General features: G+C 41.0%; 56 protein-coding genes, 1 tRNA gene and 1 pseudogene. 12 read left to right on the top strand and 46 right to left on the bottom strand.

What is annotated here, in order from left to right:
• The first annotated feature begins 155 nt into the window (after positions 1-155).
• On the top strand, positions 156-398 hold the full coding sequence (locus BLT_RS21675; RefSeq protein WP_017727505.1) for a YuzF family protein: 243 nt from the start codon (positions 156-158) through the stop codon (positions 396-398).
• A gap of 262 nt (positions 399-660) precedes the next feature.
• Here the strand turns inward: BLT_RS21675 and BLT_RS0109220 are convergent, their stop codons facing one another.
• The gene (locus tag BLT_RS0109220) at positions 661-960 is read right to left on the bottom strand and encodes a HesB/YadR/YfhF family protein (RefSeq protein WP_017727504.1); all 300 of its coding nucleotides are present in this window, start codon (positions 958-960) and stop codon (positions 661-663) included.
• Between the two features lie 253 nt (positions 961-1,213).
• Between BLT_RS0109220 and kamA the strand changes: the two genes are divergently transcribed.
• Both kamA and BLT_RS0109210 read left to right on the top strand, forming a co-directional pair.
• Positions 1,214-2,620, top strand: a complete 1,407-nt coding sequence (kamA, locus tag BLT_RS0109215; protein ID WP_017727503.1) for a lysine 2,3-aminomutase — start codon at positions 1,214-1,216, stop codon at positions 2,618-2,620.
• Positions 2,610-2,900, top strand: coding sequence for a YokU family protein (locus tag BLT_RS0109210; protein ID WP_017727502.1), 291 nt, complete (start codon positions 2,610-2,612; stop codon positions 2,898-2,900). The genes kamA and BLT_RS0109210 overlap by 11 nt, the downstream gene beginning before the upstream one ends.
• Here the strand turns inward: BLT_RS0109210 and ablB are convergent.
• The 11 genes from ablB to BLT_RS0109150 all read right to left on the bottom strand — a co-directional run bounded on the left by ablB (position 2,897) and on the right by BLT_RS0109150 (position 11,503).
• On the bottom strand, positions 2,897-3,712 hold the full coding sequence (gene ablB / locus BLT_RS0109205; RefSeq protein WP_017727501.1) for a putative beta-lysine N-acetyltransferase: 816 nt from the start codon (positions 3,710-3,712) through the stop codon (positions 2,897-2,899). The two genes, BLT_RS0109210 and ablB, sit on opposite strands and share 4 nt — an antisense overlap.
• Before the next feature lies 1 nt (position 3,713).
• Positions 3,714-4,382, bottom strand: coding sequence for a 3-oxoacid CoA-transferase subunit B (locus tag BLT_RS0109200; RefSeq protein ID WP_017727500.1), 669 nt, complete (start codon positions 4,380-4,382; stop codon positions 3,714-3,716).
• Positions 4,367-5,044: a 3-oxoacid CoA-transferase subunit A gene (locus BLT_RS0109195; RefSeq protein WP_017727499.1), complete on the bottom strand. Its 678-nt coding sequence runs from the start codon at positions 5,042-5,044 to the stop codon at positions 4,367-4,369. The genes BLT_RS0109200 and BLT_RS0109195 overlap by 16 nt, the downstream gene beginning before the upstream one ends.
• The gene (locus BLT_RS0109190) at positions 5,045-6,364 is read right to left on the bottom strand and encodes an aspartate aminotransferase family protein (RefSeq protein WP_017727498.1); all 1,320 of its coding nucleotides are present in this window, start codon (positions 6,362-6,364) and stop codon (positions 5,045-5,047) included. It abuts the gene before it with no gap.
• A gap of 272 nt (positions 6,365-6,636) precedes the next feature.
• A complete protein-coding gene (locus BLT_RS24230) occupies positions 6,637-6,855 on the bottom strand; it encodes a hypothetical protein (RefSeq protein WP_026105051.1) in 219 nt (72 codons plus the stop codon).
• A 113-nt stretch (positions 6,856-6,968) separates the two neighbouring features.
• Entirely contained in the window at positions 6,969-7,883 is a 915-nt protein-coding gene (locus tag BLT_RS0109180; protein WP_017727496.1) for a chemotaxis protein, read from the bottom strand.
• Positions 7,884-8,077: 194 nt separating this feature from the next.
• On the bottom strand, positions 8,078-8,809 hold the full coding sequence (locus tag BLT_RS0109175) for a SurA N-terminal domain-containing protein (protein WP_017727495.1): 732 nt from the start codon (positions 8,807-8,809) through the stop codon (positions 8,078-8,080).
• A gap of 253 nt (positions 8,810-9,062) precedes the next feature.
• On the bottom strand, positions 9,063-9,842 hold the full coding sequence (locus BLT_RS0109170; RefSeq protein WP_017727494.1) for an ABC transporter ATP-binding protein: 780 nt from the start codon (positions 9,840-9,842) through the stop codon (positions 9,063-9,065).
• A 50-nt stretch (positions 9,843-9,892) separates the two neighbouring features.
• Entirely contained in the window at positions 9,893-10,090 is a 198-nt protein-coding gene (locus BLT_RS0109165; RefSeq protein ID WP_017727493.1) for a DUF2535 family protein, read from the bottom strand.
• A 131-nt stretch (positions 10,091-10,221) separates the two neighbouring features.
• Complete coding sequence (locus BLT_RS25060) at positions 10,222-10,500, bottom strand: HesB-like (seleno)protein (protein ID WP_449267249.1); 279 nt, start codon at positions 10,498-10,500, stop codon at positions 10,222-10,224.
• Between the two features lie 64 nt (positions 10,501-10,564).
• Positions 10,565-11,503 (bottom strand): membrane dipeptidase, encoded by a 939-nt coding sequence (locus BLT_RS0109150; RefSeq protein ID WP_017727490.1) that lies wholly within the window; start codon positions 11,501-11,503, stop codon positions 10,565-10,567.
• Between the two features lie 100 nt (positions 11,504-11,603).
• Here BLT_RS0109150 and BLT_RS0109145 point away from each other — a divergent pair, with 100 nt between their 5' ends.
• Together BLT_RS0109145 and BLT_RS0109140 are read left to right on the top strand one after the other, a co-directional pair.
• Positions 11,604-12,041, top strand: a complete 438-nt coding sequence (locus BLT_RS0109145) for an Hsp20/alpha crystallin family protein (RefSeq protein WP_017727489.1) — start codon at positions 11,604-11,606, stop codon at positions 12,039-12,041.
• Positions 12,042-12,065: 24 nt separating this feature from the next.
• Positions 12,066-12,425 carry a YppG family protein gene (locus BLT_RS0109140; RefSeq protein WP_017727488.1) on the top strand — a complete coding sequence of 120 codons (360 nt, stop codon included), beginning with the start codon at positions 12,066-12,068 and terminating at the stop codon, positions 12,423-12,425.
• Here the strand turns inward: BLT_RS0109140 and BLT_RS0109135 are convergent.
• The 7 genes from BLT_RS0109135 to metA form a co-directional block, all read right to left on the bottom strand.
• Positions 12,414-12,623: a hypothetical protein gene (locus BLT_RS0109135; RefSeq protein WP_017727487.1), complete on the bottom strand. Its 210-nt coding sequence runs from the start codon at positions 12,621-12,623 to the stop codon at positions 12,414-12,416. The genes BLT_RS0109140 and BLT_RS0109135 overlap by 12 nt on opposite strands.
• Positions 12,624-12,937: 314 nt before the next feature.
• On the bottom strand, positions 12,938-14,164 hold the full coding sequence (locus BLT_RS0109125; RefSeq protein ID WP_236611080.1) for an MFS transporter: 1,227 nt from the start codon (positions 14,162-14,164) through the stop codon (positions 12,938-12,940).
• 207 nt (positions 14,165-14,371) lie between these two features.
• The gene (locus BLT_RS0109115; protein ID WP_017727483.1) at positions 14,372-15,589 is read right to left on the bottom strand and encodes an EAL domain-containing protein; all 1,218 of its coding nucleotides are present in this window, start codon (positions 15,587-15,589) and stop codon (positions 14,372-14,374) included.
• Between the two features lie 268 nt (positions 15,590-15,857).
• Complete coding sequence (locus tag BLT_RS0109110; RefSeq protein WP_017727482.1) at positions 15,858-16,487, bottom strand: flavin reductase family protein; 630 nt, start codon at positions 16,485-16,487, stop codon at positions 15,858-15,860.
• Between the two features lie 148 nt (positions 16,488-16,635).
• Positions 16,636-17,475 carry an alpha/beta fold hydrolase gene (locus tag BLT_RS0109105; protein WP_017727481.1) on the bottom strand — a complete coding sequence of 280 codons (840 nt, stop codon included), beginning with the start codon at positions 17,473-17,475 and terminating at the stop codon, positions 16,636-16,638.
• Positions 17,475-17,717, bottom strand: coding sequence for a hypothetical protein (locus BLT_RS0109100; RefSeq protein ID WP_017727480.1), 243 nt, complete (start codon positions 17,715-17,717; stop codon positions 17,475-17,477). Before BLT_RS0109100 ends, BLT_RS0109105 begins: the two co-directional genes overlap by 1 nt.
• Before the next feature lie 262 nt (positions 17,718-17,979).
• Positions 17,980-18,897 (bottom strand): homoserine O-acetyltransferase MetA, encoded by a 918-nt coding sequence (metA, locus tag BLT_RS0109095; RefSeq protein ID WP_017727479.1) that lies wholly within the window; start codon positions 18,895-18,897, stop codon positions 17,980-17,982.
• 227 nt (positions 18,898-19,124) lie between these two features.
• Between metA and BLT_RS0109090 the strand changes: the two genes are divergently transcribed.
• On the top strand, positions 19,125-19,790 hold the full coding sequence (locus BLT_RS0109090) for a reverse transcriptase-like protein (RefSeq protein ID WP_017727478.1): 666 nt from the start codon (positions 19,125-19,127) through the stop codon (positions 19,788-19,790).
• Between the two features lie 202 nt (positions 19,791-19,992).
• On the opposite strand, the gene BLT_RS0109085 is transcribed toward BLT_RS0109090, so the two are convergent.
• The 10 genes from BLT_RS0109085 to BLT_RS0109040 all read right to left on the bottom strand — a co-directional run bounded on the left by BLT_RS0109085 (position 19,993) and on the right by BLT_RS0109040 (position 28,882).
• Positions 19,993-20,850 (bottom strand): PHP domain-containing protein, encoded by an 858-nt coding sequence (locus BLT_RS0109085; protein ID WP_017727477.1) that lies wholly within the window; start codon positions 20,848-20,850, stop codon positions 19,993-19,995.
• Positions 20,851-20,867: 17 nt separating this feature from the next.
• Positions 20,868-21,371: a DUF4352 domain-containing protein gene (locus BLT_RS0109080; protein ID WP_017727476.1), complete on the bottom strand. Its 504-nt coding sequence runs from the start codon at positions 21,369-21,371 to the stop codon at positions 20,868-20,870.
• 96 nt (positions 21,372-21,467) lie between these two features.
• A complete protein-coding gene (nadE, locus tag BLT_RS0109075) occupies positions 21,468-22,286 on the bottom strand; it encodes an ammonia-dependent NAD(+) synthetase (protein ID WP_026105049.1) in 819 nt (272 codons plus the stop codon).
• Between the two features lie 124 nt (positions 22,287-22,410).
• The gene (locus tag BLT_RS0109070) at positions 22,411-22,719 is read right to left on the bottom strand and encodes a hypothetical protein (RefSeq protein WP_017727474.1); all 309 of its coding nucleotides are present in this window, start codon (positions 22,717-22,719) and stop codon (positions 22,411-22,413) included.
• A gap of 31 nt (positions 22,720-22,750) precedes the next feature.
• A complete protein-coding gene (locus tag BLT_RS0109065; RefSeq protein WP_017727473.1) occupies positions 22,751-23,044 on the bottom strand; it encodes a hypothetical protein in 294 nt (97 codons plus the stop codon).
• 264 nt (positions 23,045-23,308) lie between these two features.
• Positions 23,309-23,542: a small acid-soluble spore protein Tlp gene (tlp, locus tag BLT_RS0109060; protein WP_017727472.1), complete on the bottom strand. Its 234-nt coding sequence runs from the start codon at positions 23,540-23,542 to the stop codon at positions 23,309-23,311.
• An 81-nt stretch (positions 23,543-23,623) separates the two neighbouring features.
• Positions 23,624-24,049 (bottom strand): acyl-CoA thioesterase, encoded by a 426-nt coding sequence (locus BLT_RS0109055; RefSeq protein WP_017727471.1) that lies wholly within the window; start codon positions 24,047-24,049, stop codon positions 23,624-23,626.
• A 21-nt stretch (positions 24,050-24,070) separates the two neighbouring features.
• A complete protein-coding gene (locus BLT_RS0109050) occupies positions 24,071-26,386 on the bottom strand; it encodes an AAA family ATPase (RefSeq protein ID WP_017727470.1) in 2,316 nt (771 codons plus the stop codon).
• 55 nt (positions 26,387-26,441) lie between these two features.
• Positions 26,442-27,359, bottom strand: a complete 918-nt coding sequence (locus BLT_RS0109045; RefSeq protein WP_017727469.1) for a DMT family transporter — start codon at positions 27,357-27,359, stop codon at positions 26,442-26,444.
• A 221-nt stretch (positions 27,360-27,580) separates the two neighbouring features.
• A complete protein-coding gene (locus BLT_RS0109040) occupies positions 27,581-28,882 on the bottom strand; it encodes a LysM peptidoglycan-binding domain-containing protein (RefSeq protein WP_017727468.1) in 1,302 nt (433 codons plus the stop codon).
• 132 nt (positions 28,883-29,014) lie between these two features.
• Here BLT_RS0109040 and BLT_RS0109035 point away from each other — a divergent pair, with 132 nt between their 5' ends.
• On the top strand, positions 29,015-29,653 hold the full coding sequence (locus BLT_RS0109035; RefSeq protein WP_017727467.1) for a TVP38/TMEM64 family protein: 639 nt from the start codon (positions 29,015-29,017) through the stop codon (positions 29,651-29,653).
• Here the strand turns inward: BLT_RS0109035 and BLT_RS0109030 are convergent.
• From BLT_RS0109030 to acnA, 6 genes are all read right to left on the bottom strand, one after another.
• Positions 29,650-30,144, bottom strand: a complete 495-nt coding sequence (locus BLT_RS0109030) for a VanZ family protein (protein ID WP_017727466.1) — start codon at positions 30,142-30,144, stop codon at positions 29,650-29,652. The genes BLT_RS0109035 and BLT_RS0109030 overlap by 4 nt on opposite strands.
• Positions 30,145-30,303: 159 nt before the next feature.
• Positions 30,304-30,444, bottom strand: a complete 141-nt coding sequence (locus BLT_RS0109025; protein WP_017727465.1) for an acid-soluble spore protein N — start codon at positions 30,442-30,444, stop codon at positions 30,304-30,306.
• Between the two features lie 66 nt (positions 30,445-30,510).
• A complete protein-coding gene (locus BLT_RS23060) occupies positions 30,511-30,639 on the bottom strand; it encodes an FbpB family small basic protein (protein WP_017727464.1) in 129 nt (42 codons plus the stop codon).
• 69 nt (positions 30,640-30,708) lie between these two features.
• On the bottom strand, positions 30,709-31,419 hold the full coding sequence (locus BLT_RS0109015) for a DUF421 domain-containing protein (protein ID WP_017727463.1): 711 nt from the start codon (positions 31,417-31,419) through the stop codon (positions 30,709-30,711).
• 78 nt (positions 31,420-31,497) lie between these two features.
• Positions 31,498-31,707 carry a DUF1657 domain-containing protein gene (locus BLT_RS0109010; protein WP_017727462.1) on the bottom strand — a complete coding sequence of 70 codons (210 nt, stop codon included), beginning with the start codon at positions 31,705-31,707 and terminating at the stop codon, positions 31,498-31,500.
• A gap of 287 nt (positions 31,708-31,994) precedes the next feature.
• Entirely contained in the window at positions 31,995-34,718 is a 2,724-nt protein-coding gene (gene acnA / locus BLT_RS0109000) for an aconitate hydratase AcnA (protein WP_017727460.1), read from the bottom strand.
• 254 nt (positions 34,719-34,972) lie between these two features.
• Between acnA and sspO the strand changes: the two genes are divergently transcribed.
• Complete coding sequence (gene sspO, locus BLT_RS0108995) at positions 34,973-35,134, top strand: small acid-soluble spore protein O (protein ID WP_017727459.1); 162 nt, start codon at positions 34,973-34,975, stop codon at positions 35,132-35,134.
• A 53-nt stretch (positions 35,135-35,187) separates the two neighbouring features.
• Here sspO and BLT_RS0108990 read toward each other — a convergent pair whose 3' ends face one another.
• The gene (locus tag BLT_RS0108990; RefSeq protein WP_394295508.1) at positions 35,188-35,445 is read right to left on the bottom strand and encodes a hypothetical protein; all 258 of its coding nucleotides are present in this window, start codon (positions 35,443-35,445) and stop codon (positions 35,188-35,190) included.
• 101 nt (positions 35,446-35,546) lie between these two features.
• Here BLT_RS0108990 and BLT_RS0108985 point away from each other — a divergent pair, with 101 nt between their 5' ends.
• Positions 35,547-35,684 (top strand): small acid-soluble spore protein P, encoded by a 138-nt coding sequence (locus BLT_RS0108985; RefSeq protein ID WP_017727457.1) that lies wholly within the window; start codon positions 35,547-35,549, stop codon positions 35,682-35,684.
• A gap of 248 nt (positions 35,685-35,932) precedes the next feature.
• Here BLT_RS0108985 and BLT_RS0108980 read toward each other — a convergent pair whose 3' ends face one another.
• The 3 genes and pseudogenes from BLT_RS0108980 to BLT_RS0108970 form a co-directional block, all read right to left on the bottom strand.
• Entirely contained in the window at positions 35,933-36,418 is a 486-nt protein-coding gene (locus BLT_RS0108980) for an acyl-CoA thioesterase (protein WP_017727456.1), read from the bottom strand.
• Entirely contained in the window at positions 36,415-37,824 is a 1,410-nt protein-coding gene (gene selA, locus BLT_RS0108975) for an L-seryl-tRNA(Sec) selenium transferase (protein ID WP_017727455.1), read from the bottom strand. The genes BLT_RS0108980 and selA overlap by 4 nt, the downstream gene beginning before the upstream one ends.
• Positions 37,825-37,887: 63 nt before the next feature.
• Positions 37,888-38,076: pseudogene (locus BLT_RS0108970) on the bottom strand (Rdx family protein); the annotation flags it as partial.
• Between the two features lie 398 nt (positions 38,077-38,474).
• On the opposite strand from BLT_RS0108970, the gene selD reads away from it, so the two are divergent.
• On the top strand, positions 38,475-39,524 hold the full coding sequence (gene selD / locus BLT_RS0108960) for a selenide, water dikinase SelD (protein ID WP_081599637.1): 1,050 nt from the start codon (positions 38,475-38,477) through the stop codon (positions 39,522-39,524).
• A 201-nt stretch (positions 39,525-39,725) separates the two neighbouring features.
• Here the strand turns inward: selD and phnC are convergent, their stop codons facing one another.
• The 6 genes from phnC to selB form a co-directional block, all read right to left on the bottom strand.
• Positions 39,726-40,460: a phosphonate ABC transporter ATP-binding protein gene (gene phnC / locus BLT_RS0108955; RefSeq protein ID WP_017727451.1), complete on the bottom strand. Its 735-nt coding sequence runs from the start codon at positions 40,458-40,460 to the stop codon at positions 39,726-39,728.
• 9 nt (positions 40,461-40,469) lie between these two features.
• Positions 40,470-41,231, bottom strand: a complete 762-nt coding sequence (gene phnE, locus BLT_RS0108950; protein ID WP_017727450.1) for a phosphonate ABC transporter, permease protein PhnE — start codon at positions 41,229-41,231, stop codon at positions 40,470-40,472.
• A gap of 19 nt (positions 41,232-41,250) precedes the next feature.
• Positions 41,251-42,201: a phosphate/phosphite/phosphonate ABC transporter substrate-binding protein gene (gene phnD / locus BLT_RS0108945; RefSeq protein WP_017727449.1), complete on the bottom strand. Its 951-nt coding sequence runs from the start codon at positions 42,199-42,201 to the stop codon at positions 41,251-41,253.
• A gap of 175 nt (positions 42,202-42,376) precedes the next feature.
• Positions 42,377-42,724, bottom strand: coding sequence for a hypothetical protein (locus tag BLT_RS0108940; RefSeq protein WP_017727448.1), 348 nt, complete (start codon positions 42,722-42,724; stop codon positions 42,377-42,379).
• Between the two features lie 83 nt (positions 42,725-42,807).
• Positions 42,808-43,860, bottom strand: coding sequence for a glycosyltransferase (locus BLT_RS0108935; RefSeq protein ID WP_017727447.1), 1,053 nt, complete (start codon positions 43,858-43,860; stop codon positions 42,808-42,810).
• Positions 43,838-45,745: a selenocysteine-specific translation elongation factor gene (selB, locus tag BLT_RS0108930; RefSeq protein WP_017727446.1), complete on the bottom strand. Its 1,908-nt coding sequence runs from the start codon at positions 45,743-45,745 to the stop codon at positions 43,838-43,840. Before selB ends, BLT_RS0108935 begins: the two co-directional genes overlap by 23 nt.
• Before the next feature lie 180 nt (positions 45,746-45,925).
• Between selB and BLT_RS23680 the strand changes: the two genes are divergently transcribed.
• Positions 45,926-46,022: transfer RNA gene (locus tag BLT_RS23680), tRNA-Sec, on the top strand.
• Between the two features lie 381 nt (positions 46,023-46,403).
• Here the strand turns inward: BLT_RS23680 and BLT_RS0108920 are convergent.
• Entirely contained in the window at positions 46,404-46,598 is a 195-nt protein-coding gene (locus BLT_RS0108920; RefSeq protein ID WP_017727444.1) for a hypothetical protein, read from the bottom strand.
• A gap of 244 nt (positions 46,599-46,842) precedes the next feature.
• On the opposite strand from BLT_RS0108920, the gene BLT_RS21665 reads away from it, so the two are divergent.
• Positions 46,843-47,343 carry an NUDIX hydrolase gene (locus tag BLT_RS21665; protein ID WP_017727441.1) on the top strand — a complete coding sequence of 167 codons (501 nt, stop codon included), beginning with the start codon at positions 46,843-46,845 and terminating at the stop codon, positions 47,341-47,343.
• Positions 47,344-47,578: the final 235 nt, after the last annotated feature.

The raw sequence follows: 47,578 nt of genomic DNA, 5'->3' as shown, positions 1-47,578 counted from the left end.
CATTATAGCATGAGAAGGTTAAGGTGAAAAACATGAACCCTCATAGCACTCCTAAGAGAGCTGAAACATGATTCACATTTGGGTAAATGCCCAATCATTTTCTAGTCATTCGCATAGACTAACATCGGCAACCAGGAAAGAAGGAGGTTCATAAAATGAATCAACAAAATGAAAATGACCGGGAACGTCAGAATCGTCCACAAATGCGCTCATGGGTTGACCCTTTTTTTATTCAAGCTCTACAATCGGTTGGCGGTTCCGAGGTCATCATAGAGACGTCACGTGGAAACATACGTGGCGCCGTTGCAGATGTCAAACCAGACCATGTCGTGATGCAGGTTGAGCAATCAATGTTTTTTATACGAATACAGGAAATTGTATGGATGATGCCAGTGTAAAGACGGTAAATTCGCTCGATTGCTTATTTCTAATCACCATAAATTACCCATTTCAAAAAGTTCCTTGCTCTCTTTTCCTCTTTACGTAAACATGTACTTTTTATTGAAAAGAAGCTGGGACAAAAGAGTTTTTATTGATGAGAAATGCGAACGTCATGATCGTTGATGCATAGCATTCGCTTCGGAAATATCCTTCGCTAAGGTTGTGCATTGTTCGCATGTTCAATCATACACGTTCGTTATGTCCCAGCCTCTCATTTAGTTATTCTCCTGCTTCATCATAGACAAATTCAATTTCCCCATGCTTGCGACTATATTTCACTTTTATATCGTAGCCTTTAAAATACCATAAATCTTCTTTCTCTACATAAAATGTAATATTATCGATTTCTTCTTTTGCTCCAATTTCTTTAGGAATATCTAAGCTTATGCCAAGGGAAAATCCACTTTGAATGGAACCACAGCCTCCATAGCGCGCAAAAAAGCGAATGTACTGTTCTCCTTCTATTTCAAATTCATCTTTAAACCATTGCACAGCTGGTTTAGTAATTACAATGTTCATGACGGCACTCCTTTTCTGACCAACATCTATCCTTTTATTTTACCAATAAACCATTTCAGGTGTCTAACATTCTAAAAGTCTTGACCTACTTCTATCTCGCAATTTTTTTCATTCGCTGAATAGAATGTAGAAAAAGTACCTTGCTTCCATCCAAATGGATAAAAGAGGAAATCCTATGTAAGCTCAATGAAACTCGATCACTTTTTGTATAACGAGATGCAAGTTCGTACATCAAGTAAAAGGAGGCGTTAATTTGGTACAGCTTTATCAACCTAAGCGTCACTGGAAGGATATCGAGCTTTGGAAAGATGTTACCGATGAACAATGGAATGACTGGCTTTGGCAATTAACCCATACGATTCGTACATTGGACGATTTAAAAAAAGTCATTCAGCTCACACCAGAGGAAGAAGAGGGGGTAAAAATTTCGACAAAGACGATCCCATTAAACATTACCCCTTATTACGCATCATTAATGAACCCAGGCGATCCTCGTTGTCCGATTCGAATGCAGTCAGTGCCTATTTCAAAAGAGATCGAAAAGATGAAATATGATATGGAAGACCCCCTTGCTGAAGATGAGGACTCGCCTGTTCCAGGCCTCACACATCGCTATCCTGACCGCGTGTTATTTTTAGTGACAAATCAATGCTCCATGTATTGTCGCTACTGTACGAGAAGGAGGTTTTCCGGTCAAATCGGAATGGGAGTACCAAAAAAGCAGCTTGATGCAGCGATTCAATATATCGCTCAAACGAAGGCTGTTCGAGATGTCCTCCTATCAGGTGGAGATGGGTTATTAATTAATGATCAAATTTTAGAATACATTTTGAAAAATTTGCGTGCGATTCCTCATGTTGAAATTATTCGGATCGGAACGAGAGCACCTGTTGTCTTCCCGCAAAGGATCACCGATAAATTATGTTCCATTTTAAGAAAATATCATCCCGTCTGGCTCAATACCCACTTCAATACTTCACTTGAGTTAACGGAAGCCTCAAAAACAGCATGTGAAAAGCTTGTGGATGCAGGTGTACCAGTAGGAAATCAAGCGGTCATCTTATCAGGCATTAATGATAGTGCTCATATTATGAAAAAACTCATGCACGATCTTGTCGCCATTCGCGTCCGTCCCTATTACGTGTATCAATGCGATCTTTCAGAAGGAATTGGTCATTTCCGAGCCCCCATTTCAAAAGGCTTGGAAATAATGGAGGCACTCCGCGGTCATATAACAGGCTTTGCAGTACCTACATTTGTCGTCGACGCACCAGGAGGCGGTGGGAAAATTACGCTTCAGCCTAATTATATTCTTTCTCAGAGTCCGGAAAAGATTGTGCTTCGCAATTTCGAGGGTGTGATTACAACGTACCCCGAACCTTCTCATTACGTAGCTGGTCAGGCAGATGATTATTTTGCAGAGATGACAGGGATTGACGGAAGCGAACCGAGCATTGGGATTCATCGCCTCATGAAAGATGAAGAGATGCACCTCGTTCCTAAAGGACTAAACCGCTTGGAGCGTCGTGCCATGTATGAGCAAGACATTGGACATCAATCATTAAAGGATCAGAGAGAAAAGCGCGATTTACTGAAAGAGAAGAAATGGCAAGCAGAGCAAGCAAAACAACAAGCACAGGTGGACGCTGATGAGATGTAGGTGGTGTGAACAACCGGGCGCATACTCTGTTCAAAAAAATTCTTTTTGGGAGCTGCCTTCAGGATTACGAGCGATAGAAATTCGTGATATTCCAGCGGTTTTTTGCCCTTCCTGTGAAATGCACGACATTAAAGAGACAACGATTGAAGAAATTGAAGATCAGCTTTTGCTTGTAATAGAAGACCAGCTTGCCAGTCAAATGACGTTTGAGCAAATGATGGCTGTTCCTAGACGATTAAAACAAAATTATTTTAAGCAAGGACGTAGCGAGGGCGTTTAATCCCTCGCTTTTCCAATGCTTTTTGTCCAAATGTGCATATCTTCAAATCCTTCTCCAATGAGACAGTTTTTGATCATTGTCCCCTCATACCGATATCCTCTGCGTAGCACCGTCAAATTCATCGCATATGAGCGAGATCTTGTAATCGAATACAGATTCATTATTTTTTCATCCTCTAACCACTGCTCTAACTCTTCTAATACGTAGAAAAGCAACTTTTTTCCCTGATACTTAGGATCCGTTGCACAATCAGTAATTTCAACACCACCAAAACCATTTTCAATACCAGATGCTGCACAAACAAGCGTTTCCTTCACATAAATTCCTACAAATCGTGCCCCTTTCCTCATCACTGAAGCTAAGTACGCTTCAGAAAAAATATTCGTTGGATAGTGGATGAATACCTTTTGATAGAGTTGAACCAATGCTGGAGCATCCTTAGGGCTTAAGCGCCTTAGAGAAAAACTTTGCCGCAGGATTTCCTTTTTAAACGAACTTTGCCTTTTAGTCACGTCAAATGTTCCTTCGTTTTTACTTCCTTCACCTAACGTTCTTCTAGCCTGGTTAAAAAAGTGACTAAAAACAATCGCTTTACCAGTTGAAAAGAAAGTACTGACCGTCCCCTCTACTTCCCAATCTTGTTCTAAAAAAGGCTCTGTTGCATTTTCGTGAACGTAACAAATCACTTTTCCTACCTTTCTTTCTTTTAAAAGATCTGAGAGCTCATTAAGCGCTTTGGTAGAATTGTTTTGAATGATCACAATGATGCGATCATTATGCTGATCAAGCTCAATCTTATAATCGTTCGCCATTTCAATCCTCCCATTGTAGGATTTTTTTTCTTTCAACAACGAGTTTTGCACCTGTGTTTAGTAAAACTTCTTCAATTGTGTGCGGGGCAAAAACTTCACGTAAATAGAGTCCGCCTTCCGTTTTTTCAATAACCGCGAAATCTGTAATAATCAGGTCTACACATTGCTTTGCGGTTAAAGGATAGCTGCATTGCTTTACAATTTTCGGTTCTCCTTCAGAGTTAACGTGTCGCATAAGGACAATGACTCGCTTTGCTTTTTGTGCCAATTCCATTGCTCCTCCCATCCCAGGAACACGCTTTCCTGGAACAAGCCAATTGGCCAAATCCCCCTTTTCATTAACTTGCAAAGCACCTAAAATTGTTGCATCAAGCCTCCCTCTGCGAATAATGGCAAAAGCTGTCGCGCTGTCCATATATGATGCTCCTTTTTGAATTGTTATTGGGTAGCCTCCTGCATTACATAAATTCGGATCTTCCATTCCATGCTGAGGGCTAGGTCCTGATCCAAGAACGCCATTTTCAGCATGAAAGAGAACGTGACAGTCTGTTGCGATGAAATTAGCAACAAGTGTCGGGATCCCAATTCCAAGATTGACAATCATCCCACTATTTAATTCCTTCGCAGCACGCGCTGCCATTTTCTCCCTAACATTCATTGCCATATCCATTTCCAGTTCACTCCTTCGCTCTGAATGATTTTGTCTACAAAAGCACCTGGTGTCACAATCGTTTCTGGATCGAGTGAACCTACTGGAACAATTTCCTCTACCTCAGCAATGGTAATTGCTCCAGCCATCGCTACAAGGGGGTTGGTGTTACGGGCGCTTTTATCATATACAAGATTCCCATAATGGTCCGCTTTTTTTGCATAGACGATGCTGATGTCTGCCGTTAAAGGAAGCTCTATGATATATTGCTTTCCACGCAGATTGATAGTTGGCTTGTTTTCCTCAACAACGGTCCCAAGACCAATATCTATGAAGAAGCCTCCTATGCCAGCCCCACCAGCGCGGATCCGCTCAATTAACGTTCCTTGAGGGTTAAATTCAACAGCTAATTGACCTTTTTTCATCAGCTCTCCTGCCACTGGATTTGAACCGATATGTGAGGCAACGAGTGAACGTGCACGCCCTTCACAAATCACCGGCCCAATTCCAATTGTAGGGAATCCTGCGTCATTTCCTATTAAGTGAAGGTTATGGCAGCCTTTTTCTAGAAGTGCTCTAACAAGCGTAGGCGGTGTACCTATTCCTCCAAATCCCCCAAACATGAGTGTCATTCCATCAAAAAAATAAGTGGATGCATCCTTTACACTTATTTGTTTTGACATTTACACTCCCCCTATAAGCTGCTTTTCAAGAGTAGCAAAAACCACTTCAAGCCTTTGGAGCAAATCATTTAATTCCTGATTACTCATCGTAAATGGGGGCGCAATAAGAATTGCGTCTCCGTCTCCTCCTTCTATACCAGCAGATGCTGGATAAAGGAGAACCCCTTCTTGACGAGCGAGCATAATGAGGCGCTCAGTTAGCTTAACAGCCTTTGGAAAAGGTATTTTTGCTTTTTTGTCCTTCACAAATTCTATACCGATTAAAAGCCCTTTTCCTCTTACCTCACCAATGATGGAAGAGTTTAACTGGATCGCTACTAGCCGTTGAATAAGTTCTTCTCCAAGGATTTTACTGCGCGTGAATAGATCATTTTTTTCCATATAATTGAGCACTGCAAGTCCTGCTGCGCAAGCTTGTGGATTGGCGCTAAACGTATGGCCACTCATAATCAGCTTAGAACCTGCTTTAATCGGTTCGATGATGTCGTCACTTACAATGGTCGCCGCCAACGGTGCATACCCTGCACTCAATCCTTTTCCAAGGGCAACAATTTGTGGAATGACGCCCCAATGCTCGAGAGCAAGCATCGAACCCGTTCGCCCGATCCCTGTCATCACTTCGTCTGCGATAAACAAAATGTCATATTTGTCTAGCACTTGCTTCATTTCTTTATAGTAGCTTGGCTCAGGGACAAGGGCTCCCCCAGCCGCTCCTACAATGGGTTCGGCAATAAAAGCAGCAATGTGCTCAGGACCAATTCGAGAAATGAGCCGCTCCAATTCTTCGGCAACTGATTTATTCGAAAGACGATACTGGTAAGGAGGCTCCATTTGAGGGCATGAGTTCAGTAATGGTTCAAACCTCTTTCGACGCTCATGATGACCAGACATAGAAAGGGCCCCGAGTGTAATCCCGTGATAGCTCATCCATCTCGATAGAATGCGCGTCTTCATCGGCCTCCCTTTTTCTTGCCAGTATTGGATAGCAATTTTCAATGCTGTTTCAGTTGCCTCTGACCCACTATTTACAAAAAAGCAATGGTTTAATGCCCCAGGCAAGAGGCTTGCTAATCGCTCCGCCAATTGTTCAGCTGGCTCATTTGTAAATTGCGACCGATACACAAAAGAAACCTTGTTTGCTTGTCTGTTCATCGCTTCAATTACTTCTTTTACGCCATGGCCGATCGACGCAGTCACAGCGCCAGATGAAGCATCAAAATAAGCCTTTCCATCCGTATCATATAAAAAAACCCCTTTACCATAAGAAACAGTAGGATAGATCCCATCTAATAAAGGCTTGATTAAATGACTACCACCCATACTGGAAACCTCCTTCCCTTTTCTTCATACGTATTCACAAAAAATATTGCCCATGCAACCCGAATGAAAAGAGAATGGTGAACGCCTGTCCCACAAAAGCCTGCAAGTGCGACTCGCTCATCCCATTGGGATGGAAACAAGTCCCTCAAGTAACGCGGAGCAGCCTTTCAATGAAGGGGTGTGAGCGGAGGCGCTTCATCAACTTGCACTGAAGCTCCGTCCCCTTTTCCACAAAAAAAAATCGAACCTATTCGTTCGATTTTTCCGCTTCCTTATTTAAAGGCTTTTCCTTTTGTCAATATACAAGGGACCCCTTTTCCAACCGCACCTGGAACGCTCATTCTTTCTAAGTACGTGAGCCCTTTTGCACATTGACTTTTACAGACGAAGCATGTTTCTGATGTAACCATTTTCATCGAATGCTTATATTTTTCAGCTGCTGTGGCCTGTGAAATCGTCCGACTTTTTTTATATTTTTTTCCCATCTTCATGCATCCCTTTCCATATGGATGCTCCATTGTATGTAAAGATAAATTGGAATGTGCGCTAACGAAAAATACAAAAAAGCGCTGCCCTCATTTTGAGATGCAACGCCTTGACTTTTTTATAGAATAAGAGCGTCAATTTTTTCAACCAGCTGGACGATTTCTGGTTTACTTATTTGAGCATCAGCTCCAACTTTTTCTCCTTTATGAAACAAATCATCTGTAATAAGCGAAGAAAAAATAATGACTGGAACTTTTGAAAGAAATGGATCCGTTTTAATTCTTGTCGTTAAATGGTGGCCATCCATTTGCGGCATTTCAATATCTGAAATGATCAGTTGAACATGGTCTGAGGCATTCTCTCCATGATCATTGACAATCGTTTCAAGATATTCCCAAGCTGCTTTTCCATTTTCGAAAAATTGCAGGTTTCCATACCCTGCTTCGGTCAGCGTCTCACGGAGAAGTTTTCTAAGTATCGCTGAGTCTTCCGCTACAAGAATTCGCTTCTGTGAGCGCTCACGTGGCCCAAGAGCCCTTACTCTTTCAACACTTAACCCTGCTTCTGGATTAATGTCGACAACAATTTTTTCAAAGTCTAAAAGCAATGACATTTCATCTTCTAATTTTACGATCCCAATCGTATGTGCCTGTTCCCCCTGTGAAAGTTCACTTGGTTTTTCGATTTGCTCCCATGAAATCCGATGTATTCTAGAAACATTATGAACATGAAATGCAACCTTCATTTGATTTAACTCAGAGATGATAAACTTATCATGCTCAGGTGTAGCAGAAGGTGGCAAATTTAGCACGCTTGCTAAATTGACAACAGGAATGACCTCTTGCCTTAATCGAATAATCCCTTCCATATGAGGGTGACTATTTGGTGTTTCTGTGATTGGAAGTGGATTAATAATTTCTCTGACTTTTAATACATTGATTCCATAGGTCCCTTGACCAATTGAAAACATGACAATTTCCAATTCATTTGTTCCGCTCTCAAGTAAAATACCTGCTCTCTCTCGATCACTCATGGTTGACGGCCTCCATTCAAACAAATAAGCTATAACATTTTTTTGACGATTCTACCTATTAATTTAAGTGTAATCGAACAAAGCGCTCTCTACAACTATTATCTTGAATCATAAAGACTAGCGAAGCTTTTTATAATGACAGGCACCAAAATGAAAGGAAGACCTGTATCAATTGACACAGACCTCCCTAACGATTATTCAATAAATATGGAGATTTCACTCTCTGCTCTCAGCTGTTCAATTATTTCTGTAATTTGCTCCTGCTCTTTCTCCATCTGAAGATTTAATTCAAGCTCATCTCGGTAATCTTCAAAGGAAGGCAGCTCTTCATCATACAAGGCTTGTAATTCCTCATAAGCAGACTGTATTTCTTCTTCACTCACTTCAACGGGTTCAATACGTTGATCCAAATATTTTTCTTGTTTCACAATGTTTTCCAATTCTTCGAGAAGTTCGTCCATTGTTAGACCACTTTCATTCAATGTTTCTTCTAGTGCCTCTTCGTCTTCATATTGGGCAAGGTATGGCTCTAACCGTTCCTGCACCTCTGCCTCTAAAGCTTCGATTCCATCGTCTTCAGCTGCACGAAGAATAAGCCGCTCATTGACTAATGATTGCACAGCCTGCTGCTTAATCATCGGCAAAAATTGTGCTGCTTCTTCACTTTCAATATCAATTCCTTCTCTTGCGATAATGGACTCAATCGTCATAATATAATCTTCTTTTTGGATATCCTCTCCGTTCACATTTGCAACCGGATCAGGTACGTCTTCATAATTTTTTTCAATGCTTTCATTAACCCCTTGTTCAACTTCAGAGCCCTCTCTCGATTCTTCAGAACCTTGTTCCGTTTGGTCACCATTACACGCTGAAAGAACGAGCGCGAATGTAAGGATTCCAACGAAAATACCTACTTTTTTCAACAACGACCATTCCCCTTTCCTCTTAACGGCATGTAGTCGTCATTTTAGCATATTTGATATAAATGTCGATAAAGATTGAGGCAGTCAAGCCCTGTTACTTCTACAATCTAAAAAAATTTAAAAAGTTATCGTTAGAGGAACTATGGAGTGAAAGGCAGTTTTTTATTTTTTGACAAGCAAGTAAAGATCATTGTTTAAAATCTTGTAAAGATACGGAATATAGATTCTTGTGATCACAATGAACCTACATTTTAAATTAGACCCGCGGCTTCACCCATGTCCGCTCATTCTCCTTTTGAACAGAAACAGGCACACCAAATGTTTCGGCTAATAAATGCTCTGTTAGCATTTCTTCTTTTCTTCCTGACGCCACTACTTGCCCTTCCTTTAACAAGAGAACATGGGTAATAAACGGCTGAATTTCCTCAGGGTAGTGTGTAACATATAATAACGTAGGTGCATGCTCTTTTTGGGCAAACTGTGAGATCAAACGCAAAAGTGCCTCCCTTGAGACAATGTCAAGGCCCGTTGTTGGTTCATCTAAAATGTATAATGAGGGGCGGCTAACCCAGGCCCTTGCAAGAAAAGCCTTCTTACGCTCCCCTTGTGATAACGATTGGAAAGGAGTATCAACAAGTGCCTCTAGTCCAAATTCAGCAATCGCTTCTTCCCCTCGTCTAATTTCATCCTCTGTAAATGGTTCATAGACACCAATACTTGCCCTTAATCCACTTAGGACTACCTCCAAGACCGTATCTCGTAATCGAGTATGATACCGATCATCCAATGAAGTACTAACCCAACCTATTTTCTTTCGCACCTCTTGGATTGCTACTTGCCCATACAAGCTCCCCAGCACTTCAATACTGCCCATTGTAGGCCAGTCATAACCCGTAATCAATTTTAACAAAGAGGTTTTACCAGAGCCATTGAGCCCTAAAATCGCCCAATGCTCATCTTGCTTTACTTGCCAGTTTACCGACTGAAGAATCGTTCGCTGACCCTTTCTTACTGACACCTGATTGACATGAATCATTTCGCCACCCCTTAAAACATTTCATTATTCAGTCTATTTATCATATTTGATTATTCTTTTGAATCTTCTAGTACTTCCTTTAAAGAATATGTAGACTGAGGTTCACGCGTTTTGTTAATTTCATCAATCAGCTTTTCTAGGTTCCATTTGATTTTGAATCGTTCAATTTCATTATTCACACTAGGGATATCTGTGATTGTCACCTTTTTTCCGTTTCGATGAAAAATGGTAAGGGTTTCTTTATTCAACGAATCACATCCTTTCCAAGAATGCTAGGAAATCGGGGAAGGAAGGAATGAATGAAAGAACGATGATAACAAAAGAAGCTGACTCCTAAGGGAGTTGACCTACAAGAGTCAGCCTCTAAAGCTAAAGAATGTTAACAATTCGATCCCCCAAGGATGATCAGACCAGCTCCGCGTTCCCCTTTTTCAAAATCAAGTGTGATGTCCTTCACATGGGAAACAATGCCCTTCTCAATGGCAACTTGAATGCCGTTTATTTCTCTTTGTTCATCTGACTCCATTGGCTCATCCAGAGCCAACCCTAACTTTGGAGCCCCTCAGCCCATGCCTGCCATTACAACACGAACGGTTTTAATGTTATGGTCTTTCATCTGCTCTTGTAAAAATTCTTTTGCAGCATTTGTGATTTTCATCTATTTCACCTCTCTTTCATTTATAGTATAAGTCAAAATTTGATCTCATTCTAAATTTCAGCTCTCAAACATTTTTTGAAAGCATCCGTATAAAATTTTCATTAGCAAATCCTCGAACGGTTTCTTCACTGTAATGCTTCAGCAATTCATTTAGCAACACAGGATACATTTCAGCATTTTTGAGATTTTCGACCTTTTTGTCAATTCCATCAAAATCAGATCCAAACCCTATAAATTTTTCTCCACCAAGGGAACAAATATGATCGATGTGATGAAGAATATCTGAAATGGTAGCATGATTAGTACCGTTTAAAAACAGCGGATAAAAAACAACGCCTATAAACCCTTTTGCATCGATGAGAGCTTTAATTTGTTCGTCCGTTAAGTTTCGTGGATGAACGCACTTGGCTTTCGCATTTGAATGACTAGCGATTGGATAATCAGCAAGCTTGATTACATCCCAAAATCCTGCTTCACTCAAGTGAGAAACATCTGTAAGTACATTGTATCGATTGTTCTCTTTTACTAATTCTTTCCCTAAATTTGATAGACCCGCCCCTCTTGTCTCACCAACACCATCCGCACATAAATTGGCTTGATTCCAAGTTAAACCAACAGAACGAACGCCAAGCTCATATAAGATACGAAGCCTTGCAAGGTCATCGCCAATTGGGTCTACACCTTCAAGTGTCAAAATGGCGCCAATTTCACCATCCTCTAATGTTTCAATCTCATGCCAATGGCGAATCAGCTTAAATTGAGGATGTGGTGTCAGCACTTTTTGATAAAACAAATCAATTTGTTCAAGCACCACTGAAAATTTTTGGTCCTGCTTGACAAACGGTTCGACAAAAATCGCAAAGCACTGAACCTTCACTTGTCCTTTTACAAGTCGTTCCGCATTACAATCAATGCTTATGGAGTCTGTAAAAGAAAGCTTTCGATCCTCCCAAAGCTTTAAAAGCGCGTCACAATGTGTATCAATCACTGAAATTGTACTCATAGGGTCCTCCTTTTTTCCATTTGTGAAGCCTACACTCTCTTCTATTTTTTACATACACATATAGTATATAACCCTTGTTTATATGTAGGAGGAATCAACCATGAGTAATGATTTTACAAATAAAAAGAAGCTTCCCCATACCTATAAAGATATTTTAAAGACCATCGATGATTTTTTTTCAAAATCATTTCAGCACTTACATGAAAATAGTATGTTTGCTCCTATTATACCAGTGAGGACTTTCGAGGATGAAGAAGCGTATTATATTGAGGCTGAATTACCTGGCATTAGCAAAAAACAAATTCAGTTGGATGTATTACCTCAGTATATTCGTATCGCAGTCCAGCATCACGAAACCATTGAAATCCATGATGAGGCGAAGAAAACTTATTCAAGAACCCATGCATTAGAAGGGCGGGAACGAATTGTGCCTCTCCCCTTTCCTGTAAAGGAAAATGAAATCAAAGCAAAATTTCAAAATGGATTGCTTACAATTGTCATCCCAAACCGTAGGAAAACCATAAGCATTGAGCCTTAAATCGATAGAAAGGAGAGAAAGACAATGTATCCAAATTATAATAACCCACAGTGGAGCTATGAAGTACATCAGCAACCTAATTCATTCATTAATCAAAGCGTTCAACCCCCATGGAACGCTCATCCGCCTGCATGGCCAGCACAAATGTCAAATACCTATCACGTTCCTTATTCGTACCCATCGATGTATCCGCAAGCCAATGGGCCGTTTGGCTATCCGCATCAAAAAACGTTGCGGCCCTCAGCTTGGAAAGCAGCCTTTACGAACGAGCAAGGAAGCTTTGATGTGAACAAAACATTTGGCACTGTAGACCAAATGATGAAAACCGTCAATCAAATGTCACCTCTCGTCAAAACATTGGGTGCTTTTATTCTAAAGAGATAATGGTCGAACTTTTTGGTTATAGGCAAGCGTTTGATTTTGGTTAACAAGCTTTAATCCTTGTGATGGAACAGCATCTATTTTTAAATACGCACCAATCTCTTCTTCTGCCTTTTTATCGTAAACAAATGGAATGCTTTGAATCGTTACGACATGGTCATTTTGACTCGCATCATCCAGAGCGAGATAAAACTCAATCATCGTACTTCATTCGTATGTATCGCGAGCGACAATGCGAATCGCTTTTTTATGTTCGGAAACAACTGCATGCAGAATGCTCTTAGCTTCTTCTGTCAATTTAATCTCCAAGCAGCATACCCCCTCTTATTCAGTATAAAATAAATGAAAAAGAGCCGTACACGGACGACTCTTTTCAATCATTGTAATATATACCGCCTAATTTGTCACTAATTTGACATATTGATGTCTTTTTTATAAAAAGAAAAAGGTGTGGGCAAGAGCGCTACTTCGTTCCCGATTTTGCACTTGAGCTCCGCCTCTTTTTCCTATATTTATTAGCTGAATGATAAAATGCTTTTTCCAAAAATCAAATGATAAAATAATACCCCGATTCCACCAAGAAAAGCAAAAATGCCAAGAACAGTATAAAGACTTGAGATGCTAAACGTATCAACCATCCATCCGCCAAAGAGAGAACCAATAATACCAGACAATCCAAAAAACGTCGTAATAAAGAGAACATGTCCTGTCGCTTGTAAATGATCAGGAATTAACCTGCTTACATATGAAAACGCAGCGATATAAAAAATACCAAATGTTACACCATGGAACAATTGGAGCGGTAAGAGCAGCCAAGGGACTGAAACCAAGCTCATTAAAATCCAGCGAATACCATAAAAACATGCAGAGATAAACACAAATGTCAGGGCAGAAAATCGTTGGAACCAGTATCTACTTGTGGCAAAAACAACCGCTTCAGCCGTTACACCAATAAACCAAGCCCATCCTATAAATGCTTCAGGCCCACCAAGCTCAGCAAGATAAATTCCTAAAAAGCTGTCATTGGCTCGGTGAGTGACTGAAATAAAAACCGTACAGACAAGAAAAAAGAACAGACGTGGATGCAGCCCAATTTTAGCTGCACTTACAATCGTAACAGGCTTCGTTGTTACACCGGCATCTTGCAATCCAAAGGCTACCCATAAAGCGATGATTGCCATAAACATCATTGGAAGCAAGATATATTGAACACCAATTGCAGTTAGAATATACCCTGTCACAAGAGATGTGAACGCAAACCCTAGCGAGCCCCACATGCGAATATGTCCAAAGCTTATCCGGTGTTGATGTGCCGTTTTTTGAGATAAGCTATCCCCTAGTGCAGTAATTGGTGACATAAAGATAAAGAGAACAAACATCATGATAAGATAACCGATAAAACTAGAAATAAATAGAAATACCGCTCCCGTTACGAGTAATCCAATCAGTGCTAATATGAGCATTCGTTTAATTGTTTTATATTTATCACTCAAAAATCCCCATAATGGTTGGGCTAAAATGGTTGCTAAAGGACCAACCGCCATTAAGATCCCCACTTCTCCTGCTGTTAAGCCTTCTGCTTTAAAATAAACAGGAATGTAGCTAATGACAACTGTCATTGTGGAATACGCAAAAAATAAATAGGCCTTCAATCGATAAACGGCTCCAACTCCCATTTCTTTTTCCTCCAAATCTATAACAAGCACCACATAACCTAATACTAATACTAATACTAATACCATTACCCTTTATCAATGTTCAGCAATCGAACGAATGGTCTTTTAATCTTTTCGTATCGTTTTTCTGAAAATTTCATAAACAAAACTTGGCTTTGCTCAACGTACAAAAAAAAAGTGGCCTCCTCTAGGATAGCCCTCTTTTTTACAATTAACCAGTTACTAATTTATGATTTATTGACCCGAAACCCTATCAGCTACATTTTCAAAAGATTACAGAAGACCATCTTGCTCGAATAAATAAGCGTATGGAATATCTAAGAAGACATAGAGAGAATCATTAATAGGATATGAATACGTACGAATCCGTTCATCACGCTCAATGTCCGTATATAAATCAGATAAAATACCCCGTTTTTCGTAATTCATGCGAACAATATTTTCTAAAAAATAAGGGCGCCAGCTCCAGTTTTTAAATCGACCTTCCTCATGGAGCCCCCATTTATTATTCACGTCTTTTTCTGCATTGGATGATTGTTGGAAGCCATCTGCATCTGTGATGTACACTCGAAAAGTAAACTCATTGCAATCCGCTGCAATCATCTTAATCATGTCATCGTAGGAATCATCTGCCTTTATTTTTTTCATGGTTGCTTTTAATTGCTGACTTAGTTTTTCCGTTAACGTTAATTGCGCTTCCATTTTTTTTCGTTCATAGATAATGAAATGATGGAATTCTTTTTGAATTTTCTCTTTGCATACAGTTTTTTCAACAAATGTAGGCTTGGCACTAGCTAGATAATCTCCTTGGTAGTATCGTCCACCGTTTCTCCACGCATAGTTTAATTGATTAAAGTTTGAAACACCATCAAATAGAAGAGTGGCTCCGATTTTTCTAGAAAGCATGGATAATGATTGGTGAACCTCCCTGTATAGATGAGGGAAGCCGTCATCCTCCATAAAATTAAGATTAACCTTTACAATATTCGGCTTCAGCAAAGCGATTTGATCAAGATTGCTATTAGACAAACCGACGTTGTCGATGGTCACTCGAATGCCTAAGCTTTGAAGATACGTGATCAAATGCCGAAAAGAAGTGACATCCTCACTGATTGCTTGCTCTTTAATCACTATAACGATTTTTGATAAATCTAGCCCTTTCGAAACGAAATGCTCCAGTTGCTTCAAAAGCGCTTCACCGTTTGTCTTTGCCAATAAGGCCCCATCGTAATTCAAACAAAGAAGGAAGGATTGTGACGTTTCCAAGAATTGAGTTAACGCAAGGTCTTTAATATAATCCTCTAACTCTAGTCTATATTCATCCGGGATTGATTCATCCTCAAAGAACCAACCGAGACCTTCTACACCTTCTGGCGTCTGATAGCGCGCTAATGCTTCATAGGCAACAACGAGCTGATTGTCTGCACTAATAATCGGCTGAAAATAAGGGATCACCAAATCTTTATTCATTAATATGTCCAATGCGTCCATGACAATACCTACCTCCTGCAACCACAAGCGTCAGTCTTATTATACCACAGCTATTCTGCAACAGCCTTTAAAAGGAGACCATATTTTTATCACGTATAAACAGGAGCATAAATTTCACTTCATCATGGCATGAAGTGAAATAGTTTATGTAAGGAGGAGCTAGCTAGCTGGCGAGAGATGCAACATACTCACCCATTCAATATATGATTGTTGGCAAGCAAAAAGGCTAACGCTCCACCCTTTTGATTTAAGACTTTGCGCGTTAGCCTTATGTTTCTTTTGGATCATAGATTGGCCGTTCAAGCGAAAACGTCTCACCAAACCTGCCATAGTCTGAGCCAGCAAGTCGGCTTACTGGAGCAAGCAACTCTGTGTTAATCTTCCCATTATCATATAGTTCGTCATCTATTGAGAAATGGACAACTTGACCGATAACAAAATCAGCAGCAGGAGTATCATCTGTGCCACCAACAGAAATGATTTGGTCTACTTTACACTCAAGCCGAATGCGGCTCTCACGCAAAGAGGGTACATTGACTGTGGCACTAGGTATTTTTGTTAAGCCGACAGCTTCCACTTCACTCTCATCTGCAGGGTAATTAGCAGATGTTTCATTCATTTTCTCTACATTTTGTTCATCCACGACATGAATGACAAACTCACCTGTCTCTTGACAATTTCTAGAAGTATCTTTCATACTCCCATCAGGCTTACGACCAACTGAAATCCCAACGAGAGGTGGTTCTGCTGTCAGGACATTAAAAAAACTAAACGGTGCTGCATTGACAACGCCGTCTTTATTTTGAGACGTAATAAAAGCAATCGGCCGGGGAAGCACGCTACCTATTAGTAACTTATAGTTTTCTTGTCTTGTTTGATCCTTTGGATTTATTTCCATTTTCATCACCTCTCTCTATGCTACCAAATCATAACCTTCATGAAAAATATTTTATCTTTTAGCTGGCAGGCTCCGTTTACTACCAGACTACCTCTTCATTGTTAAACGGAGCATACAGAGTCATTAGATCAGATCTCACCATCGCTCCTCACGTTTCTTTTAAAAAGGAAGAAATAGCCTTTGCCACTTCTTTTGGCCGCTCCTCCGGTAATAAATGCCCAGTTCTTGAAAAAACCTTCAACGTAGCATTCGGTAAATCCTTAGCGAGTCGTTTACCAACTGAAAGAGGAATAATTTTATCCTCCGCTCCCCAAAGTAACAAGCAAGGCTGTCGAATTCCCTTCAGCTCTTGAGGATTCAAGTCCCCTTCCCGGTGTCGTATTAATAAAAGTAATCCCTTATAAAACCCATCTTCCGAGAAAGGGCGACGATATTCTTTTAGCGAAGCTTCCTTAAGAACACGCTTATTATAGACCAATTGCGATAGTACGTGACGGATATCTTGCTTCTTTAGCCACCATTTCACTGCCATGAGGGAAAAAGGAAAATAGGTTGCAAGGACCACTGGACGCTTGACACGCTTTAAATAGGCGGAGCTTGAAAGGAGAATGAGCCGTTCAACTTTTAAGGGACTTTGCTTTGCCACATACAAAGCTACTTGTCCACCCATTGAATGACCAACAATCGTCACGCGGTCGATCTCTATCTTTTCTAGAAGCTCTAGAATAAGGGTGGCATAATGTTCAAATGAATACACAAATTTCTTTGTTTTGCCACTACGACCAAATCCCGGTAGATCAATTGCAAGCACATTCCCACTGTTAATAAGTAATGGCATTAATGAATGAAAACTATAAAGGGAAGACACAAAGCCATGGATTAATAAAAACGTCTGTTGAGGTTCATCGCTACGTTTCCAATATTCCACATACACATCGGTGTCTTGAAGAAAGAAGGTTGTTTGATACATTTGATATCGCTGAAACATCATTCCTTCTCCTTTCGACTATCTTGTACGTTTTCTTCGGATTTGTTTTCCTTTCGTTTACTTTTTGCGAAATTCTTTTCTTCCATACCAACAAGGTTGCCATACAAGTAAAAGAAGTTTTTAAAAAGGCGCAAGGGTGAGCCCATATTGAGAAACATCTCTGAAATGCTAGATGTTGTTATGTCTTGACTGATCATCATTGTCTGCTCGTCCAGATGAAAAGTAGATTGTTTATCATCCATGTTTTTAGTGTCCTGTAACGGAAACCTTGCATCTTACCAAAGAGGCTTTTTTACAAACCGTATTTTGCTTTATTAAAAGAATGGATTTTTATCATGTAAAAAAAAAACGAAAGCAAACGCTTCCGTTTTTTACATATAGAGGTGGTCGAGTTCATTAATAGGCAAAAGAAATGCACCAATAGCTTTTTCCTTTCGTTACTGACACATTGAATTGACTTAACTTTTTTTCTACCTATGATAACTAACCGCCCGCCAAAATCTCTTATGATAATTTTAATAAATCAAATGGTGTTTCTTGATATACGTAATAGTTTAGCCAGTTGGAGAACAATAAATTAGAATGGGCTCTCCAACGAAGTGGCGGCCGTTCTTTTGCATTATCGTTCGGAAAATAATTGTCAGGAACTTGAATGTTTAATCCTCGGGCAACATCCCGTTCATATTCCTCTTGAAGCGTACAGGCATCATATTCAGAATGACCCGTTACAAAAATTTGCTTGCCATTTTTTGAAGCGACTAAATAGATACCAGCTTCATCTGACTCACTTAAAATTTCCAAGTCAGGAATTTGCTCGATTTGTTCTCGGTTAATGTCAGTATGACGCGAATGAGGAGCCAGAAACTCTTCATCAAAGCCACGGAGTAATTTGACATTCGGTACATTTACTTTATGAGAATAAATACCAAAGCGTTTTTCAGGAAGCGTAAATTTATTCACTCCGTAATGATGATACAGCCCAGCTTGGGCACCCCAACAAATATGGAGGGTTGAGGTTACATGCGTCACACTCCAGTCCATAATTTCTTTCAGTTCTTCCCAATAGTCAACCTCTTCAAATTCAAGCATTTCAATGGGAGCGCCTGTAATGATCATGCCATCAAACTTTTGTGCCTTCACTTCATCAATCGTTTTATAAAATTGGTGAAGATGATCGTGGGACGTATTTTTCGATACATGTGTATCTGTGTACATAAACGATACATCAACTTGCAATGCTGTATTCCCAAGCAAGCGGAGCAGCTGGACTTCAGTCGTTTCCTTTCTTGGCATAAGATTAAGTATAACAATTTTTAGAGGACGAATATCCTGAGAATAGGCACGACTTTCATCCATAACGAATATGTTTTCTGCATTCAGAATTTCTTTTGCTGGTAGGTTGTCTGGAATTTTAATGGGCATTTATCACCTACTCCTTTACCGTTTGATTTAGGGTCTTCATGTTTGCTACGATGGTTTTTAGTTATTAAACCAAACTTATTTGAGGCTCGAGCTTTGTATCACTTCTATGCTAACTTGTAATACCTCCTCACTTCCTTGGAGAAAACTTGAAACGTACCCTTTTAATTATCTAAAATAACACGATTGCAAAAAATTCGCAATAAAGGAATTATGAAAGGTGAGAACGAATGAATTTAAAAATCGAGTGGGCATATAAGCATCCGAAGCAGCAAAAGGAGTCACTTATTTTCACAAGTGATTTTCTTCCGTTAGACGAAGCGTTATTTTTTGTTGAAGACATCGAGAAAACTGGGAGAGTCAAGCAAGTCGCTTTTTTCGATAAAGCAGGGACGCACTGGTCCAAAAAAGAACTTCTCCGTCTTCAAAAAGAGCGAGAAACAGAGCCCCATGATGTGATTGCTTATTTTGATGGCGGCTTCGACAAAGACACGCTCCGAGCTGGTGTGGGGAATGTCATCTACTATAAGCAGAACCAAAAGGATTGGCGCATTCGTGAAAACGAAGAGATTAAAGGAATCTCGGATAATAATGAGGCGGAATATGCAGCCCTTCTTCATCTTGTTCAGCGGTTTGAAACGTTAGGTATCCATCATCAAGACGTCATTATTCGCTCCGATTCTTTAGTCGTCGTGAAGCAAATGAGTGGTGAATGGCCTTGCTATGAAGATACTTACGTCCCTTGGCTTGAACGAATTGAAAAACAACTTCAATTGCTCGGTCTTCAACCGATGTACGAAATCATTGACCGCCATGACAATAAGGAAGCTGATCAACTTGCAACCCAAGCACTTCAAGGCAAAAAAATATCAAGCCAATTAGACCGTAGCTCTTAACTGCACATCCGGTCGTAAATCTTGCGCAAGTAGCTTGGTCAGACGGGCAAGCGTTTGAAGTCTGTCAAGGTGTTTTTAGTGTTCATAAAAAATTTACAAGCTTACCCAACCTCGAGCTGCTGTTGCCTATTGCTTAGACAGCTTTGAGCTTCTATGCTTTCTTATCAAAAAAAGACGTCTCTCTAAAGAGTCGTCTCATTTTTTACTGATTTAAGCGTCTCAAAAGCTCATGAGCATACTCATTTTTAAGCCTAGTTACACCGAGTGGTTCTGGTACCCTTCCATAATCTTCATGGTGAAAATCAGACCCTCCAGTTCGCAGGAGTCTTCTTCCTGTTTCTTGCTCAATTTGTTTACAGAGAGTCTCATAATGGGCAACCGCCTGTTCGTCATGGTCACGATGATAGACTTCAATCCCATCAAGACCTCCGTCTTTTACCCAATTAACAATCTCAGAATCTAAGTTATAATAAACTGGATGAGCAACAATCGCCAGTCCACCCGTTTTATGTATCCAGGAAATCGCTTTTTCTACTGTCATTTCCTGTTCTTTTTCAACATAGCAAGGCTTCCCTTCAGCAAGATATTGATCAAACGCCTCTGCCACAGTGGAAACATATCCTTTTTCAATTAATGCCTTTGCCACGTGAGGTCTTCCAATCGCCCCACCATCAACATGCTTTAAAACATCTTTCGCTTGAAGGGGCACATTTGCTTGTTCAAGCTTTGCAAGCATCACGTCCAGCCGACGCCGGCGCATCTCTCGTTGTGCAGCTAGCATTGTAAGCAGCTTTTCGTTTTTCCAATCAATTCCGTAACCTAGAATATGAACACTTTTTCCTCCATGCTTTGTGGAAAATTCAATGCCTGGAATCACTGTTAATCCTAAGGAATTGCCAGCTTCAATTGCTTCAGCAATTCCATTCACTGTATCATGGTCGGTTAAAGCGATAATCTCAAGGTTCACGTCATGACATTTTTTCATGAGCTGGTAAGGGGTATAACCCCCATCTGAAGCCGTTGAATGCATGTGCAAGTCACTATTAAATTGAGTTGACAAGTCAACACCTCCTTCTGTTATTTAGCTTCTATTGTTAGAGGCCATGTTACTTGTCCTGTTCGCAAATGATCGGTATAGACGAGTTCATAGCTCGTTCCGATTGGGACTTCAAAGGCAACTTCCCCTCGATTGATCCGTGCTGGATGCAATTGACCACCAAGGATCCCTTTCGTTTCAACATTTGCCCCATGGTTATAGGCATAGCCTTCGTTATCCATGAGTGTGAGCTTGTACATAGAAAACTCATGTACCGTGTCGCCGATATTTTCAAGGGTCAGATCGACAATAACAATTTGCTTATTTTCATCTTCACTTGCTTCAGTTCTCACATCATTTACGGTGATACGCAAACCATTTATTTCCTTACTTGCCTCTTCTGTTTGGAAAGCGGAAGCAATCGATGATCCAATATCGACCCTTTGATTCACACGGTCATTTCCTGCTGTCGTCACAAACCAAGCTCCAACAACAATAAGAAGTATCGTACATAGTACCGACAATGTTATCAGTTTTCTTTTCATTCCTCTTCCTCACCTCAACCGTGTTCTCTCTCGATTGTTTCCCTTCGGCTGTTAGTATAACGTTATGAGGGGTTAGATGGAATCATACCGAATACCTTATTTCCACCATTGATCAAAGATTGTGACTGGTTGCTGGCGCTTGTGCTCTGTCGCTCTATAGCGCGCTTCAATTCGCTCTTTGATTGTTGAATCGACCGTTTTTCCTTCAAGATAATCATCCAATTGATCATAGGTCATGCCAAGAGCTTCTTCATCAGCCAGCCCAGGACGATCGTCCTCTAAATCTGCGGTTGGCGCTTTTTGATACAGGTGTTCAGGAGCGCCAAGTATTTTTAAAAGTTCTTTTCCTTGTCGCTTGGAAAGACCAAATAATGGTGCAACATCACAGGCTCCATCCCCGTGCTTAGTAAAAAAGCCTGTAATCGCTTCTGCTGCATGGTCAGTTCCAATGACGAGACAGCCGAAGTGGGCACCTATGTCATATTGAGTCTTCATACGTTCTCGTGCTTTCGTATTTCCCTTGTTAAAATCACTCAGCGTTTCTCCTGTCGCTTCAGTAAATGAGGCAATTGTAGCATCAACTGCTGCCTTAATATTAACCGTAATCGTTTTCGAGGCTTTAATAAATTGAATGGCGTCCTGAGCGTCTTGTTCATCCAATTGTTTTCCATACGGCAGTCGAACGGCAATAAATTGATAGGTTTTATCTTTTTCTACATTGTTTAATTCATCAATAGCCATTTGTGCAAGCTTCCCAGCCAGCGTGGAGTCTTGACCACCAGAAATCCCAAGAACATAGCCATTCGCGCCACTTTTCAATAAATAATCTTTTAAAAATTGGATACGCCTTTGAATTTCTGCCTCTGGTTCGATCGTCGGCTTTACATGCAGCGCTTTAATAATTTGTTCTTGCATTGTTGCCATTATTTCCCCTCCAGCCTTTTCTTATTTTTCATCAATTAAATAGGAAAAAGCTAAGTTCTGACCTTAGCTTAATATTACTTATCATATTCCATCTTTTTCGTCCAATCAAACGTATTCATCCATCTAATAACGAAAATCGTGTGAGATGATCTCTCAAGCCCTCTTTTAATAGGATCGTCCGTTGTGTCTCACCTAACAGATCAAAGTGGGGAAAATCATCTCTTTTGTGAATCCATTCACGTTTAAGCCCATATTGTCTTCCCCAAGCTACTAGCTTTTCTACATCCTGACAGGCCACTTTTGTCACAGTTGTACAGCCAGGAAAACGCGGATCGATCCAATAGTGGGTTAAAAATGCAATCTTCTCTTGCTTGGCTTGCTGTTTCCATGCGTTTAGCTCTTGCTTTTTGACGCCAAATGCCATAACAACCGATCTCCTTCATGCTTGTCTTTCTCTATGATAGCATGGAAAACCATTTTCTTTGCTTTTGAAGGCGTGATTGCTTTTCTTTTTGAAGTGTTCGAATTTTTCCCATCACCTCACCTGTTTGTCGATTATGTGATGGTGAAAATTTCGCCGAAACTTTTTGTGAAGATTGTTTTTTTCCACTATTAATTTCCCATTCAACCATCTGATTCAGAGATTCAAGTGCCATCAGTCGGATGTCGGGATTATCTGATTTCATCTGTTGAACGATAAAAATAAGTTGACGCAATATTGGATCTTGCTGATCTTTTACTGAAGACATAAACCCTTTCCTCCCCCTTAATTGGGAATGGCTCATTCACTTTTACCCTTATTCCATCATTTTAACAAAAAATCCTCTCTTTTTAACTAAAAAAATTCGGCTAAATATAAAATGGAATACGAGCCACCGTTTTTACAAATACATCTTAAACCTTTTTATTAGATTCGTTTTCGTGCCGCTTTTATGACAAAAGGCTGCATGGTGATCAAGGCTATATGCAAGCTCTACCCCTTTTCTACCAAAAAAAAGAGTAAGGTCAAGGCCCTACTCTCCTTTAACGTTCTTTTTTCTAGCTGCCATTTCATCGGCCATCTCAGCTTCAAAAGAAGCAATGCTTTGCTTGCGGCGCTCATTTTTTTCTTTAATTGCCTGTTTCTCGGATCGCTTTAGACTGTCATTGCCAAGAGTTTCTTCAGCTGCCTCAATGTTTTCTTTCGTATTCTCGCGCATTTTTGCAAGACGTTCCACGTTATTTGAACGATCGTCTGGCTTTGCCATGGCTTCTTTCCTCCATTCAATTAATCATCGATTCCTAGTATGAGTAAAGAGCCATTGTTTATACATACAGTACGAATTAAATTACTTGATGGTACTTTTTATTTTTTCATAGGCCTCATGCCATGCTGGAAAATGCGTCCGAATCGAGATTGGTCGAAAGCTGTCTTTTTTTACACAGACATGGGTGCTGGAACCAATGACACAAAGCATCCCCTCCTCATTTATTACTTCATACCCGTAAACAACACGAAGGCCATCATAGTCCTTGACCCATGTCTTTACTGTTAGTGTTTCACCATATCTCGCTGGATGCTTATAAGAAGCTTGAATGTCTGTAACCGGGGATAAAACACCTTCTTTTTCCATCTCATGATATTGAAAACCAAGGTCGCGGATGAAATGAGAGCGTCCAAGTTCGAACCAAACGAAATAATTAGAATGATGCACAACCCCCATTTGGTCTGTTTCTGCATAGCGCACTTCAATCGTCGTTTTCGTTATTTGCACAAATTTTTCCTCCTAGCTCAGCTATAAAAAATCAAGATCGGACGCATGAAGCATTCGTAAGTCATGCTCATTCATCGCCTGTTGCCTTTCTGTTAAACGTAATGCTTGCTTTTTTATTGCTCGTTCAACTAAATCAACAGCAAAACGTGCATTTCCAGTATGTCCATTGTTGGACAGGTGTTTATCAATTTTCATGATAGCTTCCTGATTGAATTGATATCCATAATTTAATGCGTGTTTTTGCATAATTTCGATAAGCTCTGCTTTTGAGAAATCTGGAAAAATTAAGGTGTTCTTAAAACGGGAGCGAAGGCCAGGGTTGCTCTCTAATAACTGGTTCATTTCATTCGGATAGCCTGCCATAATCACAATGAGGTTTTCTTTATGCTTCGTCATTTCATCAACAAGTGTATCTAATGCTTCCTTGCCGAAGTCCTGTTCACCTTTATATAAAGCATACGCTTCATCAATAAACAAAACGCCACCTAAAGCGTCACGCACCTTTTCCTTTGTCTTTATCGCAGTTTGCCCTATATAGCCAGCCACTAAATCAGCGCGGCTCACAACGACAACATGGCCTCTTTTTAATAAACCAATCTCTTTAAGAGTAGCAGCAAACAATTGAGCCACTGTGGTTTTCCCTGTCCCTGGCTGCCCAATAAAAATTGAATGGAGCTGAATAGGGACGGTCACTAAACCTCGCTCTCTCCTTAACTGCTGGATGTGAACAAAAGACGTTAATTGCCTAATTTCTTGCTTAATACTTTGTAAGCCCACGAGATCATTCAAATCCTTCAACGCTTTTCTCTCTTTTGCTGAAGAATCATCTTGCTCAAAATCAGACTTATCTAAAACGGAAAAATCCTCCATCTTTATATTCTCAAGGTTTACGCGAACCCCTTTTTGAAAAATGGCATGAAGAACAATATTTTGGACGGAACGAGCATTCCCGAATGTTTCATCTACTTGTGCCTGTTCGATTTGTTTTTGCAGCGCTTGCCGTCCAGATGGGGTAATCACAAAATCATTGTTCAGTGCAAATTGTTCTCCGATTTCTATTAGCTCCTGCACGCTATAATCAGGTAAGTGAATGTGGTTTTGTTCAGGAAAACGACTTCTAAGCCCTGGATTTGCTCGTAAAAATTGTCGCATTTCATCAGGGTAGCCTGCCATGATCACAACAAATGTTCCTGCATAGGTTCCGCTGGTCATTGCTGCCACCAATGTGTCAATCACCGCTTGCCCATAGTCATTTCCTGTGCTCCCTTCACGCTTTAGGCTATATGCTTCATCGATGAACAACACGCCGCCTGCCGCTTTTTCGATGATTGCCCGTGTGTTTTCTTCTGACTGACCAACAAAACCGCCAACAAGCTGGGAGCGGTCTACTTCAAGCACCTCATCCCGCTCCAACAGTCCGATCTCATAATAAATTTTTGCAAACAGCCGTGCAAGCCTTGTTTTCCCCGTACCTGGATTTCCCGTTAAAATCATATGAAGACTTGGCTCATCGTGAAATTGAAACCCTTGCTCTTTACGAAGTGATTGATATTTTAAAAACTGATAGTGCTGCTTAACACGATGTTTCACTTCTTGAAGTCCGATCATTTCATGAAGCTCAGTCAATGGGGAAGCTTCTCGCCTTTCGCTTTCTGTTACACTTATTACTTGAGTTTGCCATCTTTGTTTGAGTTTTTCAATTTGTTCAATGGCGTCTCGAAGATTTTCAAATTGGCTCGCCGAATAATAAATACCTGTTAAAGAGTTTGCATACTCTTTTGTTGCCTCGGTAATTTGTAAAAGTGGATCGTGAAACTCCTGAAATGTTTGAAAAAGGGCATGAACCGCTTCTAGTTTTCGGTTATCCTCCAATTTTTCTGCAGCTCTTTTTGCACGCTGAAGTGCTTCATGGATCGTTCTTTCTCCTTGAAAATACTGTTCAGCAATCTCCTGATACCGCTGAGCCGTTTTTTTCTTAGCTGCTCCGTGATCCGTCTCTCTTATCGCTGGAAAGCTGTTTGGTAGAGGCAGCCCTTGTAGCTCTTCGACTGAGGTTTTAAAGGAAAGGGAAAGTAAAATTAAATGGTCTGGATCTAGGGTGATCGCCTCTTCCAGCCAGCCTCGGCTTATCTCATCCAGCTCTCCTTTTCTATTTTTACGAGCCTGTACTAACAGAGCAAGCAGCTTCGCTTTTACCTGTAGTTGAAACGCCTCTGGATGCTCTTGGATGAATGAGAGCATCTGCATGCCTTTCGCTTCTGAAAACGTTGCAGGCTCTTTTTCAAACTGTTCAATTTCTTTCTCAAAACGGTGAAAAGACGTTGTTGATTGTGTCATTTGCTTCTACCTACTTTCTATTTCCGCCCTTATTTTAACACGGAGAGGCTTCATTTTACATTGATTCGATTGAAGGGCGATGTTTACGAGTATAGGTACTTACATAAACACCTGTTAAAACAAAGCAAGCACCGATAAAATGGGCAATTGTAAAAGCCTCACCGAGAATGAGGGTTGCCATCAAGACGGCAGAAACTGGCATCACATTAATAAAAATCGATGCTCTTGCCGCACCGATTTGTTGGATGCCATAGTAGTACATAATAAAACTAATGACTGTAACAAAAACACTCAGATGAGCAATGGCAAGCCATGCAGAAGCTGAACTCTCCACTACATCTTGCCATGAAGTTTCATATAAAGAAAAAGGCAGCAAAAAGAGCGTCCCAAAGCCAACAGCATAGGTTGTAGATACAATAGAGCTATATTTTTGCAAAACCACTCTTCCAAGGACACTATAAAGAGCCCATGTAATGACAGCTAGGAGTAAGACAAAATCAATCGGTTCAAAACCAAAACGAAACAAAGCAGCAAAATGACCATTTGTTACAATCATCATCACTCCTGTTAGGGCCAAAATCATCCCCATGATATGCTTCCGCATGATCGTTTCTTTTAAGAACAAGCCAGACAACAGAATAATAAGAACAGGATTTGACGCGATAAACAGGGAACTTTTAATGACTGGCGCATGCTTGCTAGCTAAAAAAAAGCAAACATTATAAACTGCAATCCCAGTTAAACCAAGAAGCGCAAACATCCCCCAATCTTTAAGCGTTGGTTTGGGTCGATTTTTTTCAAAGAGCCACATTAATGGAAATAAAAGAATCGAAGCACCTAAAAATCTTAAAAAAGCGATGGTCGTCGGTTCAAAGCTTTCGACAGCAATTTTTCCCGCGATAAAGCCGCTCCCCCACGTCCCCGTTGCAAGTGCAAGCATTCCATAAATTAGCAAAAGTCGTTTCTTCTCCACGTTTTTTTCCCCACTTTTTTTGACTCTATTGTATCATTTTTTTCGATTAGCGAAATATTCTTCACGCCTTCTTCTGAAACTTTCATGAATGACAGCTAAACGAATGAATTGACATCAAGCTCTTTAAGTTGTCAACACAACGTTTTTATCATTTCGGTCGCTACGAGAAACACATTTGTACGGCTCATTAAAAAAAGACCTCTCTTGACGAGAGATCCTTTTTATTCACTATTTTTTCTAGTGACTCGCTTTCGAACGATAAAGTTATCTTGAATCAGCAACCAATTTTGTGGAAACTCGATCCTAAGAACCCAATAACTTACGCCTCGAAGGTTCATTTCTTTCACAAGGTTGAATTTTGCTTGGATGCTACGGGCGTCTTCAAACCAAACTTCGTGGTCCTTGCCCTCATCATCACGATAACGAAAATATGGGGACTGAGCCTCTTCATTGTATTGAATGTCAACACGATAGCGAGCTGCAATAAGAATCGCCTGTTGTGGACTGATTGCGCGAGCAAATTCTCCGCCTGGTTCATAAGGCAATGTCCAATCGTATCCATATAAAGGAATGCCCATCATAATTTTATCCCTAGGCATCACTGAAACTGCATATTCAATCACACGCCTAACTTCGTTTAATGGGGCAACTGCCATTGGAGGACCGCCGCTCCAGCCCCACTCATACGTCATTAATACAGAAAAATCTGCAATTTCTCCATGTGCAGGATAATCATGGGCCTCATACCATGCACCTGCTTGCTCGCCACTGACTTTAGGCGCCAAAGCTGTTGATAAAGTAAAGCCTTCTTTTCTCATTCTTTCTTTCGTGCGACGCAAAAATTGATTGTAGGATTCCCTGTCTGCTGGACGTAGATGCTCAAAGTCCACACATAAGCCAAGATAGCCCTCGTCTTTCATTGTTTGAACAACATTGTTAAGCAGCGTTTCCTGAAGAGATGTACTTCGCAGAATCGCTTCCCCTAATTCTGCATCAAACGCATCTTCCTTGATATTTGTAATGACCATGAATGGTGCAATATTAAAAAGGTAGGCTGCTTGAATCGACCGCTGATCGGGCACAGGAATGAGACCGCCTTCTCCTGTTATCCGATAGCTAAAGACAGATAGGTACGTGAGCCACGGTCCAATTCTCGAAATGATTCTAGGTTCAGTCTCAAGCGGCGGCTTTGGTTCAATATAACCATTGACGTCAATTTCCTTTTTCTCACGCGGAGGAATATAAAGCCTCATTCCTACTGTAAGAGCTTGGTTCACACTTAATCGGTTGACAGAGGCGAGCTCTTGTACTGAAATGCCAAACCGTCGAGCAATTGAAGACAAATTATCCCCTGGCTGAACAAAATAATAGCGACCGACAATTGGAATAACGATCGTTTGTCCGACAACGAGATTATCTGGATTAGGAATTTCGTTACTCGTAATTAGACGATTAACTGAGACATTGTAAGCATTCGCAATACTTGACAGCGTCTCATTTCTTTGAACTACATGAATTTGCATGAACGAGTACTCCTTTCTTTTTAGATTTAAAACGGAAAACGTTCACGATTTATTTAAAACACGTTCCTTTACCTTTTGAAAATTTATGCGAGAATAGAGAAGAAGATGATTGTTAAAAAAAGGTGTTGAACCATGGCAAAAAAATTAATCGTTTTATTAAGTTATATTCTGATTGCCTTCCTTATTTATTTATATGGTGAATCATTATTGACATGGATTCAGGAAGGCGGTAATCAGTATGTTATCGCTACTGCTCTTGTTGCTACATTGCTTGCGCTTTTTCCGATTATTCCATACCCAATTATTGGTGGTGTGCTTGGAGCGGTTTTTGGTCCAACCCTTGGTAGCATCGTCACATGGACCGGCTCTTCTCTTGCCTCTATCCTTATGTTTGCGTTTGTCCGTTACGGCTATCAGGATTGGGGACTAAAAGTCATTCATCGTTACAAAGCGCTATCACGCGTAACCGAATTATTTGAACGAAATGCCTTTATCACCATTTTCCTAACACGGCTGATCCCGTTCATCCCGTCGATTGTTGTAAATATTTATTCCGCATTAAGCCGCGTTTCCTTTTTAAATTACACCATCGCTTCGTCTCTTGGAAAAATGCCATCGATGATTTTGTTCGCTGTTGTTGGAAATTCAATCGTGCAAAATCCACAACAATTATTCTGGATCGCCCTCTTTTACGGTTCATTTCTATTGGTCGTTTGGTTCGGCTATCGATTGTGGGGCCGTCAACCAGCTCAAAACACAAAGCTCCCTTAATCAAAAGGGAGCTTCTTATTTATGGAATCGTTCGGTATGTAGTATATTCGACTTGTAAGCTTCTTTCCAATTAAATACATCAATCCACCAGTAAACGCACCAAATGTGTTTAGGATTACATCATCCACATTTGCAACTCGATGAGTGAATACAAATTGAGACGTTTCAATAACCACTGTAAATATAAAACCGTACCCCGTAATTTTTAAAAGGGTGTTCACTCTTCTTTGTACAAGAGGTAACAGTATACCAAAAGGAATAAAGAGAACAATATCTCCAATGAGCAATCGGACAGGATTCCACCAGCTTGGGCTAAATACAGCGATGCGGTAAATGCTGCGAAATGGAATGAGGTTATAGTTTCTTCCCCCAGGTCCTTCAGGCCCGAGTGATGCACCATAGTTCCATGCAAAAAGGGTTACATAGAGAACGGCTATGATATAGATGTTAAATAGGACAAGAGCCGCTACTTTACCTGTTCGTGTTATCATACTTCACACCCCTATTGAACATTTAGCTTTGTCCTTCCCATTATTTCTTGTTTTACCAATGAAAACAAGAAAATTTGTTAGCTAAAAATAGACAAAAAATTTCTTCACAAAAAACGAGACTAACGAATGGTTAGTCTCAACACTGAAAGATAAAGCAATTCAGCCTTTTGGTGGAACATAATCTGGCTGCTCATTACCCTTTGTATTCATCTTTTTTCCTTTATTTGAATCCGATGCACGCGGTTGTGTCCCTAAATGATTTGGTCGATATTGGTCAAAGGCATGCTTTGATTTTGCCATTAGTATCTCCTCCTCATTTTTAGCTTTACCGAACTTCTTCCGAGAAATACGTATCAGGTGCTTCCACTATTTTTTCGCAACATGACGAGCTTCCCAACGATCCTCTAATCGCTCAAGGGCTTCTTTGTCATTCAACAACCGTTCTTTATTTTCATTTACTAATTCTGCAAATGATAATTTTCTGACTCTTCGCATCAAAAATCACTCCTCTTCAATTTAATTGTTATGATTTCCAGTATGCGATAAGATGCATTTCTTTATACATTAATTGTCTATTTTCGGACTAATATAGATACTTCCAGCTTCATCAATGGTCATTAAAAACACTTCCTTATGATTGGCATACCCGTATTTATGAACTTGTTCTCTAAGCCACATAAGCGTTCCTACTTTATCCACATTGGCCTGAATGATATGTCCATCTTCAATCAAAACGGTAGGATAACCTTTAGATGGAGGGTTCTTCCCCATATCATTTGGCGTTAATGAATCATATTTTGTTTTTTTAATCACACTAATCGTTCCATTCATTTCCATCACAGCAAAATCAATTTCGCTTAAATCACTCGCCCCTGCTTGACGAAGATCCATTAAAAACGTATCAATGGTAATTTTCGCTTTACGTAATTGCTTATGCAAAATTTTTCCATGCTGCATAAGAATAATTGGTTCATCTTCAATAATTCGACGAAACCGTGGTGTTTTTAAGGCGATCATTGATAAAGTGAGATGTAGGAAAGATATAAGTGCAGCTGCTGCGATTGGTCCAGCTAGAGGGAGTTCTCCGTCCGTTAAAGGCTCTCCAAGGATATCTCCAATTACAACACCAAAAATAAAATCAAGGGCATCGATCGACTTCATTGTGCGTTGCCCGAGAACTTTCACCATGATAAAAATATAAATATAGACAATCAAGGCCCGAATCAAGAATGCGTTGATAGATAACGCATGGGACCCTGTCCAAAATTCAAACATGTTACATCACCTCCAAAAGCCTAATAGAAGGTGCGCTATGAGCGTCACCTTCTATTTGTTTGTCCTTGTTAGGCGCAACTACTGACTTTGATTAAACTGAGGCTCTTCCTGTAGCACTTGCTGATAACGACCTTCTAGTAATGTAACAATGTTTTTTTGTTGTTCTGCTAATTGCTCAAACATCGCTTTAGCTTGTTGGTTTTCCGTTTCTAATGAAAATTGAGTTAAGCTTGCTTGCACACTTTGTGCCGATGAGATCGCTTGCTGAAGCTGTGTCTGTACTGTCATCATTTCCTCCTATGGCTTGTTTTTATTCATCTTATCTGCTTCCATTTCAGCATATGAAGCAAATTCTGTGTCAGCATGATTGTTCTTCCCTTGTTGCTTTGCATTATTGTTCCGTTGGGCATTGGCATTTCCTTTTTTTTGACGACCGATGAGAATCACCCCTTTATTTTTTTATTCGACTTAGTTTGCACATGTTTATTATAAATATGAATAAAATACAGTACGTGAAATTATTATTTTGTCCATAAAAATAATCCAGCCGAAAAGGCTGGATTATTGTGCGTTGCTTACCCTTTGATTTGTGCAAATTTGTTACGGAGAACCATTTGTAAAATACCACCATGACGATAGTAGTCAAGTTCAACCTCACTATCAAAGCGAACAAGAACCTCAAATTCTTTCTTGTTTCCTGCTTCATCCGTTGCAACAACTTTTGCTGTTTCACGAGGCTTAATATCATTGGTTACTTGTACTTCAAAAAATTCGTTTCCTGTTAAGCCAAGAGATTCAGCACTGTCTCCTTCTTTAAATTGAAGTGGAAGGACACCCATAAGAACAAGATTACTACGGTGAATACGCTCATAGCTTTCTGCAATGACAGTCTTAATACCAAGAAGGTTTGTTCCCTTCGCAGCCCAGTCTCGCGATGAACCCATTCCGTAATCCTTACCAGCAAGAATCACTAGACCCGTTCCCTCTTCCTTGTACTTCATTGCTGCATCATAGATGCTCATTACTTCACCAGTTGGCCAGTATGTCGTATAACCACCTTCAGTTCCAGGTGCGATTTGGTTACGAATACGAATGTTCGCAAACGTTCCACGCATCATAACTTCGTGGTTACCACGACGAGAGCCGTAGGAGTTAAAGTCTTTCGGTTGTACGCCTTTAGAAATCAAGTACTTTCCTGCAGGTGTATCTTTTCCAATCGCACCAGCTGGAGAAATGTGGTCAGTTGTAACCGTATCACCAAACTTACCGATCACACGAAGATTTGTTAAAGGCTTAATGTCCTCTGGATCTGGAGAGAGATTCTCGAAGAACGGCGGATTCGCAATGTATGTGGAATCTTCATCCCATTTGTAAAGGGCATCGTCCGTTGTTTCGATTTCGTTCCAGCGTTCATTGCTGTTAAATACTTCTTCATACTCTCTGCGGAACAATTCTGGAGTAACGGTCTCTTGAACCACTTTACTGATCTCTTCAGCTGATGGCCAAATGTCTTTAAAGAAGACATCGTTACCATCCTTATCTTTTCCAAGAGAATCCTTTTGCAAGTCAATATCTACCGTACCAGCAAGTGCATAAGCAACGACTAGTGGTGGTGATGCTAAATAATTTGCTTTTACTAGTGGGTGGATACGACCTTCAAAGTTTCGATTACCAGAAAGAACAGAGGTAACCGTTAAGTCATTCGCAGCAATGGCCGCTTCAATTTCATCTTCAAGCGGACCTGAGTTACCAATACATGTTGTACAGCCATACCCGACAATATTAAAGCCAAGTTGATCAAGGTATGGCAGCAAACCAGAATCACGAAGGTAGCCAGTAACAACTTTTGATCCTGGTGCAAGAGATGTTTTTACATACTCTGGTACCTCAAGACCTCGTTCAACGGCTTTCTTAGCAACAAGCCCTGCCCCAACTAATACATAAGGATTCGATGTATTTGTACAGCTCGTAATTGCAGCAATTGCAATTGAACCCGTTTTCATCGTTGTATTGCGGCCATCCTTGAAGCTAATGCTTACTTCTTTATTAAACTCATCCTCACTCAAGCCGAGACCTTGTGTACCAGCAGGTGCCACAACAGCTTTGCGGAATTCCTCTTGCATTTTAGAAAGTGGAACAAGATCTTGTGGACGCTTTGGACCAGATAAGTTTGCTTCAATTTTAGACAGATCAATTTCAACCACGTCTGTATAGACAGGGTCTGGTGTTTCGCCTGGGACATAGAACAAACCGTTCGCTTTGCTATATTTTTCAACAAGCTTGATTTGCTCTTCAGAACGTCCTGTTAAGCGCAAGTAGTTCAACGATTCATTATCTACTGGGAAGAATCCGCAAGTTGCCCCGTATTCAGGTGCCATGTTGGAAATCGTAGCACGGTCAGCAAGTGGCATAGCGGCTAGTCCTGGACCGAAAAACTCAACAAATTTCCCAACAACTTTCTTTTCACGAAGCACTTGTGTTACTTTTAATGCAACGTCTGTCGCTGTTGTTCCACTTGGCAATGTTCCTGTGAATTTCACACCGATTACTTCAGGAACTGGAAAATATGAAGGCTGTCCTAGCATTCCTGCCTCTGCTTCAATTCCACCAACACCCCATCCAAGCACGCCGATTCCATTGATCATCGTTGTATGAGAGTCTGTACCAACAAGGGTATCAGGGAATGCAATCGTTTCGCCATCCTCTTCAACCGCATGAACAACATTTGCTAAATACTCTAAGTTTACTTGGTGAACAATCCCTGTTGCTGGAGGAACGGCACGATAGTTATCAAAGGCTTTTTTCGCCCAGTTTAAAAACTTGTAGCGCTCTTCGTTCCGTTGAAATTCAAGGTTCATGTTAAATTCTAATGCATCGTTTGTACCGAATTTGTCAACTTGAACGGAGTGGTCGATGACAAGATCTACTGGGATTTCAGGATTGATTTGGTCAGGTGTTCCACCCATATCAGCCATTGCCTTACGTAAAGACGCCAAGTCAACAACTGCAGGAACCCCTGTAAAATCTTGAAGAATAACACGGGAAGGTTTGAAGGGCACATCAATATCCTGAAGCTCACTCGTTCCCCATTTTGCTAAATTTTCTACATGCTCTTTCTTAATGACATAGCCGTCATACTGACGAAGAACAGATTCCAAAAGAACCTTTACTGAATATGGAAGATTCGAGACGTTTCCTACACCTGCATCTTCAAGTGCTTGAAGTGCATAGTAGTGATACGTCTTTCCGTCAACATTAAATGCTGAACGGGCGTTAAACACATCATTTTTCTTTGTCATATGTATTCCCTCCTTCTCAAATCTATCATACCTCAAACTGTCAAAATTGTCTAAATCCCGACATTAGAATTAAGGAAAGTATGCAAAAAGAAAGCGCTTTATATCTTACTTATCCTCATTTCCTTCTCTAGAATAGCAAAACTTTAAAAAAGAATAAATGGATTTTTAAAATTTTTAGACAGAAATCCAATCTAGAAACAGGGTTCGTATGATCTACTCATCGGCGCGTAAACTAAAGCTTGAAGGTGATGAACATGACAAAAAAGAAGTCAAATCATATGATTCCTGGCATGAATGCAGCAAGCAACCAAGGAAAGGATTCTGGGTATACGTCCCCATTCAACCAGGAAATCGCGAACGAACCGTTAAGCGAGGAACAGCGTCAGAACAATAAAAAAACAAAAAAACGTCAATAAATAAAAGCATCGAGGCTCATTCATTTTAGAATGTCGCCTCGATCCTGATTTACCTACTCTATGCGTTGTTTAAGTTCTTCAAGCTGTTGTTGATATAACGTTAGTTGTTCGTGCTGATGCTCACTGGCAACGGTTAACGCTTTCTCGATTTGTCGCTCAGCTTCCTCAATTTCTTGCTTGGCACGCTTTCTATGAACCCCTTCATCTGCCGTATGGCTTTGAATATTTCCTGTTGCTTGAACTGCTTGGGCTAACGCCTGTTGCACAGCTTGAAAGGCTTGCTGCTTATTTTTATGATAGGGCACAATCATTCCTCCTCTTGTCTTCTCACTTTTACGATTTGTTATTATCTGAGAAATTATACGTATAGGTGATTAGGATCGGGTCAAACTAACCAGAGGAGTGATGAAGAATGACCGAACGAAACACGTTCAAAGATCAGCGCAAAAACGCACCTAAAGGGCACAATCCTGGACAGCCTGAACCTCTTGACGGTTCAAAGAAAGTAAAAAAGGCAAACCATGTTAGCAACACAAACGGAGAAGGATAATCAAACGTTTGAAACGCTTACTCACCAGAAGCTTCCATGACCGGCTCGCTCTTCCTACTTCGATGGAAGCGAGTCCGTCAAGTAGCGGTGAGCGGAAGGGCTTCATTGTTTCATCAACTTGAACGGAAGCTCCGTCCCCTTCTCCACAGAAAAAGAACAAGCGCCTTGGTCAGCCGCGCACAAACATTGGAGCTATCTATACATCATCGAAACTCTCATATTTAAAAGTCGTGGGCTGCCACGACTTTTTAAAATTGATTTTCTCTTCTCAGTTGACGGCGCTTTTGACGAATTTGATACCGTTCTTCAGCACCTTGGTTATGCCATTTCTCTTCTGCTGATTCTAAAATAACCATTGGAATTTCGGTTGGATTTCCTTCTTGATCAAGGGCAACAAATGTAAGGTAGGCAGAGGCCGTCACCCGCCGTTCCCCAGTAAGTAAATTTTCAGCCTCCACTTTCACGAACACTTCCATTGATGTTTTTCTTGTATAGGTTACGTAGCCTTCTAAGCAAATCGCTTCCCCAGTACGAATAGGAGAAATAAAATCAAGGCTATCACTTGATGCGGTCACGACTTGACAACGACAGTGTCGCATCGCTGCAATGCTTGCCACTTTGTCAATATAGGCCATCACATTGCCACCAAATATCGTACCATGATAATTCGTATCTGGTGGAAGAACAATGTCAGTTAAAACCGTTTTCGACTCGCTCGCTTTTTTCGCTTTCATTCGATCTCTCCCAACTCTTTTAGTTCAATTTTTTGGATACAATCATATAAGTCATCCTCTTCAGAAGCATCAATCGTCCGAAAATCAAGAGCAACCTTATCCTCTTTGAGCCTCGTTACGACAGCGATATCGCCTAACCTTAGCTTCTCTGCCAGCGATTGAGCTTTTAACTCTCGATGCTCAAGCATTAAAAGAAAGGTATCAATTTCAACTTCAGGCATCGTACCACCGCCGACTTTCGATGTATCTGGAACAATTGACACGATCCAGTCATCGGGCAGTCTTTTGGCAAACTGTAGAGCTCGCTCCTTAATCTCCGCAGAGGAGGCGAGAATTGCTCGTAGTGTCGGCAATTGTTTTGCAGCCTGTTCCTGATTGGAATAGGCTTTCAGTGTCGCTTCTAAGGCGGCTAGCGTCATTTTATCTACACGTAATACCCTTGCAAGCTGATGTTTTTTCAATCGGTCAATGTATATTTTTTTTCCCGCTATTATCCCTGCTTGAGGTCCTCCTAAAAGCTTATCACCACTGAACGTCACAAGATCGATGCCACTTTCTAACGTTTCCTTGACTGTTGGTTCATTGCCGATGCCATGCTTATGTAAATCATAGAGTGCCCCACTCCCAAGGTCTTCATAAGAAAGAATACCATTCTCCTTCGCTAACGTTACCATATCCGGTGTTGAAACCGTGCTTGTAAAACCAATTGTACGAAAATTACTCGTATGTACTTTCATCATCATCGCTGTATTCTCGGTGATCGCATTTGCATAATCAAACAGATGGGTTTTATTCGTGGTCCCTACTTCCACAAGCTTTGCTCCGCTTTCTTCCATAATGGAAGATACCCGAAAGGAGCCACCAATCTCAACGAGCTGTCCTCTTGAGACGATTACTTCTTTTCCTTTGGCAAAAGCGCTCAAGACAAAATAAACCGCTGCAGCATTATTGTTGACCACCATTGCTGCTTCAGCACCTGTTACTTCCTTAACCAACTCCTCAATGAGATCATGACGGGAGCCCCGCTTCCCTTCCTGAATCGAGTATTCAAGGTTTGAATAGTTTGCTGCTGTCATCATCACTTGATTGAGCGCCTCTTCACTCAGCCTAGCTCGTCCTAAATTTGTATGTAAGATCGTTCCTGTACCGTTGATAACACGTCGTAACATAAAGCTTGTATGCTTGTGAAAACGTTTGGTTACGCCTTTAAAAATAAAGTCGGAAATATGAGCTGGCTCCCCTGTCCACTCATCATTTAATACTTTATGACGAAGCTCTGAAACAGCCTCTTGCACCCATTCAGTCAGCTTATCTTTCTCTACTTGTTGATTCTCTAGCAATGTTGTAAACCGTTCATCCTTTTGAAGTTCGTGGATTGGTGGTAGCTGACGCAACATTTCTTTCATGATTAACAACATTCCCTTCATGCTTCATCAGAGAAAAAGCACCAAGAAAGGATGCTTTTTCGATTAAGAGTCCATCTTTTCAATTTGCTCGATCAGTGTTTTATGATCAGGAAATTCGCCTGTTTCCAGCTTAGAATAAATTTTCTCTCCGTTCACAGTAACCTCAAACGCGCCACCTTTACTTGTAATAAGCTGCACCTCAGTAACATTTCCGCGAAAATGATCCAACAAATCATCCGTGAAACTCACGGCTTTTGGGGCGAAGTTTCACTGCATACAAAATTCAACTGATACTTTGTAACCCATTTCGAATCAAACTCCTTTACAGTTTTTTCATCTCTATTGTAGGATAAGATTTGAGAACATGCAAAAAATCTCTTTCATCAAGAGGCTGGGACATAACGAACGTGTATGATTGAAAATGCGAACGATGCACAACCTTAGCGGAGGAAATAGACGTAGACTCCTGCGGGATTAAAGGCAAGGGTGAGACCCCACAGTGCGAAAAGCACGAGGGGGCTCACCAGCCGCCGCGGAAAGCGAAGGATATGTCCGAAGCGAAGGCTATGCAGCAACGATCATGACGTTCGGATTTCTCCAATAAAGACTCTTTTGTCCCAGCCTCTTTCAAATCGTAGGAGGTGTCCGTTGTGGACAAACGTGAAAAGATTCGTTTGACATCCTTTTCCACTAAAGCTGGTTGAGGCTGCAAAATTGGTCCAGAGGACCTGACGCAAGTTTTGCGTCATTTACCAAAGCAAACCCATGATCCGAATTTACTTGTCGGTCTTGAAACGTCCGATGATGCAGGTGCCTATCGATTAACTGACGACCTTGCCCTGATTCAAACCGTTGACTATTTTACTCCTGTCGTTGATGATCCTTATATGTTCGGTCAAATCGCCGCAGCAAACGCGTTAAGTGACGTATATGCGATGGGCGGAAAGCCCACTACGGTTTTAAACATCGTCGGCTTCCCAATTAAAAAGCTCCCTCCTGAGATGCTTGCTGACATTTTGCGCGGGGCAGCAGATAAGGTAAAAGAAGCGGGTGCCATTATTGTTGGTGGTCATTCCATCGATGATCAAGAACCGAAGTTTGGTTTAGCTGTTACAGGACTTGCGCATCCTGACAATATTTATAAAAATGTTGGGGCTATTCCTGGAGATGTGCTGGTACTGACGAAGCCGATTGGTGCTGGAATTTTAACGACTGGCATTAAACGAGAAGCGGTAACACCTGAGCAAGAAAAAGCTGTCACAGAAACGATGGCGCTTTTAAACAAAACAGCAGCCGAGGTTCTTGCTGACTTTAAGCCACATGCTGTTACAGATATTACTGGCTTTGGCTTACTCGGTCATAGCTTTGAAATGGCAAAAGGAAGCGATGTCAGCTTTGAACTGGATGTTCTAAAGGTACCAATGCTTGACGGAACAAAAAAGCTTGCTGAAAAAGGCATCATCCCAGGTGGATCGAAGTCCAATGAACGCTGGTTGACGGACCTTGTAGAGTATGCTGATAGCGTTACTGAGGTTGAGCAGAGCATTCTTTGTGATGCCATCACATCTGGTGGTCTTCTTATAAGTCTACCAGCAAAGGATGCAGAAGCTTACGTACAAGCGATGGAAAAAATAGGCGGCTTTGCCCGAGCAATCGGACAAGTTGTTGAAAAACGAGAGAAAGCCATTTACGTACGATAGTAAATGAAGAGCGAGCAAAGGGTCAGACTTCCTCTAATGGAGCCTGACCCTTTGTTGTTTTCAAACCTTATTGCAAAACATTTCAGCCGTTTTTATGCAAAAAATATTCACTAAAAAGAAGGCCAGCTCTCTTGACAACAGAAAGTAGCAAAATTGAATCGCTACAAAGGTAATCTGAGAGAGGCGACCCTTTTACTCGTTTTATTCATAAATTTTTGTAAACACGTCATCAGTTAACGCTGAAGGCTTGTCATCAAATATAAGCATTCCATTACGGAAACCGATGATTCTTGTTGCATACGCTTTGGCTAAGCTCACGTCATGAACATTAATAAGCGTCGTCAGTTGCCGCTCTTCATGGATTTTTCGAAGCAGTTCAAAAATGCGTTTCGAAGTATTCGGATCCAAGCTTGCCACTGGCTCATCACCAAGCAAAAGCTTTGGCTTTTGTAGAAGTGCGCGGGCGATGCCAACGCGCTGCTTTTGTCCACCACTTAACGCTTCAACCCGTTTATGAGCATGTGCAGTCAGATCGACCTCACTCAGTGCATCATAAGCCAGCTGCTTTTCTTCAGCAGTAAAAAGTCCTAAAAGGTTTTTCCATGCCGGTCTACTTCCAAATGCACCTGTTAACGTATTTTGTAAAACCGTCATTCGTGGAATCAGATTGAAATGCTGAAAAATCATGACCATATCCGTTCGTACCTTGCGCATCTCTGCTTCTTTTAAGCGTGTGATTTCAAGGTGATTCCAACGAACTGAACCAGATGTAGGACGCTGTAATTGGTTAATCGAGCGGATAAATGTCGATTTTCCAGCACCGCTTTTTCCAAGAATGCAAACAAACTCTCCTTCTTTCACTTGGAGATTTATTTTTTTTAAGGCGTCTTCCTTTGCCTTCGGATACCGTACGGTTAAATTTTCAATTGATAGCATGCAAACCACCTATATGACCCGTGCTCGAATACGTCCACCGATAAAATCGACGAAAATAACAAGCACCATGATGCAGATAATATCCAGGGCCACGGCTGTATAATAAAAGCTTTGAAAATGATTAAACAGCTGCTGCCCGATTCCGCCACCACCTATAAAACCTAAAATTAACGATGTCCGGATCGCTACTTCAAAGCGATAAAAATATTGCGAAAGAACATTCGGCCAAATTTGCGGCAAAATTGAAAAGAAATGAGCCACCCACCTTGTGGCACCCACTGATTTCATCGCCTCCTGAGGCCCTTCATCTGCTGCCTCAATGAGCTCCGATATTAGCTTGCCAAGAACCCCGATATTATGAAGAATGATCGCAATCACGGCGGCAAACGGGCCTAAGCCAAATGCTGCGACAAAGATCAGACCAAAGACAATTTCCGGGATTGAACGCAAGCCACTAAGGACGGAACGAGTGAGGCCATAAACGACGCGGCCCCCACTCGTGTTCCCAGCTGCTAAAAAGCTAAGTGGCAAGGCTACAAGGAGGGCTAGAAAGGTTCCTAAAAACGCCATCGCCAAGGTCACAAGGCTCTCTCTTGCCATCAATGGCAGCAAGGACCATTCAATCGGAAAGAAACGGTTTTGGACCATATCGAAAATATTTGAAATTTGACTGAATTTCCTTAGTTCAAAGCCTGTTACATCCATGCTCCACCAAAGAGCAATGACAATAAAAGCGAGATAAATCAAATAGCGCTTTCGGAACCATACCATTCAAAATCGACTCCTACGATTATTCAAGGGTTAACATGTCAAACTCACGAGCTGCTTCAAGAACATCCGCGTATTGACTATCGTCTGCTACAACAAAGCCAGATGCGCCACCAAACACCTGAAAAATCTCTTCATCATCAATGCTTAAAAACGCTTCTTGAATTTGAGCAATTAATTCATCATCTGTTTGGGCTGGTACGACCCATGGATATTGATAAAGCTGCTCCGATTGCCAGAGAACTTTGATGTCGTCACGAAGTGTGCCACCATTTTGCTCATCTTCCTTCATTAACGCTTCTAAAATCGCACTATCTACTGCTCCTGCATCCACCGTTTGATCCTGTACAAGGGTTGTAACCAAATCATGGGAGCCTGTAAATTGAAGCTGGTTGAATTCATGCTCGTTCTCACTTTCATAAACACCACGATTCCGCAATTCTAAACCAGGAATTAAATGACCAGATGTGGATGAAATACTTGCAAAAGCAAAATCCACCTCCGACCGATCTTCAAGAAGATCATCTAGATCTTCCCACTCACTGTCTTTGTGGGTAATAATATAGGAGTAGTAATACGGCTCTCCGTCAATTAGCTGTGTAACAATCGCTTGGGCGCCGCTTTGCTCATGGGCAATTAAATACGTTAGCGGCCCTAGGTATGCTAAGTCAATGTTGTTGTAATTTAACGCTTCAACAACAGCGTTATAGTTCGGGTAATGCTCAACAGACACTTCTCGGTTCAACTGCTCTGACAAGTGAGCCTCAAGCTTATCTAACCCTGTCTGCATTTCACCAATTGATTGGGAAGGAATGACCGCAATTTCAAACACTTCATCAGAGCTAGGGGCTGCTTCCTCTTGCTGCCCTTGCTCTCCTTCAGCTCCTGATTCTTCTGCGCTCTCTTGGTCATCCGCAGCACCGCATGCCGTTAAAACAACAGCCATACCTAAAGTAAGTAACCATTTTTTCATTTCACTATCACCTCATTAAGTTTGTATATATTGTACAAGCATTGGTAAGATTAAAAACCATAGCTTAAAGTATCATCCTTTTTGGCGTTTGTAAAGAAATAACACTTGTCATCAAAATGCTTTTCTGAACGCAAAAACTCCAGCGATAAGCACCGGAGTTTCATTGAATACTCTTTTATTTTTCATCTTGACTGGCTTTTTTTCGGGCGAGAACAAAAAACGGCAAAGGGATGATAATCCAGGCAATGCTTTTAAATAAACTGTTAATTGCTCTAGCACGCTCCATTTCTTGGTACTCGAGCTGCACAAGCTCATACTCCGCACGTAGCTCCTCGACTGATTTCGTTTGCTTTTCGACTTCTCCATCTGCTCCATATTTCGGTGCTTGATATTCTTGAAACGACATGTAATAAGGCTTTGGGGAAACTACATCTGCTACATTCATAACTGTTGCTACGCCTCCCCCAATCATCATCACAAGGGTAATAAACATGACAGCATAATAATAGACGGAACGAATCATGATTCCACCTCGTTCTATAAATTGAGCATGATGCCCTTACCGTTAATTATATGAGTATCGATTCAAAAAAAGTGTGCTTTTACCTAATTATGAACGGTTGCCTTTTCGATACAATGTTCGTACACCCGGTGGTAAGCATCTATTTCATCTTTCATTCGATGCTTTATTTGCACATATTTCTTCCCTTGCAGCGCTAGCCTATTAAACAGCTCTTTTGATTCAAGCAAATCAGTAAGCTTTTTTGAAAATTCATCAGGTGATGAAAATAATAGGCCGTTCACATGCTCCTGAATAATGCTTTCATTTCCTGGAATTCGTCTCGCTAATACGGGCTTGCCTACAAGCATAGCTTCTAGCAGAGCTGTTGACTGACCTTCTGAAATCGAAGTGTTAATGACAAGATCAACAGCACGATAGACTTCAGACATTTCTCGTAGGGACACTTCTCCAAGATACTGTACCCATGGATACACTTTTGAAACGTTTTGAACTTGCTCTGTAACCTTCTCATCGAGAGGGGCACCAATCAGGTAGAACATTAATGAAGGCCACCTCTTTCGAAGCTTATTTAACGCTTCTAATACAAAGAATACATCCTTGACTGGACGTAAGCCTGCAGGGAGTAAGACACGAGGGTAGCCTTTCAAGGTAAGTGGTGCTTTACTTTGCCCCTCAGGCAGCCAGATGCTTTGTGGGATAATATGAATACGCTCAGTCAATTCTTTGTATTTTCCAATAATTTTTTGTTTCCCGTCCTCACTAAATACCGTTATCGCACAAGATTCATCGGCAACAAACTTCATTAATTTTGCCGCCGCTTCATTTTTTAAATCTTCGTTAATATCCGTTCCTCCTGAAGTCAATACATACGGCTTGTTTAAAGGAAAAGGATGTCTTTTATGCCATTCTGCAAAACGCTTTAAATGTAAAATATGAAAAATTGAAGCCTGCTCTACTTTTTGCAACATCTCAGCGGACCATTCTCCTTCTTCATAGGCAAAAACAGTGACTTTCATCCCTCTTTGTTGAAGTCCGTAGACAATTCGTTTGGCTGTTGTGGCATTTCCGCGATTTTGACGATAGTACGGAGTGAAAAAGACAACATGGATCGATTTAGTTGAGCCAGCTTTTAACATAATCCTCTCTCCATTTCCGCTCTCCCTCTTGGCGAATCGTTAATTGAAGCTCATCCAATTTTTCTAAAAATGGCACAAGATATTTTCTTGTTAATCCTGTTACTTCTTTCGCCTGCTGAAGGGTAAAGGAGTCATTTGTCTGCTCAAACAATTTTTTCAGTTCTTGCATAAAGGACGTGCGATGCACATAAAGCTTTTCATCCAAATCAAATAGAATCCCTTTTCGAATAAAATAATGCGTAAGATCAAGATGCAAGCTTTCCGGAATTTGATTCTTTCGTAATCGCTCTTCAAGAGGCTTTACGTTAAATCTGTCGTTTTCAACATCCATCAACACTGACTCCACCCGTTTTTTCCATTGAGAAGGTGGCTTGGCTTCGTGTGAAGCAAGAGCAACAAAAGGCCCTGCTTGTCTGAACAATTCCTGCCTATGCTGAAGGGTCCATTCCAACAGTTTTTTTGGATAAGAGGTCCCAAACATTTGAATCAACTCTGCTTTTTTCATCCCTTCTCGTAAGCTGTGTTCGTCATGATAACGTTCCAGCTCCATCGAGAGAGAAGCAGCGAGGGAAGCCACGACTGCTTTTGTTGTGACGTCTTGATTCGTAACGTTGACTAAGGTTGAGTTTTCACTCAATTTCTTTAATGCTTCTTGAACGGCTTCTTCATTTAGCCCTGTTTGCTGAGCGATCTCTGCTTTCGTGAGGAGCTTTTCTTTAAGAAGGACACGTTCTACAAGCTCTACAGGGGTTCCTTCTTTTTTCCTCGCAAGCATAGCGATCGTCTCTTGCCCAAACCGGTAGCGCTCCCCATGAGCATCAATGATTTCCCCACCGCCAATCGTTTCCATCGGTGTCGGCCTTCTTAAAATAAAGCGGTCTCCTCTTCTCGTCACAACAGGCTCATCAAGACGAAGCTGACAAAGAATTTCTACAGCCCCTCCTTCAAGCTCATTTCGATCAAAAAAAACAATTTTTCCGTAAACCTCAGCCGTTCCTAAATGGAGCTTTATATAGCCTCTCTGCTTCAATGGATACTTTAAGCTTTCCACTGTCGTTAATGCAATATCAACGGTTGTTGTGCTTTCAAAATGTCCTGGAGCCACAAGTACATCACCCCGAGAGAGCTCTTCCTTTGACACACCGCCAACATTAATCGCCAGACGCTGTCCAGCTCGTGCCTCTTTTCGTGCTTGATAATGAACCTGCAGCTGCCGAGCCCGAACCGTCGTCCCCGAAGGTAGCACTTGCAGAATCTCTCCTTCTGAAATTCGTCCTTCATACACAGTGCCTCGCACAACCGTTCCCTGCCCATGAACCGTAAACACCTGGTCAATCGGAAGTCGAAATGCCCCTTCCGCACTCCGGGGTTCTACATCTTCAAGTGACTTTGCAATTTCATCTTTAAGCGCTTCTATACCGAAACCTGAAAGGCTATCGACAAAGTGTAATGCTTCATCGGCTAAAAATGTGCCTTGAATTTCTTCACGAATATCTGCCTCTACAAGCTCGAGCATTTCATCATCAACTCGATCACGTTTTGTGACAACAATCATGCCCCGTTTTAACCCGAGGAGTGAAAGGATGTCTAAGTGCTCTTTTGTTTGAGGCATGACACCCTCATCTGCAGCCACGACTAAAAGAACAAGATCAATTCCTGCGACCCCAGCAATCATTTGCCGAATAAAGCGTTCATGCCCAGGAACATCAATAATCGACACCTCTAGTCCTTCTTTTAACGTTAACGGAGCAAAGCCAAGCTCAATTGAAATGCTCCTTTCTTTTTCTTCCTTCAAGCGGTCTGTATCAACATTTGTTAATGCTTTTGTTAAGGATGTTTTTCCGTGGTCAATATGACCCGCCATTCCAATCGTATAATGTCTCACGTTAAAGCTTCCATTCCTCTCTTTTCATCACGTTTCATTTCTTTACCCATCATACTATACCACCTTTGGAATTTAAAAGAATGGCGATTGTGAAAAAAAAGAGACAATTAATCACTTGATTTGTAGGTGCATCATTCGTATAATAAAAACTCGTACTCCCTCTTTTTCGACATTATTTATGGGGCTGGCTGCGACACTGGTGTTCGCCATAGTCTTCAAAACTACTTGGGAGGCGCGTGCCGTCTCCGCTAGGTTCGATTCCTAGACAGTCCCGCCAATATTTTTCGACTTTTACCTTCTATTTTCGCGAAGAACTTAATGTTTTTGTCAAATCTACTCATTTCCTGCGCTTGCCTGGGAAATAATTGAATAGATTCTTACATGCCACCATCATATTACCCATCCTTTTTCTTCATTTGCTACGCTTTTTCAAAACACCCCTATTTTTTAAGGCAATCTCTCTCCATCTTGGATTCTACTATTTAGCTGTAGCATTATCCCTTGCTCCTTTCTGTACTTTTTTAGGACTTGTACTAAACCTTTTCTACACTGAAAAAGATCTAATCTCCTTTTTCCGAACCCATTCATAATAAATAGGTAATGCGTTGAATTTAAGGTTGCTTGCATAGAAAAAGAAGGCACCCTACGCACCTTCTCTCTATTTCGTCCATCCTGGCTCATATGTATAAATGACTTCCCCTCCGTGCTGAGCATTGCCGCGAAAGCTTTTCATGTCCTCTTGCTTGGATAAGACTTCGCGAAAATCAAGGAAATCTGCTTTTTTTACTTTAAATTCTTGCATTTCCCCTTCGCGAAGGGCCTTAAGAATCTCTAATGCTTCGTCTTTTGTCATATCATGCCTCTCCTTTTTTGAAGCTGTGTTCTTTCGTAAAAATCATTTTGTCTAGCAACTTGCTATCATTTTTAATCCTTAAACTTTTAGCATCCAAGACTAGCTCCTGTGTTATGATCAAGCTATCACTAGCGAATCGTTCATGGTTTGCTCAGTTCAACCCTACTCTGTATAGCTAATTGTTTTCAATCAAACATTATGTTCTTCTACACTTTATCATACCATGAAAGAAGGAGCGACGAGTATGGCTGACATTATCTTTGAACATCCCAAACGGAAAATATATCGATTAAACGAGTCAGAATGCTATCTTGAAGAAAAGGAACCTGCTTCGGTTCTAATTTTAGCAATTGATCAAGGAAGATTACTTGTTGTTGAGCAATACCGAATGCCCGTTGACGCGGTGACGTTTGAGCTTCCAGGAGGTGGGCTTAACTTAAATGAGGACCGAACGGTGGCGGCGAGACGAGAGCTTTTAGAGGAAACAGGCTATACGAGCGATAAGCTCGTCTACCTAGGTCAATCCTATAGTTGTGCGTTTATGTCAAATGAGGTCATCCACTTTTATTTTACGGATCGCCTTGCTTTTGTTTCAAATAGTACAGATAAAGACATTTTAAATGTCCATTTTGTTCCACTAAAAAAAGTTTATCACAATATTTTAGAAGGCATTTGGAAAAATAGCGCACTTGTCCATGCACTATTTTTAGCAGAAGGAAAAGGACTAGTGAAAAAATCGGATTAAACAAAACTTGAACCTGCAAATTTTTCACCTATGTCAATACACTGCTGTAATGAAAATGTATGTTTCTTAACATGCAAATAAGAGGCTGGGACAAAAGAGTTTTTTGAGAAATCCGAACGTCATGATCGTTAATGCATAGCCTTCGCTTCGGACATATCCCTCGCTTTCTGCGTGCGGCTGGTGAGCCTCCTCGCGCTTTACGCACTGCGGGGTCTCACCCTCCCGCAGGAGTCTG

Origin of the sequence: Halalkalibacterium ligniniphilum (assembly GCF_000334155.1) — a bacterium.
GTDB classification, from domain to species: Bacteria; Bacillota; Bacilli; order Bacillales; family Bacillaceae_D; genus Halalkalibacterium; species Halalkalibacterium ligniniphilum.
Note: the sequence above shows the minus strand (reverse complement) of the source record. Positions and strands in the feature narration are given on the sequence as shown.

Bases quoted from the DNA above. Each gene is read 5' to 3' on its own strand.
- BLT_RS0109015 (WP_017727463.1), bottom strand. From the start codon at position 31,419: ATGTTTGAATTTTGGACAGGGTCCCATGCGTTATCTATCAACGCATTC.
- BLT_RS0109145 (WP_017727489.1), top strand. From the start codon at position 11,604: ATGAGTAATGATTTTACAAATAAAAAGAAGCTTCCCCATACCTATAAA.
- sspO (WP_017727459.1), top strand. From the start codon at position 34,973: ATGACAAAAAAGAAGTCAAATCATATGATTCCTGGCATGAATGCAGCA.
- BLT_RS0108980 (WP_017727456.1), bottom strand. From the start codon at position 36,418: ATGAAAGCGAAAAAAGCGAGCGAGTCGAAAACGGTTTTAACTGACATT.
- BLT_RS24230 (WP_026105051.1), bottom strand. From the start codon at position 6,855: ATGAAGATGGGAAAAAAATATAAAAAAAGTCGGACGATTTCACAGGCC.
- BLT_RS0109100 (WP_017727480.1), bottom strand. From the start codon at position 17,717: ATGGATGATAAACAATCTACTTTTCATCTGGACGAGCAGACAATGATG.
- BLT_RS0109090 (WP_017727478.1), top strand. From the start codon at position 19,125: ATGAATTTAAAAATCGAGTGGGCATATAAGCATCCGAAGCAGCAAAAG.
- nadE (WP_026105049.1), bottom strand. From the start codon at position 22,286: ATGCAAGAACAAATTATTAAAGCGCTGCATGTAAAGCCGACGATCGAA.
- BLT_RS0109050 (WP_017727470.1), bottom strand. From the start codon at position 26,386: ATGACACAATCAACAACGTCTTTTCACCGTTTTGAGAAAGAAATTGAA.
- BLT_RS0109180 (WP_017727496.1), bottom strand. From the start codon at position 7,883: ATGAGTGATCGAGAGAGAGCAGGTATTTTACTTGAGAGCGGAACAAAT.
- BLT_RS0108920 (WP_017727444.1), bottom strand. From the start codon at position 46,598: ATGACAAAAGACGAAGCATTAGAGATTCTTAAGGCCCTTCGCGAAGGG.
- acnA (WP_017727460.1), bottom strand. From the start codon at position 34,718: ATGACAAAGAAAAATGATGTGTTTAACGCCCGTTCAGCATTTAATGTT.
- BLT_RS0109010 (WP_017727462.1), bottom strand. From the start codon at position 31,707: ATGACAGTACAGACACAGCTTCAGCAAGCGATCTCATCGGCACAAAGT.
- BLT_RS0108940 (WP_017727448.1), bottom strand. From the start codon at position 42,724: ATGATTCGTTCCGTCTATTATTATGCTGTCATGTTTATTACCCTTGTG.
- BLT_RS0109110 (WP_017727482.1), bottom strand. From the start codon at position 16,487: ATGGAAATAAATCCAAAGGATCAAACAAGACAAGAAAACTATAAGTTA.
- BLT_RS0109150 (WP_017727490.1), bottom strand. From the start codon at position 11,503: ATGAGTACAATTTCAGTGATTGATACACATTGTGACGCGCTTTTAAAG.
- BLT_RS0109220 (WP_017727504.1), bottom strand. From the start codon at position 960: ATGAACATTGTAATTACTAAACCAGCTGTGCAATGGTTTAAAGATGAA.
- BLT_RS0109135 (WP_017727487.1), bottom strand. From the start codon at position 12,623: ATGATTGAGTTTTATCTCGCTCTGGATGATGCGAGTCAAAATGACCAT.
- BLT_RS21665 (WP_017727441.1), top strand. From the start codon at position 46,843: ATGGCTGACATTATCTTTGAACATCCCAAACGGAAAATATATCGATTA.
- tlp (WP_017727472.1), bottom strand. From the start codon at position 23,542: ATGGCAAAGCCAGACGATCGTTCAAATAACGTGGAACGTCTTGCAAAA.
- BLT_RS0109035 (WP_017727467.1), top strand. From the start codon at position 29,015: ATGGCAAAAAAATTAATCGTTTTATTAAGTTATATTCTGATTGCCTTC.
- ablB (WP_017727501.1), bottom strand. From the start codon at position 3,712: ATGGCGAACGATTATAAGATTGAGCTTGATCAGCATAATGATCGCATC.
- BLT_RS0109195 (WP_017727499.1), bottom strand. From the start codon at position 5,044: ATGTCAAAACAAATAAGTGTAAAGGATGCATCCACTTATTTTTTTGAT.
- selA (WP_017727455.1), bottom strand. From the start codon at position 37,824: ATGAAAGAAATGTTGCGTCAGCTACCACCAATCCACGAACTTCAAAAG.
- BLT_RS0109115 (WP_017727483.1), bottom strand. From the start codon at position 15,589: ATGGACGCATTGGACATATTAATGAATAAAGATTTGGTGATCCCTTAT.
- BLT_RS0109200 (WP_017727500.1), bottom strand. From the start codon at position 4,382: ATGGATATGGCAATGAATGTTAGGGAGAAAATGGCAGCGCGTGCTGCG.
- BLT_RS0109065 (WP_017727473.1), bottom strand. From the start codon at position 23,044: ATGTCTTCAGTAAAAGATCAGCAAGATCCAATATTGCGTCAACTTATT.
- BLT_RS0109105 (WP_017727481.1), bottom strand. From the start codon at position 17,475: ATGTTTCAGCGATATCAAATGTATCAAACAACCTTCTTTCTTCAAGAC.
- BLT_RS0108985 (WP_017727457.1), top strand. From the start codon at position 35,547: ATGACCGAACGAAACACGTTCAAAGATCAGCGCAAAAACGCACCTAAA.
- BLT_RS0109030 (WP_017727466.1), bottom strand. From the start codon at position 30,144: ATGATAACACGAACAGGTAAAGTAGCGGCTCTTGTCCTATTTAACATC.
- phnE (WP_017727450.1), bottom strand. From the start codon at position 41,231: ATGGTATGGTTCCGAAAGCGCTATTTGATTTATCTCGCTTTTATTGTC.
- BLT_RS0108935 (WP_017727447.1), bottom strand. From the start codon at position 43,860: ATGTTAAAAGCTGGCTCAACTAAATCGATCCATGTTGTCTTTTTCACT.
- BLT_RS0109125 (WP_236611080.1), bottom strand. From the start codon at position 14,164: ATGGTATTAGTATTAGTATTAGTATTAGGTTATGTGGTGCTTGTTATA.
- metA (WP_017727479.1), bottom strand. From the start codon at position 18,897: ATGCCCATTAAAATTCCAGACAACCTACCAGCAAAAGAAATTCTGAAT.
- BLT_RS21675 (WP_017727505.1), top strand. From the start codon at position 156: ATGAATCAACAAAATGAAAATGACCGGGAACGTCAGAATCGTCCACAA.
- BLT_RS0109140 (WP_017727488.1), top strand. From the start codon at position 12,066: ATGTATCCAAATTATAATAACCCACAGTGGAGCTATGAAGTACATCAG.
- BLT_RS0109040 (WP_017727468.1), bottom strand. From the start codon at position 28,882: ATGCAAATTCATGTAGTTCAAAGAAATGAGACGCTGTCAAGTATTGCG.
- phnC (WP_017727451.1), bottom strand. From the start codon at position 40,460: ATGCTATCAATTGAAAATTTAACCGTACGGTATCCGAAGGCAAAGGAA.
- BLT_RS0109170 (WP_017727494.1), bottom strand. From the start codon at position 9,842: ATGATTCATGTCAATCAGGTGTCAGTAAGAAAGGGTCAGCGAACGATT.
- BLT_RS0109070 (WP_017727474.1), bottom strand. From the start codon at position 22,719: ATGGCATTTGGCGTCAAAAAGCAAGAGCTAAACGCATGGAAACAGCAA.
- BLT_RS0109190 (WP_017727498.1), bottom strand. From the start codon at position 6,364: ATGGGTGGTAGTCATTTAATCAAGCCTTTATTAGATGGGATCTATCCT.
- BLT_RS0108990 (WP_394295508.1), bottom strand. From the start codon at position 35,445: ATGATTGTGCCCTATCATAAAAATAAGCAGCAAGCCTTTCAAGCTGTG.
- BLT_RS23060 (WP_017727464.1), bottom strand. From the start codon at position 30,639: ATGCGAAGAGTCAGAAAATTATCATTTGCAGAATTAGTAAATGAAAAT.
- BLT_RS0109210 (WP_017727502.1), top strand. From the start codon at position 2,610: ATGAGATGTAGGTGGTGTGAACAACCGGGCGCATACTCTGTTCAAAAA.
- BLT_RS0109080 (WP_017727476.1), bottom strand. From the start codon at position 21,371: ATGAAAAGAAAACTGATAACATTGTCGGTACTATGTACGATACTTCTT.
- phnD (WP_017727449.1), bottom strand. From the start codon at position 42,201: ATGAAAAAATGGTTACTTACTTTAGGTATGGCTGTTGTTTTAACGGCA.
- BLT_RS0109025 (WP_017727465.1), bottom strand. From the start codon at position 30,444: ATGGCAAAATCAAAGCATGCCTTTGACCAATATCGACCAAATCATTTA.